Here is a 57,671-nt window from a genome sequence, read left to right as displayed (position 1 = left end):
CTAAATTGGCCACTTAACGCATAGCCAAAGGCAAAAATGCGGCTGGGTAACCAATCCAGTAAAGTGATCACCTGATTAACTAAAGGGAGTTCAAGGGATTTACGCGCATTCTCTTCGGCATAAAAGCGCACAGTGCAATAAAGCATTGCACCTACTGGGCCTAAAAAAATCAGATACAGGGCTACGGCGCCATAATAACGATAGTTAATCCAAGCAACGCTCTGGCCAACTTTAATGCCAAGATCCTGCTCAGATACCGCATCTAAACACTCACTACAATCGAGTTCTGCCGCATAGTGGTAGCAAGCTTGCACATCAGAGCGGCAAGCCGCCTGCATATATTTTTTAAAAATATCCCGCTGTTTTTTATGGTTAAAACACACTACCGCCACTAAAACCCACAAGGCTAAACTCAGCAGCCCCCAAAACATCCCCGACACTAACCAGCATAAAACATAGATAAACAAAGCGGGCAACACTAACGCTATCGCCATCATCACCTTTGTCAGTGACGCTTTATCGCCAAAAAAAGTCGCTTGGTAGGATTGCAACAATCGGTCGCATTGCCACGATGAAGGCAGAAATTTAAGCCGCTCAACTAAAATAGCGACCAAGAGTGAAAATAATGCCATGGGCTGTACCTCTATAATTTGTCCATAAATAACTTAGGTTTATGAGAAATATGCTAAGGTTTAGGGGCTAAAAATAACCTAAGAGCGCATGGCCTCAGTATATTCTTTTAGTTTTCCTAAATATCTCTCCCACGCAAAACTTTGTCCCGGATCCGTTTTACGTATCGGCGCAATATCACAATGCCCCACAATACGGTCAATCGTTAATAATGGATACTCAAGCAATAATGCCTGCGTCAACTCGATAAGCGATTGATATTGCTCGTCAGTATAAGGCACTGTATCGGTACCTTCTAACTCAATACCTATCGAAAAATCATTACAATTATCCCGCTCTCCATAGCGCGACAAGCCCGCATGCCAAGCCCTGTCGTCACAACTCACATACTGCACGCGCTCGCCATTGCGGCGAATTAAAAAATGTGCCGAGACTTGTAACCCCTGCAGCGGTGCAAAACTGGCATCGGCATCGGTATCTAAACAGCCTTGAAATAACTGATCAATATAAGGTAAGCCAAAGCAACCCGCGGGCAGGCTGATATTGTGGATCACCAACAAGCTCACTTCACCCAAGGGGCGTTGATTAAAATGCGGCGACACGCAGCGCAGCGCCCCATCACACCAACCTGAATCAAACCGCATATCAGCTTATCCTCTGCATCCTGCTATTAAACAGGATTACTCTACCAGCATTCACCCGCGCAAAGAAGAAACACAGCACACAGAGCACAATGAAAACACAGCAAAAAAGCATATTCATGGATGACACTCTGTCAGCACAACAGTAATAGCCACAACTTAAACACAAGTCGGCAACCTGTTCCGTGAGACCCTAGGGCGTGGTAATCTTAAGACAAAATATACATAGGCAGTCATGCAAGGATCCCACCCATGTTAGAAAACGATATTCGTCACGCAGTCAAATCCGCCTTAAATGAAGACTTAGGCGGCACCGAAATCAACGACCAGACTAAAGCCATTGCCTATGGTGATATTACAGCGTTATTAATTCCTGCAGATAAACATGCCCAAGCAACACTTATCACCCGTGAAGAAGGTGTTTTTTGTGGTAAAGCCTGGGCAGAGCAAGTGTTTAATCAATTGGGCGGCGAAGTGGCATTACACTGGCACGTCGATGATGGCGATTTAGTATTACCCAACCAGCTGTTATGCGAACTCTCAGGCCCTGCGCGCATTATTCTTACCGGCGAGCGCACCGCAATGAACTTCATCCAAACCCTATCTGGCGTCGCCACCTTAACCAAACATTATGTCGATAAGTTGGCAGGCACTCACACGCGCTTATTAGATACACGCAAAACCATTCCGGGCCTGCGCACCGCGCAAAAATATGCCGTCACCTGCGGCGGCGGTAAAAACCACAGAATGGGTTTATATGATGCTTTTTTAATTAAAGAAAACCACATCATGGCCTGCGGTAGCATTCGCCAAGCAGTAGACACCGCCCGTAGCTTGTACCCCAATAAGCCAGTTGAGGTGGAAGTGGAATCACTCAACGAACTCGACTTAGCACTCAGTGCAGGCACTGATATCATCATGTTAGATAACTTTGACGTGACTATGATGCTCGAGGCCGTTGAAATGAATAATCAATACAAAGCTAAAGGCCACGGCGCTTTGCTTGAAGTATCTGGTAATGTCACGCTAGACACCTTAGCCGAGTTTGCCAAAACCGGGGTGGATTACATCTCCGTTGGCGCGCTCACCAAGCATGTACGCGCCTTAGACCTATCGATGAGGTTAAAAGCCTAAATTCTCTCCATGAGGTTAAAAAGCCTAAATTTTCCGATAAACGGATTTATTCAAGTAAAACAACCATGGTTAAGATTTTGTTATAAATTAATGGTTAAACATCGAGCGGCTTTACGTAAAAGCGATGCAAAAGCATAATTTATTTACGCTTTATGGTTAAAAGTTGTTTCATTTAACGTAACTTTGTACTAACTTTCACAAGTGTGGACTGACCATTAGGTCAACTCCATCTGATGTCAGCACTGGAATGTCATTTAAACAGCCAATACGTATACGTTATGACGCAGCGGCCATTCCAAAACAGCGGTGCACTGTTAAATGTTGCAAGGATTAAAATAAGTTATACAAATGGATTTGTTAACATAAACAGTAACAAAGTTTGACAAGGTTAAGCCTTTATGGTGTAACACAATAGTTGTGTTTAATGCCGTATTCAACAAAGGGTTACTAGCAAGTGCGTATCATATGGCCAGCATATGAACCACAACCAATAGTGACTACACATTAGTGAGTGGAGAGAAAAATGAAAGCCATGAATTTAAGTAAAAAAGCCCAGGGTTTTACCCTAATTGAATTAATGATCGTTGTCGCCATTATCGGTATTTTGGCAGCCATCGCATTGCCAGCTTATAAAGATTATGTAAATAAAGGTAAAATTAACTCCTGTTTATCAGAAGCGGCTTCGTTTGAAAAAGCATATGCCGCTGCAGTAATTGGTGATATTACGCCACCAGTATATAAAGCATCAGCTTGTGCGAGTGGTCCTGTCGCTGCTGCTGCTGATGTAACAAGAGCTTACGTATCAAAATCAGATCCAGTTAAAAATATTACATGTACCATGGCTACCGCTTCATGTGTCGCTGCTACCTAATTTAGATGTACAGGTGGACACCTTACTAACAGGGGTCCACCTTTAAACTATGGATAAGTACTACTTTTATACTCTCCTAGTTATAAAAATCTTTTCTTCGTTAAGTAATGAAATATATTTAGCTTAAAATTTAATTTTTAAATTAATAACTGAGTAATCCAGTCAACCATATCCGAGGAAACAAGGCTGGGAGCAACTCCTCATTTCTATAGCTATTCATTAATACTAGCGTCATAACACTCACTACTAAAAATAATATTATTTGGGTCCATATACCCGCTTTATAAAACTGAAATACATTATCTTGTACTTGCATCGCAATCACAAAAACCAACATCAACTGAGCAAACGGCATAACCATCACACCGCTAAATAATGAATAAATAAGGCCAGATAACAGCGCGTAGGTCACTGGGATAGTTGCCGTCGTAGTATCTTGAGATAAACAAGTAACTTGAGATAAATATCGCAATCTATAATAAACGCGGCTCATTACCCATCCTATCATAACAATGCAGCTGATAATTCCGTATTCATAAAGTAACTGCATAACTGAGTTGTGTGGGTGGGCGTTAGGTAACGGCTTACCTTCAGCCCAAGTAAAACTCATGGGGCCAAACCCAAGCCATGGACTATCTGAGATAGATTGAAGAACATACAACCATAAATCTAATCGCCCTGAGCTACTTGTTCTTATTTGAAAACTAACTCCATTAATTAACCAATAAGGGATAATAACGATAAAAACCAGCCACAAAACAATGCCAGACAATATTGTTTTTAGTGTAAGTAAAACGAGTTTCTTACGTGCTTCTGCATTAACAAAATATAAAAGTATAGTTAATGCCAGAATAAGAGAAAGCATTGCCCCCCGAGCTTCCGTCTGTAATAACACAACCCAATGCAATGCAATCATCACCATAGATATGCGTTTGAACTTAGCTAAATGCCGATTGAAAAATGGTAACAATAATAATGGTACTACCATTACTTGTAGCTGATTAAAAAAACGCACATTCACATACCCAGATAGCAAGCCATGAATGTCAAAACTTTGGGCATCTGCATAAGAAAAACATAAAAATAAAATGTATTTAACAAGCGTTAGCATAGAAAACAGTAAAATACCGACATAAACTGCAAAGTTTAAACTATCGCGCTGAATAGCTTTTATGCTTATCGTAAATAAATAAAATGCCGTAATAAGTAATCCGTTATTAGCAATTTCAACCAACCCCCAAAAAGGGTGTTTACTGGCAAATGCAGATGCGATAGCTAACACAAAAAAAAGACTTAAAGATAGTAAGCTTAGTGCTGAAAGCCTTACCAGCTCAACCCCCTTAACAAAGCATAATCCCAACGCAGAAAACCAAATAAAGCCAATCACCAGAATACGCTTTATATCGTATTCATTATCAACACCTATAAAGTGAGAGAAGTTAACTGCAAACACTGTTCCAAGCAAAAAAACACATAAGAATGCTATGACTACCATCCAAGAGTAGGCTCTCAACGGCATATAAATACTCCATTTTGACATCTTATCTAACGCGCACAATTGTTGGCTATCATACCAATCCATTTATGCATTAGATTCGTTTTTGATATTTAAAATAGATTAATTACAAGAAAAATATATTTCATAAAAACTCCTAATTTAACCTATTGAGTACGGTTTTAATCAGGTAGAGATGCAGCGCCAAAAAAAGGAAGTCATGCGTATAACATATGAACAAAACCTTGTTAATAGAATAATCAATTCCCCTATTATTTCAAAGTTTTGACGAACTATAGTGTACATTTGTTATCATGCTCTAAATAATAGCTTTTTCAATAGACTAAGCATGACAAAATGCTAGAAAGACGTTATTATTTTAACACTTTTGTACAACTGGAGTCTCTATGCCATCTACAGGCCTACATTTGGGTTTATCGACCCTGTTTACCCGTAAGGGCCTGCTAAGTGAAGAGCAGATGGCCAGTGCCATCACTAAATCCCGCCAGAACAAGCATGCGCTGGTAAGTACCTTAGTTCAAAGTAAACTCATATCCGCCCGTGCGATTGCTGAGCTGTGTTATGAGGAATATGGCACGCCGCTGCTGGATTTGAATGAATTTGATTTAGGCTCCATCCCCGAAGAGTTCCTCAATAAAAAACTAATCGAAAAACATCGCTGCCTGCCGTTATTTAAACGCGGTAATCGCCTTTATATTGGCACCTCTGACCCCACCAATATCGCAGCCCTTGAGGACTTTCAATTTAGTGCTGGCCTGCACGCCGAAGCGATTCTGGTAGAAGAAGATAAGCTGGCGAAAGCGTTAGAGAAAATCCTCGAAGAAGATATCAGCGGCCTTGATTTAGGCGGTATGGATGAAGCAGCACTTGCTGCTATAGAAATTACCGATACTAGCAATCGTAGCGATGAGTCCGCTGGTGAAGCCAGTGATGACGCGCCGATTGTGATTTATATTAATAAAATTTTGACCGATGCCATTCGCAAAGGCGCGTCGGATTTGCACTTTGAACCCTATGAAAAGCGTTACCGCATTCGTTTTCGTATTGACGGCATATTGCATGAAGTATCAGAGCCGCCCATTAGCTTAGCGGGACGTTTATCTGCCCGTTTAAAGGTGATGTCAAAACTCGATATTGCCGAGCGCCGCGTGCCGCAAGATGGCCGTATTAAAATGAAACTGTCACGCACTAAGTCTATCGACTTTCGGGTCAGCACTTTGCCAACCCTGTGGGGCGAAAAAATTGTAATGCGGATTTTAGACTCCTCTTCCGCACAATTAGGCATCGAAAAACTCGGTTACGAGCCAGACCAAGAAAAGCTCTACCTTGAAATGCTGGCAAAACCCCAAGGGATGATTTTAGTCACAGGCCCAACCGGTTCCGGTAAAACGGTATCGCTCTATACTGGGTTAAATATTCTCAATACCGAAGAGCGCAATATTTCGACCGCCGAAGATCCGGTTGAAATTAACCTTGAAGGCGTTAACCAAGTTCACATTAATTTAAAAGCCGGGCTGACTTTTGCCTCGGCGCTGCGATCATTTTTACGCCAAGACCCTGATGTAGTAATGGTCGGTGAAATTCGCGACCTAGAAACCGCCGAAATTGCCATTAAAGCCGCGCAAACAGGCCACTTAGTATTATCTACCTTGCACACTAACTCGGCGGCTGAAACCTTAACCCGCTTAATCAACATGGGCGTACCCGGATATAACATTGCCAGTTCAGTGAATTTGATTATTGCCCAGCGCCTTGCCCGCCGTCTCTGCTCCGAATGCAAGCAAGCTGAAGTTGTCCCAGAGCATGAATTGCAACGTTTAGGCTTTAGCCAAGCCCTCATCGACCAAGGATTTACCACCTTTAAACCTGTGGGCTGTGAGCATTGCTCTGGCGGCTATAAAGGCCGAGTCGGTATTTACGAAGTCATGAAAATGTCCGATGAAATAGCCCGTACTATTATGGAGGGCGGTAACTCCTTACAAATTGCCTCCCAAGCTAAAGCGCAAGGCATGCGGGATTTACGCCAATCGGGATTATTAAAAGTGATCCACGGTGTCACCAGTATTGCTGAGGTCAACCGCGTTACCAGTTTTGGCTAGACCATGCTTGCGTGACAATAGTATTAAGTTAACGCTAGATTTTAGTAACGCCTATGTTTCAGCTAATATTAGCCATAATCGATACATAGTCGGCCTTAACCCACAGGCATCATTACTGTTATCAATGTGGTTTGCCGTTAATGGTTATTAAACCACTTATTTTATAGGGAAAATTTATGGTAACGGCAACCACGGGCAGAAAATCTCGCGCTAAAAAATCAGATAAAAAAAGCCAGCCAAAAATCTATACCTTCGAATGGAAAGGCATTAATCGCGACGGTAAAAAAATATCCGGTGAGCTCAGAGGCGCCGCAGCCGCAGAAATCCGCAGCCAGCTTAAATCTCAAGGGGTTAACCCCAAAAGCGTGCGTAAGCAATCTTCCCCCTTATTTAAGCTCGGTGAAGCTAAAATATCCCCGATGGATATCGCCATGATGACCCGCCAAGTCGCGACTATGCTCGCAGCGGGCGTACCTTTGGTGACAACCATTGAACTGCTTGGCCGTGGCCACGAAAAAGCCAAAATGCGTGAGTTATTAGGTACCATCCTCACTGAAATCCAATCGGGTATTCCCTTATCCGATGCCCTGCGCCCCCATAGGCGTTACTTTGATGACTTATATGTCGACTTAGTTGCCGCAGGTGAACACTCAGGCTCGCTCGATACCGTATTTGATCGCGTTGCGACCTACAAAGAAAAAACTGAACAGCTTAAATCTAAAATTAAAAAAGCCATGTTTTACCCCGCTGCGGTGGTCATAGTGGCTATGTTAGTGACCTCGTTATTACTGCTTTTTGTAGTGCCACAATTTGAAGATATTTTTAAAGGCTTTGGCGCAGAGCTGCCAGCCTTTACTCAGCTCGTTGTGGGGCTTTCACGATGGATGCAGGCCGCTTGGTATATTATATTGGCGGCAGTGGTGCTGGCGATATGGCTGTTCGTAAGAGCCCATAGAAACTCACAAATGGTGCGCGATAGAGTCGATGAAATAGTGCTCAAAATTCCCGTTATTGGTAATATTTTACATAAGGCGGCCATGGCGCGCTTTGCCCGCACCTTAGCCACTACCTTTGCCGCAGGCGTGCCTTTAATTGATGGTATGGAATCTGCCGCGGGCGCATCGGGTAATGCGGTTTATCGCAAATCAATATTAAAAATTCGTCAAGAAGTAATGGCGGGTATGCAGATGAACGTTGCTATGCAAACCACAGGACTGTTCCCCGACATGATGGTGCAAATGGTGATGATCGGTGAAGAATCAGGCTCCTTAGATAATATGCTCAATAAAGTTGCCAACATTTATGAGATGCAAGTTGATGATGCCGTGGATGGTTTGTCCAGCTTGATAGAGCCGGTGATGATGGTCGTTATTGGGACGGTTGTCGGCGGCTTAATTGTGGCCATGTACCTGCCTATCTTCCAAATGGGAAATATCGTAGGCGGCTAACTACTCCTTATTTTAATCCATATATAAGAACCATTAATGAATGAATTTATCTCTCTTTTTAGCCAATCTCTAAATCAGAGCCCTTGGCTATTTATTACTTTAAGCTTTATTTTTGCTGCCACCATTGGCAGTTTTTTAAACGTTGTGATTCATCGCTTTCCGGTGATGATGAAGCGCGAATGGCAGCAGGAATGTAACCAGTATTTGCAGGAGTATCACGCCGATATCGTTACGCAAATCGGCATTGATAAACTTAATAAACCTATCGATAGTTTCCCCGAGAAATATAATCTGCTGCTGCCAGGCTCTGCCTGCCCTAAGTGTAAAACGGCTATTAAACCTTGGCATAACTTACCCATTTTAGGCTGGTTAATGCTCAAGGGTAAGTGCGCAGCTTGCCAAGCGCCAATCTCTGCACGCTACCCCATTATTGAGTTAATCACAGGGTTATTGGTAGCAACACTCGCTTGGCATTTTGGCCCAAGCTGGCAATTTGTGTTTGCTAGCATACTCACCTTTGTACTGGTAGCGCTCACGGGAGTTGACCTAGATGAAATGCTACTGCCCGACCAAATGACCTTGCCCTTACTTTGGCTAGGTTTGATTATTAATTTAAATCATACCTTTGCCAGCCCAACCGATGCCATTATTGGCGCAGCGGTAGGTTATTTAAGTTTATGGTCTATTTTCTGGTTATTTAAAATAATCACGGGTAAAGAAGGTATGGGCTACGGCGACTTTAAGTTGTTGGCCGTATTCGGAGCTTGGTTAGGTTGGCAAATGCTGCCGCTAGTGATTTTACTCTCGTCCCTTGTCGGCGCTGTTGTTGGCGTGACTATGATTGTCAGTAAACGCCTCAAGCAAGGAAACCCTATCCCATTTGGCCCTTATATTGCGGCAGCGGGTTGGATAGCACTGCTCTTTGGCCAACAGATTGTGGATTGGTATTTAGGAACTCTATAGAGCGGACTTCGTCCTTCTAGGGTGCTGCAAAAAACGCAGCGGCTAGAAAATGCAGAACGGGCTTCGCCCTTATACATTCTCGCAGGACGAAGTCCGCCTTAGCAGCGAAGCGCTCTAGCTCCTAGTAGAGATGCGTCCTTCTTGGCTTTTAAGAGAAAGTTATGTCCAAATTTATTGTTGGTTTAACGGGTGGGATTGGTAGCGGTAAAACGACTGTCGCCAATTTATTTGCCGCAGAAGGGATTACCTTAGTCGATGCCGATATCGTTGCCCGTGACGTTGTGGCTCAAGGTTCTATAGGACTTAAAGCGATTGAGGACCATTTTGGCGCAGATATATTAACCCCAGAGGGCGAGCTCGACCGCGCCAAACTGCGACAACAAATATTTAATCATCCAGACGAACGTGAATGGTTAAACCAATTACTCCACCCTATGATCCGTGCAGAAATGCTCGCTCAAGTCGAAAAAGCCACCTCAGCCTACGTAATTATGGTGGTACCCTTGCTATTTGAGAATGGGTTAGATAGGTTAGTCAATCGGACTTTAGTGGTGGATATTTCGCCTGAGTTACAAGTCAAGCGTACCGTAAAACGGGACAATGTTGATGTATCGCAAGTTAATAACATCATCAAAAGCCAGTGCAGCCGCAACGACAAGCTCGCTAAAGCCGATGATATTATTGATAACCAAGGAGAGATATCCAGCTTAAAACGACAGGTGCTCGCCTTGCATCAGCATTATTTACAATTATCGGGTAATGATAACGCCTATGACTGAATTAGTTTACGAACAGCCCTTAAACGAAAAAATGCGTAGCTACTTACGGCTCGAATATCTCGATAAGCAGCTGCAAAGTAACCTAAGCCAAGACCACCAACATCGCTGTTTTTATCCGCTGTTTTCCCTGTGTGAATTGTCTGAACGTTGTGATTACCGTAATGAGATATTAAAAGATATTGAGCGGCACTTGTTGCAACTGCACAAATGGCAAGAGTTAGACAGTGTCGACCACCAGCAAATTAATATTTACATCAACGCCCTCACCCAAGCTCGCGAACCTCTACAAAAACCCGAACGCTTCGGCAGCCAATTAAAACAAGACCGCTTTATATCCGCACTACGACAACGTTTTGGCATGCCAGGCGCTTGCTGTAACTTCGACCTACCGCAATTACATTTTTGGCTATCTAAACCTTGGGAAGAAAAACAGCAGGATTATCGCGCTTGGATAGCGCATTTTGAGCCTTTACTCACACCCATAGCACTATTACTGCAATTAACTCGTAGCACCGCCCATTATGATAATGCCATTGCCCATGCAGGCTTTTATCAAGGCGACAGCGCCCAAGCGCTCGCGTTAGTGCGGGTTAAAGTCGATGCTGCTCACGGTTGCTACCCTACTATTAGCGGCCATAAAAACCGTTTCGCTATCCATTTTGTACAGTTTGAACATCAACGCCACTCTGATCGTTCGATTGATTTCTTACTGGCTACCTGCGCATGAAGCCTTTACACTAATGGCCTGAAAAATATTCGTTGGGGTAGACGCATTATCGCTGTAACCCAAAGAATCGCCGTAAACCAAGAGAGCCATTATGCCATTAACTGTTAACTGCCCCATTTGTAAAACTGCTGTTGAATGGGTACCACAATCGGCTTTTAAACCCTTTTGTAGCGAACGCTGTAAGCTGATTGATCTCGGCGATTGGGCATCAGAAAAACATGTTATCCCTGTCAAAACAGAATTTGATCCCGAAGCATTTGATGAGTTTGATCTCGATGAAGGTGACTTTTTCAAAGAATAATTTGTAGCATGATGCAGCGATACTCAGCTTAAATCCTCACTGTGATGACTTTTTCCAACCCTAATCAATAGACAAACATTATGACTAAACGCATCCATGTGGCCGTAGGTGTTATTACCAATTCGGCTGGTGAAATACTGTTAGCTAAACGGCCAGACCATTTACATCAAGGTGGCAAATGGGAGTTTCCGGGCGGAAAAGTTGAAGCGGGAGAAACCGTTACGCAGGCGCTTATCCGTGAATTAAAAGAAGAAGTGGCTCTGAATGTTACCGATAGTCAGCCATTTATGGCGCTGAGCTTTGATTATCCCGATAAACAAGTGCTATTAGATATCCATTCAGTTACCGAGTTTAACGGCATAGCCCAAGGGCTAGAAGGTCAACTCATTGCTTGGGTCACTAAAGCCGATTTAATTCATTACGATTTCCCTGACGCTAACAAGCCGATTCTGGAAAAGATTCTCGCGCTTTAATCTTTAGAATAATCAGCACTGCATGAAGTCACTCAAGTGCGCGACCAAATAGCCACTGCGCCCTCTATGGAGCTACGTGAATAAGCCAGTTGGTGAGTTTATATAAGTAATGCGTGATCTTGCTTGCAGCAAATCAATAATCCGCTTTTATCAAACAAAGAATAATGTTTGAATCGAGTCTCATTCTTTCTCTTCGATTTTAAGGGCGCATCATGCACAATAACATTAAGGCATTTATAGCCACTACCGCCTTGTTTTTTAGTTGTCAGGTACTTGCCAACGGTGGCTGTGGATTTGAAGAACAACAACAGGGTTTAATTGCGACCTGCAGTGAGGAGAAACAAGAAGTGATATTAACTGGCATAGTAGAAGCACAACATCTAGTCACAGATCTTAATGAGTTTGCCGACGGCTATAAAAGCTATCAAGTCGATACTGCAGCCATTGCCCCGCTAAAAACCGTTACCGAACCAACTGAAATTATTGTGATCATTGGTACTTGGTGCCCAGATTGTCACCGTGAAACACCGCGCTTTATCCGCATCATGGAAGAAGTCGCCAATCCCAATATTAAAGTGACCTATATTGGTGTCGATCGCAGCAAAAAAGATCCGCAAGGTTTAGCAGCTAAATACGAATTTACTCGTATTCCGACCTTTATCGTGCTGCAGCAAGGGAAAGAAATTGGCCGTATCGTAGAGCGCCCAACCGTTTCCTTAGAAAAAGATTTAGCTGAAATTGTAAAGTAATCAACTCAGTAAAAACATTAAAGGCCGCATAGCGGCCTTTTTTATCCATCAGAAGCAAATTAGTTCGCCTCGTCAATAATCCGCTGAGCTAACATCACTAACACCCCTTCACGCAATGCCCCGCCAGATAAAGCTAGCTGCTCAATACCCAATAGCTCAAACAAAGCCAATAAGATAGCCACGCCCGCGGTAAAAGTTGGTGCACGTTCACTGCAAAGCCCTAAAATACCCGTTAAGCGAATATCCTCTTGGATAAGAATCTCAGCCTTCAGTTGCTGTAACACATCAAGGGTTATCGTTTCAGACAAACCCCGATGCAGTAGCACTTCGACCACAGATTGCACCGCGCCAGAGGCACCCACAACACAATGCCAACCGAGATCGCGTAAGCTCTGCCTATGCTCAGCCAATATAGTGAGAATCTGCTGCTTTGCATCATCAAAATCAAGCTGTTGCAACGGCATACTACTGAAAAACTTACGGTTATAGGTCACGCTGCCAAAGGGTAAACTGGTTTTGAACAACACTTGATGCCCATCGCCAATAATAAACTCGGTACTTGCGCCGCCAATATCTATCACTAAGCGTCGGCCATGACCGCGAGTCGTGGCCACCATACCCTGATAGATAAGCTCAGCTTCACGCATACCGGAAATAATTTCGATCGGATAACCAAGAAGGGGTAATGCACGCCGATTAAACTCATCAGCATTGTTAATATTGCGCAGAGTAGCGGTGGCAATCACCGCGACATGATTGGCATCTATCTTATGTTGCACTAACATTTGGGCAAACATACTCAAACAGTCGAGGCCGCGTTGCATCACGTCATGGCTTAATACGCCATCATCACCAATGCCCTCGGCAAGCCTCACCTTTCGTTTATATTTCGCAATAATATGCGGCTGATCACCACGGGTTTTGGCGATCAGCATATTAAAACTATTTGAGCCTAATGTTATGGCTGCATAAGCGGGTGTTGGCATTTACGAATGTCTACGAGTCCTGTCATGACGAGGAGGACGAGTCCCACTCCGTGGCGCACCTGAACGGCTTGCCCCTGAACGATCACGCAAATTACGGGTGCCGCTAGGATGTTTACGGTGGATTTTCGCAGGAGTCGGTATATCGGCCAGCAAAGCGTCACTGTCGTAATCGCTAACCGGAATCGAATGATTAATATAGCTTTCGATAGCAGGTAAATTCAACGCATACTCTTCGCAGGCAAAACTTATCGACATGCCTTTATTACCCGCACGACCCGTACGACCGATACGGTGTACATAGTCTTCGCAATCATCAGGTAAATCATAGTTATACACGTGTGAAACGTCAGAAATATGTAAACCACGCGCAGCAACATCAGTCGCCACTAATATATCTAACTGACCACTGGTAAATTGCTCAAGAATCCGGATACGTTTCTTTTGCGGCACATCACCCGTTAATAAACCGACACGATGGCCGTCACCTTCAAGCCATGACCAAAGCGTTTCACAGCTGTGCTTAGTGTTGGAGAAAACAATGGCTTTTTCTGGCCAATCTTCTTCAATTAAGGTCAGTAGTAAACGCATTTTGTGTTCTTGCGAAGGATAAAAAATTTCTTCTTTAATATTTTTAGACGTTTTTTCTTCAGGCTCGATTTCAACTTTAACCGGCTCGTTCATATGATCATAAGCCAGCTCTTGTACTTTCATCGACAAGGTTGCTGAAAATAACATATTAAGACGTTGATTAGCCTCAGGCATACGTCTAAACAAGAAACGGATATCTTTAATAAAACCAAGATCGAACATGCGATCGGCTTCATCTAATACCACAGCCTGAATTGAATTTAAGCCAATAATACCTTGGCGAACGTAATCAATAATGCGGCCTGTAGTACCAATCAAGACATCAACACCTTGGTCCAACACTTTACGCTGCACGTCGTAACTTTCGCCGCCGTAAACAATACCCACCTTTAAGTGTGTGTGTTTAGCGAGTAAAATAGCGTCTTTAGCAATTTGAATGGCTAATTCGCGAGTCGGGGCCATTATGATGGCGCGAGGCTGATTTATCAGTCGACCTTCAGGAATGGGTATTGATAGCAGGTGGTTAAACGTGGCGACCAAAAAGGCCATTGTTTTGCCTGTGCCCGTTTGTGCTTGACCAGCGATATCTTTTGATTGAAGTAATATAGGCAGAGATAACGCCTGAATCGGCGTACAAAATTCGAAGCCGTTCTCGGCAAGAGCCTGTTTAACCTCAGGATGTAGAGGTAGGTCGGCAAACCTTTGGGTAGATAGATGTGTTTCGCTCATAGCGCAAGCTTACCTGTTGAGGTTGCAATAAGATACTCGATCGTTTGAAATAGCCACATTGTAAAAAAAGGTAACTTGAAAAGCTATTTTTCAACCCCAATATACATGGTAAGCCATTAACAAACCAGCAATGGCAGCCAAACTGGAGAACATCATGAGCGATAAAATTATATACCTGAGTGACGACAGCTTCGAAAGCGACGTATTAAAGTCTGATTTACCAGTATTGGTAGACTTCTGGGCCGAGTGGTGTGGTCCTTGTAAAATGATCGCTCCTATTTTAGACGATGTGTCTGAAGAATATGCTGGTCGCCTGACTATCGCTAAATTGAACGTTGACCAAAACAGTGTTTCTCCAGCGAAATATGGCGTTCGCGGCATCCCAACGCTACTGTTGTTCAAGAACGGAGAATTAGCGGCGACTAAAGTTGGCGCGCTATCAAAAACACAATTGAAAGAATTTATTGACGCGCAAATCTAATTTAATCGCGTAATGAATGACCTCCGACACAAGCAATAAATTAATTGTGTCGGAATTTCCCTAAATTTCTGGACGCCCCGCTTTGTTAGTGCTACTTTAATAATCAGATTCTTTCTAATAACCTCTTCTCGCTCGTCAATCACTATCCTGAATTACATCCTTACTGATTGAGCGGTAAGCTTTGTCGCGTAACACAAGATCCCCAAAATGAACTTAACTGAATTAAAAGACACGCCGATTTCTGACCTAGTCTTACTAGCTGAAAATATGAAGCTCGAAAATATGGCCCGCGCTCGCAAGCAGGACATCATTTTCTCAATCCTTAAAGCCCACGCAAAAAGTGGAGAAGACATTTTCGGCGGTGGGGTATTAGAAATACTCCAAGACGGTTTCGGCTTCTTACGCAGCTCAGACGGTTCTTATTTAGCCGGCCCAGACGATATTTATGTCTCGCCAAGCCAAATTCGTCGCTTCAACATGCGAACGGGTGATACCATTTTTGGTAAAATACGCCCACCTAAAGAAGGCGAGCGTTATTTTGCCCTATTGAAAGTCAACGAAGTTAACTTCGATAAACCTGAAAACTCTCGTAATAAAATCCTCTTTGAAAACTTAACGCCACTCCACGCAGAAGAACGTATGCGTATGGAGCGCGGTAACGGCTCAACAGAAGATATTACGGCACGTATTCTGGATTTATGCTCACCGATTGGTAAAGGTCAACGTGGTTTGATTGTTGCACCGCCAAAAGCCGGTAAAACCCTATTACTTCAAGGCATTGCTCAAAGCATCAGCTACAACAACCCAGAAGTGGTGTTGATGGTATTGCTGATTGATGAACGCCCAGAAGAAGTAACAGAAATGCAGCGCCTTGTTAAAGGCGAAGTTATTGCATCAACCTTCGATGAGCCAGCCAGCCGCCACGTACAAGTTGCTGAAATGGTGATTGAAAAAGCTAAACGCTTAGTTGAGCACAAGAAAGACGTCGTTATCTTACTCGACTCTATCACCCGTTTAGCCCGTGCCTATAACACTGTCATCCCTTCATCGGGTAAAGTGTTAACCGGTGGTGTCGATGCTAACGCCCTGCACCGTCCAAAACGCTTCTTTGGTGCAGCACGTAACATCGAACACGGCGGCAGCTTGACTATTATCGCCACGGCGTTGGTCGATACCGGTTCTAAGATGGACGAAGTGATCTACGAAGAATTTAAAGGTACAGGTAACCAAGAGCTACATTTGTCACGTAAAGCGGCAGAAAAGCGTGTGTTCCCGGCCATTGACTTCAATCGGAGCGGCACGCGTCGTGAAGAAAAACTGACGACTCAAGAAGAGCTGCAAAAAATGTGGATCCTGCGTAAGATTTTGCATCCTATGGATGAAGTCAGCGCAATGGAATTCTTAATCGATAAATTGGCGATGACCAAAACTAACGAAGAATTCTTCACTGCGATGAAACGCTCTAAGTCTTAAGCTTAGGTCGCAACATCCATCAAAAGCCGCATTCTGCGGCTTTTTTGTTATCTACGCTTTTTTACTCAAGTTTTACTCAAAACTTGACCATATTGCCAAAGCATCATCCGCTGTCACGGTATATCACATCAACAATATAAGCCCTTGTAATCACTAGCATGATTATCACAAAAAACCAAATTGTCAGTTTTATTTTTAGGCATAACGCAATGGAATGCATTAATTCAATTGTTTTATATTTGTTTGTTTTTATGATTGGTTTTGTGATCTTATTCTAAGAATTGCACTCTGTCTGGTGAGTTAGCTCACGCTTTAAATCTGTAATACTGACCGCTAATTTAGGTTGTTGCTATCGTGTAAATCGCCAGAAGGTACCCAACAATAAATGACATAGGTAAATCCAAGATGACAAACGTGACGCGAGTTCACAAGAAGGTGAGTACACAACTCAGTCACCCATGGTCAGCAAAAGCTGATTGGTTACAGAGTGCGACGGGCATTCTGCTCGGTTTGTTTTTACTGCTGCACATGCATTTTGAATCCAGCATTTTGCTCGGAAAAGAAACCTTTTATCAAGTAGTGCAATTACTTGAAGGCGGAATGTTTAGCCCCTCAGGGCATGGTTTTCCACTTGTCACCAAAGTGTTTTCAGTGTTCATGTTACTGGTGGTGATACTGCATGCAGCATTGGCGCTACGGCGTTTTCCTGCGCAATTGGGCCAATGGCGCGCCCTACGAACGCACATGAAAAATATCAACCATAAAGATACTCACGCGTGGTTCTGGCAGCTGGTCACTGGATTTATCTTATTTTTCCTCGTACCGGTACATCTCTTTACTATGATTATGAATCCCGAAATTGGCCCGCATTTATCGGCCGAACGGGTGTATCACGATAATGCTTGGTTACTGTATGCCCTGCTACTGCCTGCTGTTGTGATACACGCCATGATTGGCTTGTATCGAGTCGCGCTGAAATGGGGTTTATCTAGCCGACGTACGGCCCTAAGTAACATCGCTAAGATGTTGATTACCTATCTATTATGTCTTGGCGCTGCCAGCCTGATTACCTACTTATTTATTGGCAGTGAACTTGGCACACCAGTCCAACCCTTTGTGCCGAAATAACAATGAAGCTGACAATAACAACAGATCCAATTAAGGAGCAGGCGTGAAACTGATTTATACCGATTCATTAGTGGTTGGAGCTGGACTGGCGGGGTTAAGGGTCGCTATCGCTTCGAAAGAGCGTGGGCTTGATACCTTAGTGTTGTCACTCATTCCTGCAAAACGTTCCCACTCTGCTGCCGCTCAAGGGGGGATGCAGGCGAGTTTAGGCAATGCCGTTAAGGGAATGGGCGATGATGAGGATGTGCATTTTCAAGATACGGTAAAAGGTTCGGACTGGGGCTGCGATCAAGATGTGGCGCGGATGTTTGCCCATTGTGCACCTAAGGCAGTGCGTGAATTGGCGACGTGGGGCGTGCCTTGGTCGAGGGTGAGTGCAGGCCCAAGGGACGTGATTGTCAACGCGCAAAAAGTGACTTTGCATGAGGCGCATGAAGCCCATGGACTAATTAACGCCCGTGACTTTGGCGGCACGAAAAAATGGCGTACTTGCTACACGGCCGATGGTACGGGTCATTCGCTGTTATACGCTATGGATAACAAAGCGATTGCTATGGATATTCCTGTGCATGAACGTATCGAAGCGCTGGCACTTATTCATGATGGTAAACGTTGCCATGGAGTGATCGCCCGCTGTTTGATTACGGGTGAACTGAGAGCCTATGTGGCTAAGTCCACCACCATTGCCACTGGCGGATATGGCCGAATTTATGAAGTGTCGACCAATGCGATTATCTGCGAAGGTATTGGCCAAGCGTTGGCATTGGAAACGGGCGTGGCAAGGCTTGGCAATATGGAGGCGGTACAATTCCATCCCACCGCCATCGTTCCCGTAGGCATTTTAACAACGGAAGGGTGCCGTGGTGATGGCGGCTTATTGCGCGATAAAGACGGTTATCGCTTTATGCCTGACTATGAGCCCGATAAAAAGGAGTTGGCATCGCGGGATGTGGTATCGCGTCGCATGACAGAACATATACGGAAAGGGAAGGGCGTCGATAGCCCCTATGGGCCGCATTTATGGTTGGATATTACCCTTTTAGGTCGCAAGCACATCGAAACTAACCTTAGGGAAGTGCAGGAAATCTGCGAAAACTTTTTAGGCATCGATCCCGCTAAAGATTGGATCCCTGTGCGCCCAACCCAGCATTATTCTATGGGCGGCATTAGAACCAATGCCACCGGTGAAAGCCCACAGCTTAAAGGCTTGTTCAGCGTCGGCGAAGCGGCGTGTTGGGACATGCATGGGTTTAACCGTTTAGGCGGTAACTCGCTGGCTGAAACCGTGGTTGGCGGTATGATTATCGGTAAATATGTTGCCGATTTTTGTGAGAACAATAGCTTAGAAATCAACACTCAACTTGTCGAGCAATTTATGCAGCAAGTACAAAGTGAAATTGATCTGCTCCTCGAGGGTGATGGTGTTGAAAGCGCCTTTACACTCAAACACGAAATGCAGCGCATCATGATGAATTATGTGGGGATTTTCCGTAATAGCCCTGAGCTTGATAAAGCCGTCGCTGAGCTTAAAGTGCTGCTTGAACGTTCGCGCAAACTCGGACTTAAGTGTAAAAAACGTCACGCTAATCCTGAGCTAGTTGAAGCCCTGCGGGTCAAGCGTATGCTCAAAGTCGCGCTGACTGTGGCCTGCGGCGCAGCGGCGCGAACCGAGAGTCGTGGTGCCCACGCCCGTGAAGATTTTCCGCAGCGAAATGACCGCGATTGGCTGAATCGCACCTTAGCCAGCTGGCCCGATCCCGATGCATTCGAACCTGTGCTTAACTACGAAGCACTCGATGTGATGAAGATGGAGCTACCACCGGGTTACCGTGGTTATGGCATCAATAACGCCATAGCCCATCCCGATACCGAAAAACGTGAGCAGCAGATTGCCGAGATTTTAGCTGAGCTAGGCGACGATGCCGACCGTTATCAACGCCAGCGTGCCCTTATGCCCTTTGAATTGCCCGAAAGCTTGCAACCCAATAATGAACGTTTGAGTGATACCTTAAAAATCCCGTCTGCCAATGCGTTAGGAGAGAAATCATAATGACTCAAGGTCGCTTACTCACCTTTTATATCTTTCGTTATGATCCACAGGAGCCAGACGACAAGCCAAAAATGGTGCGTTATCAGCTCACTGAAACGCCGGGCATGACGGTATTTATCGCCCTCAATAAACTTAGGGAAGAACAAGATACTTCGTTGCAGTTTGATTTTGTCTGCCGAGCGGGTATTTGTGGCAGTTGCGCTATGGTGATCAACGGTTTCCCCACGTTAGCTTGCCGTACCTTAACCGCCAAATATCCTAAGGGCGACATCACCTTAATGCCACTGCCAGGCTTTGAATTGATTGGTGACCTATCAGTGAATACCGGTAAGTTTATGCGCGAATTAGCTGAGCGTTTAAAGTTGTGGTTACACCCTAAGGCTAATGATAGCGATGTGCATCGCCTCGAAGATCCTATGGACCCAGTTGAAGCCGCTCGTCTGTACGAACTCGAGCGCTGCGTTGAATGTGGCGTATGTGTTTCAGCTTGCGCGACTAAACAAATGCGTGACACCTTTGTTGGCGCAGTAGGCATGATGAAAATCGCCCGTTTTGAGATGGATAGCCGCGACGCTCGCACCGCAGAGGATTTTTACCACGTGATTGGTAATCAGGATGGGGTGTTTGGTTGCATGACCTTACTCGGTTGCCAAGACAACTGTCCTAAGGATTTACCGCATATGCAGCAAATTGCTTATCTGCGGCGAAAAATGGCCATGACCTTGATTTAGCGCGTTTTATAAATCATAAAAAAGCGCCAATAAGTTTGGCCCTGTTTATAAAGACCATAGGCGTTGCCACTTTAAGTATCAGCTTCGCCGTGAATAACCTATTTAAATAGGTGCTGGATGTTCTTTAAATCACCCTTACCTTCGGCAATTTCTTCAGGCGTTAGGCCCGTCACTTCGTGTGGAAACACCAACCAGTCTTCTGAAGCGTGAATGTAGTAATCTGGTTTTAAAGGCACTGCGGTATTTTTAGGTTTGTAATATGGGCAAGCGATACGGATATCGGTTGGCATATTCAGGCGCATCAACTGACCGAGTTTTTCTTTTAATGCGTGGATGCTGCGGCCAGAGTCAAATACGTCATCAACAATCAATAAACCGTCACTCGCGTTAGCATTTTCAACAATGTAATGCAGGCCGTGGACTTTAATTTCTTTGTTTTGTTTATCGGTACCAATCCCATAATAAGAAGAAGTACGCACCGCAATATGATCGGTTTCGACTTGTTTAAAATCAAAAAACTCCTGCACCGCGATCCCGATTGGAGCGCCGCCACGCCAAATACCCACAATAAACTGCGGACGAAAGCCACTCTCATAGACCTGCGAAGCTAATAAAAATGAATCTTCTAGCAGTTGTTGGGCGGTTACAAAATACTTTTCTGACATGACACAGTCCCCATCACATTGATTTTATTTTTAGGTCGTTAAAGCAAAAGCTTGTAAGGTCTGTTCGGCGGGTAATTAATCCCAAAACAGCTTTGCCTTAGAAAGTGTAGGCAGCCACCGAATTTGGGAGCGAATTTTATACCAAAAAAATATGATGTGCTGCAGTAATAGTACGAACTTGCATGACAACAGACATTTATTTTGCCTTTTTAGGCCAAAAACAACAAAAAGGCCACCCTAAAGTGACCTAAAAGCAGCGAGTAAACACCTGCACTAAACGATTGGCGTAATCACATGCTGGCCTACTTTTGCCTTAGCACTATAACCACGGGTCGTTGCAGCTTGGAAGTCCTTCGACAGAATGGTATCCACATAATACCAATCACTGCGAACCTCTTCGGCAGTGAAAGTGAGGGTCATAAAGCCGCGATCGCTTAAGTTAGCGTACTTAAGATCGGGCACTAATTCGACGATCGCCGCTTCAGTCGCGGGGAGCTGTTCCACTGGTAGATTCAAGTAATATTCAAGCCCCGGCGAGGACACTGAACTGGTCGCAAACTCAACACCAACGGTATCGCCACTGACGTCTTTAAGCTCATTCGCCCACGCATTGTGCGTATCACCGGCGATCACCACTAGGTTGAGGTTTTTCGATTTAGCCGTACCTAAAATGATTTCACGCTCATAGGCATAACCATCCCAAGCATCTAAGTTGTATGGGATGGCGGGTAATTGCAGTAACGCGATTGTTTCAGGTGTTAATAGCGCTTGATTGGCTTGCAAATATTGCAACTCTTGGGCTGTAAGTGTGGGATCATTTGCCGCCGCGCGCGCCGCTAACTTAGCTAAAGCGCCTAACATGGCATATTGCGGAATGCTCATCTGCTGAGTGGCAATCGCCGCAGGCAATGACATCTTACCCATTAAAACCTGTTGCCCTAATACCTGCCACTTGCCCGTTGCTTGCAGCAAAGTGCCCTGCAGCCAAAGCAATTGCGTCAGGCCAAGCATAGTCCGAGTGGTCGATGTGACATCGGCAAGAAAACGCTCGCCCGCAAATGAACCCGTTGTGGCATCCATATAGTCAGCATAATCAAGCTGTTTATCACGGGCTAATACACGAGTATCCAACATATGCAGATCGACTAAATTACCGTAGCTAAAACTGCGGTAAATCTCTTCATGGTTGCCTTCTCGCCACGGTCGAATAGGCAGCCACTCGAAATAGGCTTGCAGTGCAGCCTCTTTACGCACGGCAAAATCCCCTTCGTCTTCGTTGTGATTCTCGGCGCCATCACGCCAAGTATCGTTGGCCACTTCGTGGTCATCCCATACCGTGATGAAAGGCACTTTCGCGTGTAACTTTTGCAAACTGGTATCAGTATGGTACTGACCATAACGAGTGCGATAATCGCCCAATGTCAGTAATTCATTGGCGGGTAATACTTCACGGCCAAGTTCTGCTGCATGCTCACTAGCATAGCCGCCACGGGCATATTCATAGATATAGTCGCCTAAATGCACCACAGCATCTAAGTCTTCCTGCGCCGCAGCTAATTCATATACGTTAAAGTATCCGGCTGGAAAGTTAGCACAGGACATAACCGCTAATTTGACAGAGCTTACATCGCCCTCAGGCAGAGTGCGGGTTTTACCCACTACGGAAGTTTTGCCACCTGTCATAAAGCGATAAAAGTAGTTTTGTCCCGCACGTAAACCACGGGCATCAATCTTAACGGTATAATCACGGCGAGCATTAGTCACCATCTCACCTGTGGTCACTAATTGAGTAAAGGCCGCATCACTTGCCACTTGCCAGCTCACTTTCACATCGCCCTCAGATTCAGGCGTGACACGGGTCCAAAGGATCACAGCATCTATCGCCGGATCGCCACTGGCAATCCCATGTAAAAATTGTGCAGGTACAGAATGATCATCATTACTATCGCTACAGCCCATCAAGCCGTAAGAGATCACAGCAACGCCAACACCTTTGGCCGACATAGCCAAAAAGTCACGACGAGTTACGGTACGATTCATTATTATTATTCCTTGTTAGATAAGGCTTCACTGGTATGAGGTCTAATGAGACCCCGATTGTGAGACATCACTGTTACACATTTGTGACATCTTTATCAGCCTTTTATGATTTCTATCAATTCAAACACTTATACTGAATGTCGTACTTTATTTATGCAGGGCTAGCGCAGCTAACAAGGAAGCTGTTAACATCGGTAAAGGCTAGCGCAGCCGGTTAAATGCACGCCAAGAGAAGGAATTTATACCATGAAAGTCAGCGATATTATGAGTGACCAAGTCATCTGCATCAGCGATGGCGCCAGTTTGAAAGATGCCCATCATCTGATGCAAACCCGTGGCGTACGCCACTTACCGGTGATTTCTGAAATAGATGGCACCCTCGTTGGCGTACTCACCCATAAAAAGATGATCGCCAGTGTGATGTCGATGCTAAACAAATACGGCCAAGGGGCACTTGACCGTAAAGAGCGTTACACACCGATTGATACTGTGATGGATACAGACTGCCAGCATCTGACCGCCGATGAGCCTTTAACTGTGGTGGTGGAATATTTTATCGAGAATAAGCTAGGCTGCTTACCCGTTGTTGATGCCGATAAAAAGGTACTAGGTATCGTCACCTCATCGGACTTTATTAAACTGTGCCGCACTTTACTACAGCAAAAAAACTAACATTATTATCAAGAATGCGCAGCCGATGTGTGCTGCGCTATCATTGAGTGCACTCAAAAATCGCTAAAGCGAATTCACAGTAGGAATACGATTAAAACGTTGCCAACGGCCAGAGCGCCATCGATATACCATAATCAAACCACGCACCCATTCATCGGCAGCAACAGCCAGCCAAGCAGCAAGTACGCCATAACCTAAGTGAAGGCCAAACAACCACGCAAATAAAACGCCTATCCCCCACATGCTAAAAAGGCCTACCCATACAGGAAACGCCACATCACCAGCACCTTTTAATGCCGAAATAATGACTAAATTAAATACCCGCCCAGTTTCAAGCGCGATAGAACCGGCCAGTAATACCGCCGTTAATTGGATGACTTCCTCGTTTTCACTCAACCAGCCGATGATAGTGAATCGCTGCCAATAAAAAATTAACACTATGGCTAACGAAGCCACAAAACCCACCAAACAGTAACGCTGCACCCGCGTGGTGATTTCATCAAACCATTGTTTACCGACATAGTACCCAGTCTGAATTTGCGTCGCTTGCCCAAGCGCCACCGCAAAACAATAGATAAACCGGCTGATGTTTAACCCATAGGTGTAAGCCGTGAGCGATAAAGTGCCCATCTGGCTGATAAAATAGATAATGGTCATCTGCGCGACATTATAAGACAGCATCTCACCGGCATTGAGTAGACCAATGCGCATCACGCGCCAATAAGTGCTGCGCGGCAATAATTTAAGACGGTGCAGTGGCAGCGGGATTTTTTTATGGCGGATCACCAGTAACATAATCACAGCGCCGATAATCTGGCTGGTCACTGTGGATATCGCTACCCCAGTCACGCCATAAACGGGCAAATCAAAGGGAGAATATAGGGCAATATAGTTACCGATGACGTTCATCAAACCTGTACTTGACGTCACTAACATAGCCGAGCGAGTGAAACCGTAACTCCTTAAAATTGCAGCAAAAGCAATGTTCATCACTAGGCCAATACTCAAGCTGCCGCAAATCACTAAATAGTCATAGCCAAAACCTGCTACATCGTGTTCAAGCGCAAACAGGCCGATAATTCCTTCAGCGCCGAAGAACATTGACGTGCCCATAATCAGCGCGAGTAACAAACTCAATGCAATACTTGCCACCCCAATATCGACAGCCTGCTGCGACTGACCAGCACCGTTATTTTGGCTAATTAAAATGCTCGCGCCTGTGCTCACCATCATCGACATGACCATCATGAAGAACATCAACTGAGTCGTGAGCCCAACCGCCGCTACCGCGTTATCGGAATAATGGCTGAGCATAAAAATATCGCTGATCCCAAGCAGCGATTGCAGTAAGGTCTCGATAAAAATCGGCCATGTGAGGGCGACGATACTCATGCGTTGTTGCAATGTTTTAGGTACTTTAGCCACGGAAAATCCTGCAAATAGAGAACGAATAGCGATGTGAGCGCTGGGTCAATGAATTTGTCTAGACAGTATATTGCCAAGCGATAAAGCAAATACTGAAAGCAACTTTCACAAACAAACCATAAAGCATAATAAAACGCTGACAAAGGCGAAAAAACAAGCAAAAAACGCCCTTGAGCTCAATTCTGTTGGTAATTTTATTACAATATTATGCACCACTCAATTGGCAAAGTGACCAATGTCGTAAAAACCTTAGTCAACTCTCAATGATATACATTTACCAATAAAAAAAGGCTCTCTATTGGGATAGAAAGCCTTTTTAGCACATTAATATTAGGACTTAAGCGCGTTTATTTCGATACGCCAAAAACAACAAGATGATGCCTACAGCGAGGAAAGGTAAGCTGAGTAATTGGCCTGCGCTTAAGAGCGTTTCAGAGTAAGCCGCTTGGCTGACTTTAATCGACTCAATCGCAATGCGCGCACTAAATACCAGCACCAAAAACAAGCCGAAAATCGCCCCATGCCGTTGTTTAATCTGCGTATATTTATACAAGCTATAAAGACCAATAAAGATAGCTAAATAGGCAAACGCTTCATAGAGCTGCGCCGGATGCCTTGGCAACATGTCAACACGGGCAAAAATAATTCCCCAAGGTTGAGTCGTTGGGTCGCCTAAAATCTCTGAATTGGCAAAGTTCGCCATCCGAACAAAAAAGCCAAAAATGGCGGTGGCGATGGCCAGTCTATCCAACAAAAATAAGAAGGGTAGCTTCACTTTACGTTGGTAATAATACAGCGCCAGAATCGCACCTAGCCCACCACCGTGACTCGCCAATCCCCCTTCCCAAATCGCCAGAATCTTCAGCGGGTGGGCAAAGTAATAATCCGGATCGTAAAAAATACAATGGGCCAAACGGGCACCGACGATAATGCCGACAACACAATAAATCAGTAGATTATCGAGTGACTCAACATCGAGATTTTCTTTAGTATAAATTCGCTTCATCACCTGAAAACCCGCGGTGATAGCGACAGCAAATAATACGCCATACCAATGTATTTTGAGCCCCATAAACGAGACTAATACAGGATCGAGTTGCCACACTAAGTGTTCCAAATTCAATTACTCCATAACACTGGGTACATGAGCTACGCCAAAAAATATGTTTTACGTGGTTAATACCGATTAAACAAGGCCTGTCGTGCAGAACACTTTACATCGAGCACAATCGCTTAAATTTAAGTCATTTTCAGTGCGATTGACGCCACCAAATGCTAAATCCGCCATCGATATTGCATTGCGTTATCGGCTAATCCAGCAGGCGTTAAGAAAATTAAACCTCGGTTTGTTTTCGGCTTAATCGTTGGATAATATCGCTATGCTGCGGATATTGTGCTAACAGTGACTCTTGGCTAAATAACTCAAAATCGTCGAAGGTAAAACCAGGCGATACCATGCAGCCCACTAATGAAAAGCCTGCGTGGTTTAGCGCTGAGCCAAAAATACAGCCCTTAGGCACTAAAAATTGTGGCCTCTCACCGGCTGCTAAATCGAGCCCTAACTGCGCGGTGGTTAATACTCCTTCAGGATCAATCATATAAATCGTTAAGGATTGTCCAGCTTGGAAATACCACATCTCGTCGGCAGTCAAGCGGTGGAAATGAGAAACCTCACCTGTGCGCAGCAAAAAATAAATGCTGCTCCATAACGCCCGAGTTGAGTCAAAAGACGTCTCAGAGCGGTAAGAAGATCGATAGTAACCACCTTCAACATGCGGCTCTAGTGCTAAATGTTCAATAAAATCATCGGCGGTTTGCATAGTAAGAATACCTGTATCAGTCAATTGGCTTCGCAATTCAAGCCTGTGAGTGTACTCGAAAAACTGTCACTCTCTAAGTGCGGTGATGGCATTTTATGATTTAGGCCACTACGGCAATATGATTAATACAGACTTAGTGCAGAACAAATCAGCACAGCAACGATTTTATTTACTAACATAAACAGCAAGATAAAAGTGCCTGCTATAACTCAAAATCACTAAATTAATCTGCATTAGTAAGATTTATTTGTCGCTATCACTGATGGCAACTAAGATACACACACTGCTGGATAAGCTGAGTTTCCACAGGGAACCTATAAATGATCAACATTGAACAGATGGCGTTAGTACTTGATGCATTGCCAGACCCTACTTTTGTATTGTCAAAAAGTGGAAAATATATCGCCGTATTTGGCGGTAAAGATGGGCGTTATTACCATGATGGCAGCGGCTTAATCGGCTTATACCTTGCTGATGTGTTAAAAACAGACAAACTCAATTACTTTTTAACGACGATCGAGATGGCATTGAGCAGCCATAAATTGTTGATTGAAGAATATGAACTCAGTAGCAAAGATGTCAAAGGCTTACCCGATACCGGGCCAGAACACCCCATTTGGTTTGAAGGTCGAATTCAAGCGCTGGATTTTCTTGTTGATAACGAGCCCGTTGTACTTTGGGTCGCCAGTAATATCTCACAACGACACGAACTTGAAATCCAGCTACGCCAGTTTAGCGATACTGACCAACTGACTGGATTATTTAACCGCCGCAGATTAGAGCAGGATTTAACCGAACAATTTGAGACCTATCAGCACAATCATACTTCGGCCTCCATTTTGGTCCTCGATCTCGATCATTTGAAGGCCATTAACGACAATTTAGGCCACCATATCGGTGATAAAGTGATTATTGCAGTGGCTGACACCTGCCGAAAACAGCTAACAGCAATAGACAACGCCTATCGTTTTGGCGGCGATGAGTTTGTTATTACCCTTCCAGGGCAACAACTTGAGCAGGCTTTGGCCTTTGCAGAGCATCTCTGCCAATGTTTATACATTGAATTACAAAAGCATATCGTTGATGGGGTATTTGCGACGATGAGCATAGGTGTAGCGAGTATCAATCCGCGCGATAAATCCTATGAAGAAACCTTAAAACGCGCCGACACAGCGCTGTATCAAGCCAAACGTAGCGGTAAAAACCGAGTGATACCAGAATATATTTAAATGAAATACTGCCTGCTAATATCCACGATAAAACGTTAATATCCGCCATAAAAAATAGAATAATGCCGAATAAAAAAGCGAGCCATCAGGCTCGCTATCAAAGCAGTTCGATTACATCAAGTCATTAAATTAACATTATCACTTCGCCTCAGCGACGGCTTTACGGGCTTGATGCAATTTTTTGTAACTTTCAATCAGTCTTAAATGCGGCTCAATTCCCTCAAGCTGCATGCTCGTCTTCGTTAGGCCGTAAAAACGCACTTTACCTGTGACAGAGCCAACCACATTCTCCATCACTTCAACGCCAAACATGCGGTTGAAGTTATGCATAAAGTCATCAAGCGCTAATTCGTCATCTAAGGTAACTTCAAGCACCGCATTAAGTGCTTGATAAAACAAAACACGCTTTACTGTGTTGTCGTTAAATTGCAGGAATTCACCGACCAACTCCATTGCGTCTTCATGTGCGCCTAATGCCAAATAAATCAAAATTTTAAGTTCAATAATTGTCAGCTTACCCCATACAGTATTTTCATCAAATACAATGCCAATCAGGGTGCGGATATCAGTATAATTATCGAATTGGCTTTCTTCTAAGCGATTGACCAAATTGACTAACTGCTTCGTGCTCAACGAATGTAGATTTAAAATATCTTCACGGTAAATAAGTGACTTATTAGTGTTGTCCCAAATCAAATCATCAACAGGATAAACCTCAGAGTAATCAGGTACTAAAATGCGACATGCCGACGCACCTAAATCAGTAAACTCGGCGATATACACCTCTTTACCTAACTCCTCTAAAATACCAAACAAGCCGCTGGCTTCTTCTTCCGTGGTGCCGGAAAAATCCCATTCACAGAATTCATAATCGAATTTACTGCTAAAGAAACGCCATGAAATCACCCCCGTTGAATCAATAAAATGCTCAACAAAGTTTTCTGGCTCGCTGACCGCCATGCTGTTAAAGGTCGGTTTTGGCACATCGTTTAAACCTTCGAAACTACGACCTTGCAGTAATTCAGTTAGACTGCGCTCTAGCGCCACTTCAAAGCTTGGGTGCGCGCCAAAGGAGGCAAACACGCCACCTGTTTTCGGGTTCATCAAGGTTACGCACATCACGGGGAATTGGCCGCCGAGTGAAGCGTCTTTGATCACCACAGGGAAGCCTTGTTCTTCTAACCCCTTGATACCAGCAAGAATGCTTGGATACTTTTCCAGCACCTGCATAGGTACATCTGGTAGTACAATTTCTTGCTCGATGATTTGACGCTTCACCGCGCGCTCAAAAATCTCTGACAAGCACTGCACATGCGCTTCTTGCAAGTTATTACCCGCGCTCATGCCGTTACTTAAAAATAAGTTTTCGATTAAATTCGATGGGAAGTAAACCGTTTCACCATCGGATTTACGTGTATAAGGAATGGCACAAATACCGCGAGCTTTGTTACCTGAGTTGGTATCAATCAAGTGCGAGCCACATAGCTCATCGTCTGGGTTATAAATATCTAGACAATAGTCATCTAACATACCCACTGGCAGCGCATCGTCTTCTTCTAACGCAAACCACTTTTCATTGGGGTAATGCACAAATTCGCTATTAGCGATTTCGGTACCAAAGAATTGATCATTATAGAAAAAGTTGTTATTCAAACGCTCAATAAACTCGCCGAGCGCCGAGCACAGCGCGCTTTCTTTGGTCGCACCTTTACCATTGGTGAAACACATTGGCGAAGCGGCATCACGAATATGCAGTGACCACACGTTCGGCACGATATTGCGCCATGATGAGATCTCTATCTTCATTCCAAGATCGGCAAGCATCCCCGTCATATTGGCAATGGTTTGCTCTAGCGGTAAATCTTTACCCAGAATAAAGGTGCTAGAGGCATCTTGCGGCTGCCCCATCAACATCGCATTGGCATCTGCGTCGAGGTTTTCAACGGTTTCAATCTTAAATTCTGGCCCAGTTTGTACCACTTTTTTAACGGTACAACGGTCAATTGAGCGCAAAATACCTTCGCGATCTTTAGCCGAGATATCCTCTGGCAGTTCAACCTGAATTTGAAAAATCTGGTTGTAGCGATCTTCTGGATCGACAATATTATTTTGCGACAGCCTGATGTTATCCGTTGAAATATCACGGGCTTTGCAATAGACCTTCACAAAATAGGCCGCACAAAGTGCTGATGATGCTAAGAAATAATCGAACGGACTAGGGGCTGAACCATCACCTTTATAGCGGATCGGTTGATCGGCGGTAACGGTAAAATCATCAAACTTGGCTTCAAGTCTAAGATTGTCGAGAAAATTAACTTTGATTTCCATTGAATATGATTTCCACTAAATAGGCGAGTCTGTAGCCGCCCAGTTACCAAGGCGCGTCATTGGTAATGAGTCGTTAGGGGGGAATTATCGGTGTTTTTAGCCCATTAGTCTTGGGTTAATTATGTTAAAAACTACAATGGCGACATTTGTAGCGCAAGTTACGCTTTTTAGTCAGCACGTTAGTAAACCAAAAAACGCGGAACAACGTATTACACATAACTAACCAACCAACTGAGTAGAAATTACGATGTTTTCAATATTCAAATCGAACCCGTTAAAAAAGCTCAACCAGCGTTATGCGGCCAAACTTGAGCAAGCTATGCACGCGCAAAGAAAAGGCGATATTAGAGCTTATTCAATGTTGACCGCTGAAGCGGAGCAAATTGAAAATCAAATAAAACAACTGGAGTTAAGTAAAAAATAACTTTAGGCACGTAAACCCAAAAGCCAAGCTGATCACAAATCAAACCGCTTATACAAGCTAGTCATGATGCTCAGCTTCGCGAGTAACCAATAAAAATGTGAGGTACATTTTTGTCGGTAAGGACAACGCCATACCAAAAGCCACGCAAGCAGCACTGATCATTATGCCCCGAACACCCAACGTCTCAATCGTGTCGTTATAGCTATGTAAATAAATCCCCAGTAATATCAAGAAAATACCTGTTGCAATGCAGGTTTTTAAGATGAGGATTAATTTTTTATCCGTCATGGTTAGCACCTTCATCATCAGCATAATCAACTCACAGGTGAGTCGATGGGTCCCTTGGCTTTCTATCCACGGGTTATCGCAACAAAGATTATCACAAATGTGCAGCGCGCTATATTACGCAGCGCTAACGCATAAACGAGTATTGTGTTAAAGAAGATTGGCAGCTGATAATCCAAATGCGTTCAAGTTTATCATTGCGTTATTGGGCGTCACGATTAAAAATGTAGCTGATTTATATTTATTTTCTAGACTCTTGGCGATAACCAATTAACCATAAAGCCACATTGTGACGCTAGCGTAAGCATATCTACTGCATCACAAAAAAACTTGAACGCATTTAAGGTAGTAAAAATGGAAATTGAATGGGTGTTGGCGTTTGTATCCTTAGGGCTTTTTGCCGGATTTATGGCGGGGCTACTCGGCATTGGTGGCGGCGGGATTATGGTTCCTATACTTACCAGCATATTTTTAGCGCAGGGTATCGCGCCACAATATGTGGTGCATTTAGCACTGGGTACCTCAATGGCGTCAATTGTGATGACGTCAATATCGAGTACGCGGGCACATCATGCTAGAGGTGGTGTGTTATGGCCCATTGTTAAAGCCATGGCGCCGGGCGTGGTACTCGGCACTTTTTCAGCGACATTTTTAGCCGCGCGTATCAGCTCGTTATATCTTGCCATCTTTTTTGCCCTCTTTATGGGTTACGTTGCGCTAAATATGTTGCGTCCCAAAAAAGCAGTTATCGCCCAGAAAAAAGACATCAGTAATACTGAACTGGTCGCCGTTGGTGGCGGTATTGGTGCCATATCGGCATTAGTGTCAATTGGCGGCGGCTCGCTAACAGTGCCCTATCTAAACTCGCGTAATATCGAGTTAAAACGTGCCATTGGCACCTCTGCCGCGGTGGGTTTACCCATTTCAGCGGCAGGGGCAATAGGTTATTTAATCAATAGCCAACCCCAGCTAGAGTTACCCTTTGCGGTAGGTATGGTGTATCTGCCTGGTGTAATTTTGATTTCTATCGCCAGCTTTTTTACTGCGCCACTAGGCGCTAAGCTCGCGCATAAGTTGCCGGTCGCTATTTTGAAAAAGGTGTTTGCCGTGTTGCTTATCTTACTGAGCGTCAAAATGATGTGGTCGGTAATATACGCCTAACTCTGCAGGGATTTGGTTTAAGCGAGGTTTTGAACTAGAGCCTGATAAAGTGTAATAAACAATTGAAAAAATTATAAAATATTAGCCACGAGGCGCTATGATTTGCCGACCAATAGCCGACTACCAAGAGTCGGCGTTAAAGCGTGCCAATCTGGCTTCTGTAATAGTGCATTGAGTCAGCTGCATTAATTCACCCAAGGTGATTGCAGGGTTTTCAGTGATCAGTCGAATGAGCTTAGCCTCTAATGGCTCAAGTTTATCGGTATGTTGCAGCAGCGCCGTTGTCAGCTTTTGGATAAGATAGCGAAACGCCCCCTCTACTGTTTGGTTTGTTAATTGCTCAGCTTGTAGATGGGCGGTGTAGGATTGAATGTTAATCGCGCCGCCTACAATGCACCAATTTCTTGAACGACGAACACGCTTAAGCTCGCAATCATATTGTTTGGCTATCGCTTGGGCTTGTTTAACCGTATCGCGCCCAATTCGATGAATAAGCGAGGGCAGCAAAATAGTAATATTGTCGGTCATGGAAGTATCGGCAAAGCCTACTCGCTAAAATCAATGCGCCGAAGTGTAGCCTGCCGCTAGCGGTTCTGAAACTAAAGAAAATGATCGCCCCTCACACTATGACTAACACGATTTATTTCGTGCAGTTAACGTCTTGAGCATAACGCTGCTATTGCCTACAATAGCGCACGCATTTTTTTCACGATAGATAACGACAGACCACGACTATGAACGACACAACTGCACAACCGACTTTACCCGATCGCCTTTCTGTTAACCCACGTAGCCCACATCATGTGGCTGAAATTTTCGAGTATGAAATTGGGATTAAGCTCAACGGCAAAGAACGTTTTGATGTCGAAGAATATTGCATAAGTGAAGGCTGGGTAAAAATCCCAACCAAATCATTAGATCGTCGCGGCCAACCGCTAACCATGACAGTAAAAGGCACAGTTGAAGCGTTTTATCGCTAATACAAGTGTTATTGCTGTTGATGTAGTGTCTAATAACATTAGGTCATTACACTCAAGTTTCTCCAGCATTTTGGGCAGTCAAGTGTCAAATGTAACGAGGGATTGGAGATATTAGGCGGGATTGATGAGGGGCCAAATAATAGCCCCTCGCTTTATCAGCTTAAAATGACATGATTACAAGTGTGACTTTTCAAACTCTTTTTTCGCTTCATCTTTAGCCATACCATATTTTTCTTGCATCTTGCCTTGAAACTTTTCGAGATTGCCATCAATTTCAAGTAAATCGTCGTCAGTTAATTTGCCCCAATTCGCTTTAAGCGTACCCGAAACCTGTTTCCACTTACCTTGCACTATATCGTTATTCATAATGTTGATTCCTTGGTTAGTTAGAAAAATGCTAATCTTATCTTGTACTAAACATTTACACATAAAAGCTTATCAAGTCCCATGCCAAAATATAAGCAAATGATTTATATATGAAAATTATATTTAAGCGAAAATAAAAAAATATTTAAGTGTAACTGTTACATGCAAACGGGTAATAGTTGCAAATAGTAATTTGGCAATGAATACTGTTGCTCGTCATTAGTCATAATAATATTATCCAACAACAAGCTACTTTAATTGCAATGATTTTTATTGAGCCCATTTGATAACAGAAATATAAACTCACTGATATTGTTTACTTAAGTTCCTCATCGGCAGTACTCACACAAAAAACAAAAAACGTGGTTAAAGTAATAAAGCTACAATCACTTAATGTTGAACTAATCGACTGCATTTTCGGAGTAATCCGATAAACGATTTATAAGTTTTTGCTAAAAAACTCATTCAATTTATCCCATGGAATAAGCGCAGTTCTGTCATACAAATCAACGTGGCCGGCGCCTTTAACATAGTAAAGCTCCTTTGGCTCACCCGCTAATCGGTAAGCGTCTTCACTAAACTCCTTTGAATGCGCCTTATCGCCAGTAATAAACAACATTGGCCGTGGTGAGATGGTGTCAATGTCGTTAAACGGGTAGAAGTTCATAAACTTTATGTTGCTGGTCAGCGTTGGGTGAGTGGTTAACTGTGGTGACGAGCTTGCTGGCGTATATTCGCCCCGTGGCGTGCGATAAAAATCGTAAAACTCCCGCTGGATTGGATGGGTATCCTTATCTAACTGATGCACTGTCCCGCTGGTATATTCAATTTCACCGCCGCCGAACTCAACATCCCGCTGTTTCGCCGCGGCTGCGATAAGCTTTTTACGTTGTTCAACAGTTTGTGAGTGGTTTAGGCCATGACGATTTACTGCGCCCATGTTGTACATGCTCACGGTAGCGATAGCTTTCATGCGCGGGTCAATCTTGGCCGCACTAATCACAAAACTGCCACTGCCACAAATACCCAGCACGCCGATGCGAGTTCGATCTATTAACTTATTTGTGCCCAGATAATCGACCGCAGCACTAAAATCCTCGGCGTAAATATCGGGCGAAACCGCATTACGGGGTTGGCCTTCACTTTCGCCCCAAAATGACAAGTCTAGCGATAAGCTAATAAATCCTTGTTCCGCCATTTTTGTGGCATATAAATTAGCACTTTGCTCTTTTACCGCGCCCATTGGATGACCGACGACTATCGCTGGATGAGTCATTTTTTTATCGAGGTTTTTGGGGATAAACAGATTGCCTACAACCTCCATATTATATTGATTTTTAAATGTCACCCGTTGCATAGCCACGCTATCGCTTTGGTAGAAATTATCGGCGCCATTAGACATATCCTGCGCGCATGCAGGCAGACTTGCCGTTGATAACAGGCCCAGCATTATTATTGCTTTAGTGATTTTATTTAAATTTTTCATATACATTGTAGGTTCTCTATTCTTCATCATCGCCATTTTGTGCTAGCTCTATTCGTACTTTGATATCACTGTCGCCCATGAGAGCTTCAACACTCCCTTCAATTTGACCAAGGCGGATGAGTCCGCGCGAATAATCAAAGCCGTGATAGAAAAGAGCCAAGTTCCCCCAAGGCGCAAAATACGCAATGTCGCCCACTTTGGGGGTATAACCTTCTGGCGCATCTTTATGCGAAAGCTTTGCCGGTAAATCGGCAATTTTCTCGGTGCCGTTATAATCCGCAAGCGTGAGGTCCAAAGGCAATAACGTCACAAAGTTCCGAGCCGCCTGCGTGTTTTCAAGCGTTGCGGTTAATGCTGTGCCTGCGATGATGATACGTATCTTTACTGCACTCTTTTCTGCACTCTTTTTTGCAATCGGCATAGTCATAGACTCATTGTGTTGGCTTGCAGACGCAGAGGTCGCAGCGGATGCGACCTCTATGCTGACCATTAACATGAACAAAACCATGGGCATCCGCACGACCAGAACGCTTAAGCATCGAATACCCATAATCCACCTCAGGTTCAGCTAGCGCGCTAACGTGGCGTTGTCGATAACAAACCGATACTTCACATCGCCCTTCAGCATGCGCTCATAGGCGGTGTTAATCTCGTCAGCGCGGATCAGTTCAATATCCGACACTATGTTGTGCTCAGCACAAAAATCGAGCATCTCTTGGGTTTCACGGATCCCACCTATCATTGAACCCGCAAGGCTGCGGCGTTTCATGATCAGATTAAACGCATTAGGCGAAGGATGATTTGTGGCAGGCGCGCCAACTAAGGTCATAGTGCCGTCGCGTTTTAATAGGCTTAAAAAAGCGTCCAGATCATGGGGAGCCGCAACGGTATTCACAATCAAATCTAAACTCTGCAGATGCTTTGCCATTTCATCGGCATTTTTGGAAACAACCACTTCGTCAGCACCCAAGGCTTTGGCCGCATCACGTTTAGATTCTGAAGTGGTAAATGCCACAACATGAGCCCCCATGGCATGGGCGAGCTTAATCCCCATATGGCCAAGGCCGCCAATGCCAACAATACCGACTTTTTTACCCGGTCCCGCATGCCAATGGCGCAGCGGAGAATAGGTGGTGATACCCGCACACAGAAGTGGAGCCACGGCCGCTAATTGCGCTTGTGGATGACTGATACGCAGCACATAACGTTCATCAACCACGATTTGTTCCGCATAGCCACCAAGCGTATGCCCAGGCGCGTCGTGGGTTAGGCCGTTATAAGTGCCCACCATGTGATCGCAGTAATTTTCTTGATCATCAATACATTCATGGCAGTGTTTACAGCTATCAACGATGCAACCCACGCCAACCAAGTCACCTACTTTAAATTTTGAGACATGCCCGCCCACGGCGGTTACTCGCCCCACAATCTCATGCCCGGGGACGCAGGGATATAAGGTCCCCGCCCATTCCGAACGTACCTGATGGAGATCTGAGTGACAAACGCCGCAATAGTCGATGCTGATCTGCACATCATCCTCACCGGGTGGGCGCCGTGTAATCGTCATAGGTTCCAGCGGTAAATGGCTGGCATGAGCGCCAAAGGCATTAATGGTCATAGTAAAAGTCCTTAATTATTGAGTATGAAGCAGTGGCGCTAGCTCTGAACGTTGGGTCCAATAAGCCAATAAAGCTGCCGCTACCAACAAGGTTGCACTCAGCAAAAATGTGCTGTGGTAACCATTAAAATCGAATAGTACACCGCCTAAGGTTGAGCCCAGCCCGATAGCCAATTGGATAACCGCAACCATTAAGCCGCCACCCACTTCGGAGTCTTCCGGCATAGTTCGCGCAAGCCAAGTCCACCATGCAACGGGCGCCGCAGTGGCAACGCCACCCCACAATACAAGCAGCGTTGTTACGACAATACTGCTATCGCTAAACAGGATTAACGCTAAAGCAATTACTGCCATCACCAACGGAATAAAAATTAACGTGCGGTAGAGATTATTTTTCAAAAATAAACTGACTAAAAGCGTCCCCATAAAACCCGCGATGCCCATCATCAGCAAAATGAACGATAAGCTATTGCTCTCTACATGGATAGCGGTTTCCAGAAACGGACGCACATAGGTAAACAGCGCAAACTGCCCCATAAACAACAACACAATTGCCAACATACCCAATCGAACCAAAGGTTTGATTAATAGAGAAAAGACATTCGCTGAGCCAGCAACGCGTTTTTCAGGTTTCATCGCAGGCAAACTAAACCACATCCACACAAAGGCGATCAGTGCGGCGGGCACTAAACCGAAAAAGGCGCCTCGCCAACCGATATGCGCGCCAAGGTAACTACCCAGCGGAGCAGCAATCACCATAGCCAGCGCATTGCCACCATTGAATATTGCCAAGGCTTTAGGGATCTTTTCCTTTGGCACAAGACGAATTGCCGATGCACCAGACAAAGACCAAAACCCACCAATCACAACGCCAATCAAAGAGCGGCCTAGCATATAAATTGAGTAGTTGGGCGCATAAGCAATCACAATGCCCGATACCAGCATTAACGAGGTGAGCCCAAGTAGGAGTGACCTGCGATCCGTATCTTTAGCAATTGACGCAATGCTAAGACTGGTTAACACGCCAAAAAAACCCGATATTGCAATGCCCTGCCCGACCAATCCTTCGCTCACATTCAAATCAGTGGCAATCGGTGTCAGTAAACTAACAGGCATAAATTCTGAGGCGACTAAGGCAAACACGCATAACGACATCGCCAGCACGCCACTCCAATTTGCCATTTGTTGTTGACTTGCTTGTTGAATCGCACAGCGTGGTTCTGACGTTTCGCATACCTGAGTGGTCATTACATACCTATCAATGGTTAAATTTAAATCTGATTGACTTTGTAGTCGCTATTGTTTCAAATGCACTGGAACCTTACTAGCTAATGAATGCTTATAGAGCTTATTAGCTCAGCTAATTAAAGTGGTGTAAAAAACAGTATGATGAAACGGAATCTGAACGATCTTTTGTGCTTCGTCACCGTCGCTCGCGAAGGCAGTTTTACCCGAGCTGCCGCCTTGCTCGGCGTCACCCAATCGGCACTGAGCCAAGCGATCAGTGGTTTAGAAACCCGACTTGAAATCAGACTGTTAACGCGCACGACTCGCAGCGTATCGGCGACGGAAGCAGGCGAACGCCTGTTAAATGCGATAGGTAATCGATTTGATGAAATTGAATCCGAGCTGGATGCGTTAACGGCCATGCGTGACAAACCCGCCGGAACAGTGCGGATCACCTGCGGTGATTTCGTGCTGCGAACCTTACTACTGCCAAAACTGTCGCCGTTACTGCACAATTATCCCGATATCAAAGTCGAATTCGATGTAAATTATGGCTTTAGGGACATAGTGGCGGATCGCTTCGATGCCGGCATCCGCCTAGGCGATACCATAGATAAAGACATGATCGCGATCCCTATCGGCCAGCATCAAACAATGGCAGCCGTGGCGACCCCCGCTTATTTTGCACAGCATCCCATCCCCCAACACCCGCAGGATCTTATCGAGCATAACTGCATTAACATTCGCTTCCCGACCCACGGAGGTTTGTATGTATGGGAGTTTGAAAAAGACGGCAAGCAATTGAATGTGCATGTGGACGGCCAACTTATCTTTAATGCGTCGCACCATATCGTCGATGCAGCATTGCAAGGCAACGGTATCGCATACCTACCAGAAGCAGAGTTTGAACCCCATATCAAAGCAGGGCGTTTAGTCAAAGTACTTGAAGACTGGAGCCTATCTTTTGCCGGATATTACCTGTATTACCCCAGTCGCCGCCAACCCTCCCCCGCTTTTACCTTAGTCGCCGACGCGCTGCGTTTACGCTGAGATTTCCTCTTCTATAAGTGGTAAATCACAACAGCAAGGACGGTCACTAACATGACCGCTTAGCTTTTGTGTATCTCGACTAAGGACTAATAAGAGCAAAGAGAAGAGTATAAAACGCGGATCAAAAAACGACCTTAGCTATCACTATTAATGATTAAGCACCGTCATTCCAGTGACTCGCAGCAAGTACATCCCTGTATGCTCGAACGTGACATCCCTGTCACGGACGGTCACTTACATGACAGTGCTTAATCTTGTTTAACTTCTGTGTATATCTGCGAGCTCGCAAGAACAAAGAAAGAACTTAAAACACGACGCTACAAATAATGCCTGTCAGATCGTTCCTCCCGTGAATAATCTTGCTACAAGTCATTATTTAAAATACATATTGTGATAAACATCATTGATTAAACCGCATAGAGCAGGTTAAAGTGTGACCGCTCAAGGAAAATGCAGGGCAAACTCGAACGCAATTATCGAGCACGCCATTTAAGGAAGAAGAAGCCAATCAGCAATATGCGCCCAAACTCTTAGCAGTCTACTCTGCCGCTACTTTCCAAAATGATAAGTAATTTTTTTAACGGGTTATGTCATTAGATTGGCTGTTGACCCGCTTTATTTCAGGGACGTAAATGGCAGACTTCGGCAGCAATCTATTATCCGTTGTGATTATTCTATCCAGTCTGTTTGTCGGCGCTGGAGTGTTGCATGTGTTTCTTAAATACCGCGATGCAACGCTAACCCTACCCGTTGATCGTGAGCAGTTGATCCGCATCCCCGCCTATGGATTACAACAGCAAATCCAAGATCTCCAATTAGATTTAATGGGCTACATGATGATGGGAGCCGTGATTTTTTGCTTCCCCTTTGCACTCAACAGCATTCAAGCACATATCGCCGTAGGTAAATTCCCTTGGATATTAAGCATCACAGCATTAATGGGCTTAACCTATTGCAGCTTTAAAACATGGAAAAACTTTTCAAAGCTCACCAAGTTACGCCTAGGTCATACAGCCGAAATCGCCACCGCCAATGAACTCATAGGCTTACAAGCACTCGGTTATCAAGTGTTTCACGATGTCCAAGCCGACGATTTTAACATCGACCATATAGTCATCGGCAAAAATGGCGTATTCGCCATTGAAACCAAAGGCCGCCATAAACGGAACAAAGACCTACTCCAAACCAATGGAACTGGCCCAGGCTCTGGTAAAAAAGGTTATCAAGTATTTTACAAAGACGGGCGCTTAAACTTCCCCTCATGGACTGAAACCAAGCCAATCGAACAGGCTGAACGCCAAGCCAAGTGGGTCAGCCAATGGTTAACCAAAGCCACAGGGACACCAGTAACCTCAACCCCAGTACTCGTATTCCCCGGCTGGTATGTCACAAGTCAATCAAAACCACCGTTCCCGATCGTTAACCACAAACAATTAGTCGGCACTATCCCAACCCTGCGAACCCAAGCCCTTACCCAGCAACAAGTCGACTCCATCATCTACCAAGTCGCCCAAAGATGCCTGAGTAAAAGTGACACTGGAAAATGATGGTAGTAAAGTGCCTTCAAATTACACTAAGAAAAATAGAAACAATAACCTTACATATGGGATTTTAAAAAACTCATGAACAATAAGATAAAATTATTGATAGAGTCTTTAGATACTCTTCAATCCACAATTTCATCAGCAACATTTAATTCGACCACATTTGACCAACAGTTTGGCTGGAACCAAGTCTATATCAGCCAAGTAGATGTTGAAAATTTCATACAAAATTTGAGAAATAAGCTTGCTGGATATACCTCTGAAAGAATCACTGATGGTTTATCAGCAACTATTGACAATCATATTGCTAACATAAACAGACTTAATACATCAGCTCATAGCTATTTCAGTAACAATGCAAACTACCTAATCAGTTTTATTCCATCAATATTTATTACGCTTTACGCAGCAGAATCTGAAGTAAATGCTGAACTTTTTTCTTTTGAAAATATTGAATCAGAAAAATTATTACCAAAAAATTTAGCTCGAAATTTGAGAGCAACGAAATCAAGACTTGATAGATTTGATATTGAGAGCCAAGATATACAAATAAAAATAAAAACAATAAATGAAGCTCATGAAGCAGCTGAATCACTTCCAACAGATCTTGAGGATTTAAGGGAAGCTAAACAAGAATTGAACGCTTTACTAAAAATGGCGAAAAAAGAGTTTGAACAGACTAAAAAAGAAATTAGTCAGATAAAAGAAGATTCAGCAATTTTAAAATCAGAAATAAAAGCAGCTAATGATGAGTGCAACGTTAGCAGAAATGAAATCAATAATTTTAAAATATCTGCTGATGCGTTAGTTGCACAATGTGATGATGCTTTGCAAATAACTACAACTCAAGGATTGGCAGCAGGTTTTGATCAAAAAGCAAATCAATTAAAATCTTCAATCTGGATTTGGATTTCCGGTTTATTGATCGCTCTCGTTTCTGCATATTTTATCGGTTCTGAAAGGGTCGATGCTTTAACGAAAGTATTAAATAATGACCTCACTTCAGGCCAAGCGATTTTACATACCGTAATGGCTATTCTTTCAATTGGTGGCCCACTATGGTTAGCATGGATATCAACACAACAAATTAACCAAAGATTTAAGCTTTCAGAAAATTATGCATATAAAGCAACCGTAGCAAAATCCTTTACCGGTTTTAAAAAGTTTGCAGGTAAATTTGATGAAGAAACTGAAAAGAGACTATTCAATTCAACGTTAGATCGATTTGATGAAATGCCATTGCGATTATTATCTACAAAAGACTATAGCAGTCCTTGGCATGAGTTCACTGACTCAGAAATTTTTAAGCAAGCAATTAAATCTGTTCCAGCCCTTGCTCATGAGGCAGGGAAGTTTGCGGATAAAGTTAACTTAAAGCGTACTATTCCCATTAAAGATTCAATTTCACCAAAAGTGACTCCAATTCAAAAGACTGTGAGCGAAGAGTAGAAATTGACCATCAACAAAATAAAGATAAATCCGCTTAATATTAGACCATAAGCTCGAACCTTAACCTTTAATAAAATGACGAATATATGGAGTAATACGTGAGACAAGAATTGAGAAATGCGTATATTGCAAGGATTACAACAGAAATGGCAGAGGTATTAACTGGTGCCAGGTTTGAGCAGTTTGGTTACATTATTGTAGAGCATATTTTTAGCGAGTATGAATTAAATCACAAAGGTACTAATTTAGCGGGCGCTCCTGTAGGAAATGTAGTTGATACTTTTTCTACCTGTGGGAAGTTAGTTTGTGAATATAGTTCAGACGCCAAGTATTTTAATAATTTGTCAAAAATTGATAACGATACACAACATGCTCTAGAGCATTATGGATATTCTTTAAGATCACTTTTTTTGCTAAGCAATCGACAATGTAACCCCAAGCAACAAAGAGAAGTAACTAAATATATAAATGAAACACAAGATGCAGTAGACATAGAAATTAAAATCTGGGATTCAAGAAAGCTAAGTGAATATATTGTTGATGACTTGCTTTTTGATGAAGAAATTACTGAGCGTTTATCTCACTTCCTTCCCTCTATAAAAACTATTCGTAATGAGTCAGCAATTAACCTTACCTTACCAAAGGTAGATGAGTCATATCAACATAGAGCCGACTTAGAAGAATTTATTTCTTCAAAATTACTTGCTGGAAATAGTAGTGTCATAGTTGGTTTTGGTGGTACTGGTAAATCACACTTCTCTGTAGCTATTGCAAATTCAATTAAAGAAGAATTTGATATTTCTTTGTGGTTGGATGCTTCTGAATTAGAGGATATTAACAAATTAGGTCTTTATGATGTATTTAGAAATGGGCATCAATTAAACCTTCTAGGACTTTTACAATCGAAAAAAGTTCTTTTAGTTTTAGATGATTTGCTAGCCCCGGTATCACAAGGCCAGCTTGAGGCATTATGTAAAAATGGCTCTACGATACTAGCGACTCGAAGAAAAATTGTAGACACTGGAGATTGGCAACTGCCTTTATTAGATCTTAATGTAGCGAGGAAAATATTAGAGTTTGAGATAGAAACACCATGCCCTGATGCGTTGGCCCAAAAAGTATATGACGTTGTCGGTGGTTATCCACTTATCTACGGTTTGATGAATGCCAACATGCATTCTGATGATTATGAGTGGGAAGATATTGATAATGATTGTAAAGCCATTGCTGAATATGAAGATGAAAAGAGCAAAAAGCTCACTGAACGTTTACTTGGGCACCTATTAGGAAGCTTGGCTACTCAACTTTCATTTTTAAAAGCATGTAACACTAAAGTTATTGACTTAAATTTTGCAAAAGCTTCAATCAGCTCTATTGGTATAAAAAAGCTAGTCAAATCGACCATTCTAACCAAATCTGGCCTTGGTTTTTTGAAAGTACATGATATCATATTTGAAGCATTAGCAAATATTGATACTGGTCAGACAGATATTGCATCTTTATTAGAAAGTTATTTAAAAAATAGTGAATATGAAAGTTGGTCGTCCTTTTTACGGGTTTCACACAGACACAACAAACTTATTTATAGCCTTTATAGATCGACAGGCAAGAGCATTTTCCTATATTCTCATTTGATTGCCAGCACTCCAGCAACGTTAATTAAAGCTGAAATCCAGCCTTCTCCAGAACAATTTGAAGCTATAAAAATTAGCTTACCTTTAATTGACAGAATCCAAATTTTGACGCTAATTGAGTCAATGGAAAACCTGTATTTGTTGGATAAAGAAACGTCAGAATATATAGCAAAAGAGCAGTTAGAAAAGCTATTACCTATTTTTGTCGAATTAATAGACCTCGTTGCTGGCAATATTGAATCACTAAAACTAATTAGGCATCACTACGCCAAATGTTTACTTAGATTAGGCCAAGAGTCTCAGGCTGAAGCTGAGTTTATAACTCTAAATCAAGAGCACCCATCCATGCATGAAGCTAAACTTCAACTAGCTCGAATCTATGCAAGAACAAATAGAGCAGATGAAACAAAAACACAAATAGAAGAAATATTAGATGCTTGGGATACAGAATGTCCTCCATCTATATCTGTGGCTCTAGCTTCATTTGAACTAGTTTCTCGAAGTTCAATGAAAGCATTTAAGAGTGAGCTGAATAGGAAATACGCAGACATTGTAGCCTTAATAATAAAAGAAGCAATGGCATTTGGTTATGATCATTCATATCGTGCATTCGGAATCTTTTCGGGTGATTGGGCTTATAACCACCCCGATAAGTTTTTAGATATATTCAATTACTTGCCATTACCCCACTTATCATCTATTCCTGATAATTATACCAAAAACTCTATTGGTGATTTATATCGTGAAGCAGGAAAAATTTGTTTAAGAGCGGGCGAGTCCAAAGCCTATACATACTTAAGTTTAGCCCTAGATTTTTACGAATCAGTACCGAGCCAAAGTCATTTTCAATTACGCAGAATAGCTGAAACATATTATTTAAAAGGATGTTACGACATTTCTGAATCAATATGCTTATCAATTCTTAATCAAAGTAAGGAAGATCCTTTTGTTTATTTCTGGTTATGTAGATCACAAATAGGTCTCGGTAACATACCTGAAGCATTATTGAATATTGATATCGGGATAAAAAATCTAAACAATTTTCCTGAAAGTTTTAAAGCTTCATTTTTAGAAATTAAAAGTGATATTCACAAGATAATTGGCCGAGATGATTATATAAAGATACTTAATGAAGCAACTAGAATAACAGATTCCGAAAAATATAAATTACAATTAGAAGAAAAAATACAGTTACTTATGAAGAGTTGAATCTGTTTGATAGAGGCTGTTCATAATTCTGTGTCAGATTAATTACACAGATCGATATGGTTTTCTAATCGCCCCTCAAAATGGATTGAGGGCGGTGATAACGTCAAATTCCAATTTTGGATGGGGTGGGTCCAGCGCTCAGAAGCCTTCAATATACCCGCGTAAAGCAGCTTGAGTGAACTGTTCTCGTTAGCAAAACCGCCCTTTTTTTTGGTCAATTTCCTGAATTGTCGATGAGAAATGTCAGGACAAGCATAACTCTGTGCTCAACCATTACACCCAAAATAGGCATTGTTGCACTGAATGTCAGGACAGGCATAACTCTGTACTCAACCGTTACACCAAAACAGGTATTGTTGCACCATTGACCTTCTAAACAGAGAGTTATCTTGCCAAGCACCAACAGGACACTTTTAGTGCAGACATACTCAAGGGCTAGCTAAATTAAGCACTTGCATGTAAGTGACCGTTGGCGGCATGGATGCCGCCGCCGAGCCCTCAGGGATGAGTTAATGGCGTGTCACTGGAATGCAAGTGCTTAATCATTGGGGCTCGATCATAGCAGCCTTTAATGTCATAAAAAAAGCGACCTTTCGGCCGCTTTTTAATGCTTCAAATTCGCTGAAGCTAACTACACCATAATTGCGTTGCTGGCGAAGCTAATGCAAGGCGGATTGAAAGCTTTCGCGCGGAGTTGACAGCTGTCAAACTCTCTATTTCGAGCTATGCGAAAGCCTCATTCAACGCCGCATTAGCTAGCCTAAGCAGCAATTATTACTCGTAGTCTGATAATGGTGCACAACTACACATTAGGTTACGGTCGCCGTAAACGTCATCGATACGATTCACGGTTGGCCAGAACTTGTTAGTGCGCACTGCTGCACTTGGGAACACTGCGACTTCGCGGCTGTATGGGCGCGTATCAAACTCAGGATCCATGATATCGGCCATAGTGTGCGGTGCGTTGTGCAGCGGGTTGTTGTCCACTGGCCATTCGCCCGATTCCACTTTGGCGATTTCAGCGCGGATTGACACCATAGCGTCGATAAAGCGGTCAAGCTCCACCTTAGACTCAGATTCCGTCGGCTCAATCATCAGGGTTCCCGCAACAGGGAAACTCATGGTTGGCGCATGGAAACCGTAGTCGTTCAAACGCTTAGCGATATCCATTTCGGTTACGCCTGAGGCTTCTTTCAGTGGACGCAAGTCGATAATACATTCGTGCGCCACGCGATCGTTACGGCCACGGAACAATACTGGGTAATGTTCTGACAGCTTTTTCATCATGTAGTTAGCATTTAGCAGTGCAGTTTGCGTTGACTGTTTAAGCCCCTGCGTACCTAACAGCTTAATGTACATCCAGCTGATAGGCAGAATGCCAGCACTACCGTAAGGTGCGGCTGATACCGCGCCGTTGTTATCGCTTATCTGACCCGGTTTAACCACCACATGACCCGCCACGAATGGCGCTAAATGGGCTTTTACACCGATTGGGCCCATACCTGGGCCACCGCCGCCGTGTGGAATAGCGAAGGTTTTGTGTAGGTTAAGGTGTGATACGTCAGCACCGATAAAGCCTGGAGTCGTTAAGCCTACCTGCGCGTTCATGTTGGCGCCGTCTAAATACACTTGGCCGCCATGCTGATGCACTATGTCGCAGATTTCGCGGATAGATTCTTCATACACACCGTGGGTCGATGGGTAAGTGATCATGATGCAAGACAGATTTTCAGCCACTTCAGCCGCTTTAGTCCTCAAATCGTCTAAATCGACGTTACCTTGCTTATCACACGCAGTCACAATCACTTGCATACCCGCAAGTTGCGCCGATGCAGGGTTAGTGCCGTGGGCAGATTGTGGGATCAAACAAATGTTTCGGTGCGCATTACCACGTGACTCATGGTATTTTTTGATGGCTAACAAGCCCGCGTATTCACCTTGAGCGCCTGAGTTAGGTTGAATACACACAGCGTCGTAACCTGTGATGTTCACTAACCATGTCGACAATTCTTCAATCAGCTGAGTGTAACCTTTAGCTTGATCCAGCGGGCAGAATGGGTGCATGTTGGCAAATTCTGGCCAGCTCACCGGTATCATTTCAACCGCTGCGTTTAACTTCATGGTGCATGAGCCCAGTGAAATCATCGAGTAGTTAAGTGCTAAGTCTTTGCTTTCGAGACGTTTGATATAACGCATCATCTCGGTTTCACTTTGATAGCGATTAAACGTTGGGTGACTTAAAATCGCATCTTGGCGCACTAGAGCAGCAGGAATCGACTGGCTACCTTGGCTAACAATTTGCGCGTCTAACGCGGCTACATCTAAACCATGGTCAGCGCCTAAAATCACTTCAAACAGCGCTTCGATATCTGAGCGCAGTGTGGTTTCATCCACACTCACGCCTACAATGCCGTCGGCATCGAAACGTAGGTTCATTTCAGCAGCCAGTGCGCGTGCGTTCACGGCAGTAACATCTAAGCCTTTGATGCTGATGGTATCAAACCAAGTGCTGTTGACTAAACTCACGCCCTTAGCTTGTAAACCTGCCGCTAAAATGTCGGCAAAGCGGTTGATGCGTGACGCGATGGTTTTTAGGCCATCTGGGCCGTGGAATACAGCGTAGAAAGACGCCATATTGGCTAACAAAATTTGTGCAGTACAAATATTTGAGTTGGCTTTTTCGCGGCGAATATGTTGCTCGCGAGTTTGCATTGCCATACGCAGGGCGCGGTTACCACGGGCGTCTTTTGACACACCTATGATACGACCCGGCATTGAACGTTTGTGCTCATCACGGGCAACAAAGAAAGCCGCGTGTGGACCACCAAAACCCATTGGCACGCCAAAACGCTGCGCGCTACCAAATACTACATCGGCGCCCATAGAGCCCGGTGATTTCAGTAATACCAACGACATAATGTCGGCGGCTACTGTCACAATCACGTTCTTGGTGCGCAAAGTTGCGAATAATTCGGTAAAGTCAGTGATGTGGCCTAAGCGGTTAGTGTATTGGAACAAAGCACCAAACAGCTCGTAGTTCACGGCATCTTGTGCAGGGCCAACCACCACTTCAAAACCAAAACACTCAGCGCGGGTTTTCACTACGTCTAAGGTTTGCGGGAACACATCATCGGCAACGAAGAAGATATTGGCTTTTTTCGCTTTAGAAACGCGCTTTGCCAGCGCCATCGCTTCGGCAGCAGCAGTTGCTTCATCTAACAAAGAAGCAGAAGCCAAATCTAAACCCGTTAAGTCCATCGACACTTGTTGGAAATTTAGAATGGCTTCTAAACGGCCTTGGGCGATTTCTGGCTGATATGGCGTATAAGCCGTGTACCAACCTGGGTTTTCAAATACGTTACGCAGGATCACGTTTGGCACTTGAGTGCCGTAGTAACCCATACCTATGTAGCTCTTAAATACTTGGTTTTGGTCCGCTAAACCACGAATGTAAGCAATGCCTTCGGCTTCGCCGCAGGAATCACCAATGCTCAGATCTTGGCTTAAACGGATCGACTCAGGCACAATTTGCGCGGTCAGATCGTCCAGAGACTCAGCACCAACATAGTTCAGCATGGCTTGCTGTTGGCTGCTATCTGGGCCGATATGACGACGTAGGAATAAATCGTGCTGTTCTAACTGAGTGAGGGTTTGCTTGGTCATGATAAACCTTGTTCCAGATTTGCCGAAATTCAGAACTGTAGGGTACTGATTAACGGGCTGTTGTTATGTCAATCTTGCGCTAAAACAAACGAAGCCCCTTAGGGCTTCGTTAGCGTCGACGATTATTCTTCGTCGATGACAGCTTGGTAGCCTTCGGCATCTAGCAGAGCGTCGACTTCTGATTCGTCAGAAGGCATTACGCGGAAGAACCAGCCTTCGCCGTAAGCGCTGCTGTTAACGAGTTCTGGCGAATCTTCCAGCGCTTCGTTTACGGCAATCACTTCGCCAGAAATGGGGGCATAAATATCAGACGCCGCTTTTACTGATTCAGCTACAGCACAGTCTTCACCCGCAGTCACAGTGTCGCCAACTTCTGGGAGTTCAACGAAAACCATGTCACCTAACAGCTCTTGGGCGTGCTCAGTGATACCAACTGTGTAGCTACCGTCTTCTTCCTTGCGGATCCATTCGTGTGAAGAGGCGTATTTCAGTTCTGTCGGAATATTGCTCATTGTTCTTGTTCCTTGTTCCGTTTTTTTAAAATGCTTGTTTACCATTGCGCACAAAGTTTGGCGCTACTACTCTAACAGCCACACGTTTTTTACGCATTTCGACTTCCGCAGTATCCCCAATCGAGCTAGGAACACGTGCCATCGCAATAGAATAGCCCAAGGTTGGCGAGAAAGTACCGCTGGTGATCACGCCTTGTTGCTCAATACCGGCTGCGTCGGTGAAAAATACTGGCATATCATGGCGTAACACGCCCTTTTCTTCCATCACTAGACCAACAAGTTTACTGGTTCCGGTATCGCGAAGTGTTTCGAGGGCTTTACGGCCGATGAAGTCACGGTCGCTTGGTTCCCATGCAATAGTCCAGCCCATGTTGGCGGCCAATGGGTTGATGGTTTCGTCCATGTCTAAGCCGTAGAGATTCATACCGGCTTCGAGACGCAGTGTGTCACGGGCACCGAGACCACAAGGTTTAACACCTTGATCTAACAATGCTTGCCACATGGCCTCTGCTTCATCTTCTGGGACAATAATTTCGTAACCCGCTTCGCCGGTATAACCCGTAGTCGCAATAAATAACGAGCCCGCTTGCTTACCGAAGAAAGGTTTCATGCCTTCGATAGCGGCGTTTTGCTCGGTGCTAAACACGGCAGCGGCTTTCGCTTTAGCGTTAGGGCCTTGCACGGCAATCATTGATAATTCAGGACGTTCAGTCACAGTGACATCAAAACCTTGGGCTTGTTTAGCAATCCAAGCGAGATCTTTTTCACGGGTCGCTGAGTTCACTACCACGCGGTAGTTAGTGTCAGTGAGGTAATAAGTGATGAGGTCGTCGATGATACCGGCATTGTCATCTAACATGCCGGCGTATAAGGCTTTACCTGGAACTTTAAGCTTAGCCACATCGTTTGCGAGCAACTTACGCAAAAATGCACAAGCATCATTGCCCATCACATCAACCACTGTCATGTGGGAAACGTCGAACATGCCCGCGTCTTGACGCACAGCGTTGTGTTCTTCGATTTGTGAGCCATAGTTGAGCGGCATATCCCAACCGTGGAAATCAACCATCTTAGCGTTTGATTCTATGTGCTTGTTAAACAGAATAGTTTTATTAGCCATTGTTATCCCTTTTTGCGGCCTTTTTCAGGTCTCTGCCTAGTGTAGGGTGTAGATACTAGGGTCTAAAATGCGGCGAAATTATACCTTGCGTCACAAATTTGTATACAGGATATTTTTCTAATCCGAAGTCACTGCCATTAGATTTTCTCATCCTTTACATGTAATTTTTTTACATGCGAAGGGCAGATTTGCGCAGCTTGCAAACAAATCGCTGATATTTTCGGCAGTTATGATCACATTAGCGCAACTGCGGCTAACGACATAACTTAGGCAGCGCCGACTTATTGCCCATGGCCTGTTGTATGAACACTGTTTTCAGCCCAGCGACATTATCGACCAGATTTAATCCCAGATCGCGGATCGCTTTTTTAAACGGATTGCTGCCTTCAAAGAGTCGTTTAAAGCCTTCCATTGCGGCAATCATCTCCATGGCATCGGCTTTACGCCAACGCTCAAGGGCGCGCAAATTGGTATAATCGCCGATATCTTTACCCGCTTGCTGTAATTCACTGACCACTTCGATAATGCTGGCGGCATCTAAAAAGCCGAGGTTAACGCCTTGGCCAGCAAGTGGATGAATGGTGTGAGCCGCATCACCGGCTAACACTAAGCGATGGCGGGCAAAATGGCGGGCATAACGCATTCGCAGTGGAAAAGCTTGGCGCTCGCTTTCAAGCTGACATAAGCCTAAACGGCCATCAAAGGCGGCGGTTAAGTGGCGCTCAAATTGAACGTTATCCATGGCTAATAATTCGTTGGCGCGCTCGGGCGGCACAGACCACACAATAGAGCACAGATTGTCTTCATACAGAGGTAAAAATGCCAACGGCCCGTCCTGTAAAAATACTTGGCGAGCGGTAGCAAGGTGCGGTAATTCAGTACGAATAGTGGCGACTAAGGCATGGTGGCCGTAATCCCAAAAGGTCAGCGGTATTTTACATTGCTCACGCACCCAAGAGTTGGCACCATCGGCGGCTATCACAAGTGCGGCACTGACACTTTCTATTTCAGAATCGGCGCCATTGGCAAGGGTCAACCAAGCTTCGCGCTCGCCAAAGGCAATGCGTTCAATACGTTGGTTTTCGATATGGGTGATGTTGTCAAACTCACTGGCACGTTTGGCGAGGGCGTAGCTGATGGCATCGTTTTCGATAATCGTGCCTAGGCTCGCTTCGCTGATGCTATTGGCGTCAAAGGCAATTTTGCCAAAGCCGTCTTTATCCCACACCGCCATTTTTTGATAAGGCGTAGCGCGGGCTGTCTCTACATAAGCCCAAGCACCTAAATGTTCTAACAAACGCTGGCTTGCCTTATTGATAGCGCTCACGCGTAAACGCGGCGAGCCGCTGACGGCTTCTGCCTGCCCTGCATCAATAACAACAACATTAAGATTAGCCTGTGCCAATCCAATCGCGGTGGCGAGCCCCACCATGCCACCGCCCACAATAGCAATGTCATAGGTTTGCGAACTTAACATGGGTACATCCTTTTCGCGTTGCGATACCAGTGAATAGCGTTGCTTTGCTTTAATTGCCTTGTAGGCGATAGCCGTTAGCGATATCAACGCATTCGAGTGTTATTTCCAGCCCATGGCTTTTTGGGCTACAGGCGTTTTAAGTGGCACAAACCAAGATAATGACCGCAAGCCTAAATTGCGACCGAGCACCAAGGGCCAATGTTGGTTTGAAAAACCACGGACTAAAAATTCGATATTACGGATAGTGCTGTTTCTGTCGTGCTCGCGGGACTTAAGATAAGCATGGGTTACGGCAGCACTGCCGATATCATCGCCCTGCTCTAGCGCCATTTTGAGCACCTCAAGCAAACTCACCACATCGCGAAGGCCTAAGTTAAATCCTTGCCCCGCAATAGGATGCAGCGTTTGCGCCGAATTGCCGATAAACACACATCTATGGTGGATAGGTCTTGGCATATAGGACAAATCAAGCGGATACGCATGACGCGTACTCACATCGATAAATTTGCCCGCGCGATAACCAAACGCTTGCTGCAACGCCGCTAAAAACTCGGCTTTAGGCGCGGCTTGCATTTGCTTGGCACGTTCTGCATCGAGCGCCCACACCAGTGATAATCGCGGCTGGCCTTGAATATCGCCCATAGGTAACAGCGCTAAAGGGCCTGTTTGGGTAAAGCGCTCATAGGCCCAATGATAGTGGGGTTTGTCGGTTTGAATATTGGCGATAATCGCCGTTTGTGCAAAAGCCACTTGGGTAATGGGCAAATCAAAACTGCTACGGACTTTGGATTGCAACCCATCGGCAGCGACCACCAGCTTAGCGTGAATGCGCTCACCGCTATCAAGTAGCAATGTGTGGCCCTCGATAGCGGCGTCCACTTGCATAAGTTTGGCGGGGCAAAACAGTTTTACATCGCTCTTAGTTAACTCGTTAAATAGCACTTGGCCGACACGTTCAAGCTCGACCACTTGGCCTAGGGCATCTAAATGAAACTGCGCGGCATTGAGTTCTGTCATACCAAAATGGCCACGATCCGACACATGGATATTTTCAATCGCCGTGCCCAAATGGGCGAGCTTAGGCCATAAACCTAAGCGAGATAATTCGAAAATAGAGCCGTGGGCGATAGCGATAGAGCGCGCATCAAACCCGGGATGTTGTTTATCAGGGACATGCGCCTCAATTAACGCAATGGAAAGTGGTCTAGCTAATTCATGTGCGAAGGACTGTGCAGATAAGGACTGTGCCGATGATAAACGCGCTAGCGCTAACGCTAAGGTCGCGCCCGCCATGGCGCCGCCAACAATAGCGATGTCGACGTTTTGAACTGAAGTATCCATGTGCATCGTGGTCGTCATGGGGATCTCATTCAAGCTATGGCATGGCGCACCTGCTATATCAACAGTTGCGACAATGCAATTAACAATACTGGTGTCATGGACGAAAAGGCCAGATGAACCAGCCTTTTATATCAAATTAAATAACCATTATAAAAACTTAAACAATAGCGATTAGATTAACTTAATAATTGCGATGATTAGTGCACCGCTGCAATGTCGTCGCTTTCGCCATGGGGAAGTTCGGGGCCAAATTCGGCGTAACACATAATCGCAGCTATCCGCACAAACTCGAGCAGTTCAGTGTATGCCGCCTCGGACTCTTCATCGTCGGCAACATCAAATTCAACTTGGGCAATTTCGGCTAAGTCTTTAATGACTTCACGCACTTCGGCCGAAGCCTGATTAAGCTTGGGCTGAATAATCGCCATACCAGTCAAAAAGCTTTGCGCCCACAAAGATAAAGCCTCAACACGCTGGCTAAGCGGTTCTTCTTCCTCTGGCAACAGCGGCATAAAGCCAAATTCAAACTCGGCTAAACGCGTTACTGAATCTTGGAACAAATCACACACCAGTTGATGTAACTGCGCTGGCAACGGCTGGCCGTCGTTCATCAGATCAAATAAAGGCTTGATCCAAGTGTCGCCAGTTTGCTCTACACCACCGCAAATTAAACCGACTAAAGCGCCGTGAACTTCAACCGGATGCTGACCAATTTCGGCCGCATCTAAGGCAATTTTTAAGCTATCGATTCGTAACGAAGGAGGGGTGGCCATATCAGATCCCAATAAGATTTTTTCAGCTGCAATGCTAGCAGAGATAAAGACTTGAACCAATACTGAATCCCGATAATGCGCAAATCCACAGGACTTAAGTTAATAATTTCAACAACTGCTCACACAAGCAGCAAACAAAACTATCCCGACAAATCCATTGGCGGCTTACCTTGCACTTTTAATTTTAGCCCTATATAGTCCGCTTCAGAGGTTAACGAAAGGATCCCCCGTTATATGAGTAACAGTGCAGTTGAAATTACCCTACTTGGGCGCACCTACTCTATCGCTTGCCCGAAAGGCCAAGAGGATGCCCTACGTACGGTGGCACTAGGTGTTGAACAACAACTTATTGCGTTAAAAAGCCGAACCAATAGCCTGAGTCGTGAAGAAATCGCAATTATGGCAGCGCTCAATATTGGACACGAGTTGTTCCAAGAAAAGCAAAAGAACAAGCATTATATGCAACAGATGGACGACCGAATCAGCTTGCTGCAGTCGACCCTCGAAAATGCCTTAGTTGAGCGTTCAACTAAATAGCATTAAAGTTTAACTGTGAAGCACGAGGGTTTAGCGCGATAACGCCGCTAAGTTAACTCTTTTGATACACAGAGAGTGGCTAAACTGGCTTAAATACTAAGACAATTTTTAGCGATTCAGTACCGTTTTGCTCCCTGGGATGCATGCCAACTGGTAATGTCCCTGTGCCGATAATTTTGATCTTAGGGTGAATGCTTTACTGACATTGTGCATGCTCGGCTCGTACCGAGAAGCCTTAGGAGGTAATCATTTTCCCGCCTTGAACCTACGGTTCAAGGGCTACACCGGGTAGCGGCATTCTGGGGAGCATCTTAATTTATGTTTACATCTTCTACACTCAGCGACAATCTTCCTGCTAAAAGTAAAGCACCGCAAGCTGCGGTGCGCATCGATATCAACGCAAAAGAAAGTCGCCAGCAATTACGTAAAACCATCCGCAGTGCACGTAAATCGCTAACACCAGCTGAGCAAACCTTGGCAAGCCTTAATGCCTGCCACAAAATGATTGATAGGCTACAAGCTCAAAAAGCACAGCATGTAGCATTGTACTTAACCCATGATGGTGAACTTGCGACCGCGCCGCTTATCAATGCACTGTGGCAATTAGGCATTAATACCTACTTACCCAGATTGCACCCCTTCAATGCCGGACAACTACTTTTTTTGCGTTACACCGCTGACACGCCGATGCAGCCCAATCAATTTGGCATCTTAGAACCTAAATTAGCTGTGCGCGCCATCATCCCCGTGACTGAGTTAGACATTGTTATTACTCCCTTGGTCGCTTTTGATGCTGTGGGTAATCGCATGGGGATGGGCGGCGGCTATTACGATAGGACTCTGGCGAACTGGCAGCTTCAGGGCAAACCTTTACCTATGGGTTACGCCCATGACTGCCAACAAGTGCCGAGCTTACCCTGTGAGCATTGGGATGTGCCTTTACCGATGATCATCACCCCAAGCCGCGTGCTGACGTTCTAAACGATTTTGATTTAATCATCAAAGCACTACTTTAACTGGCGACCGCCATCGACATTATGGCAACGACCCGTAACGTAGCGACTATTCAGTAAATATTGCACTAAATCGATAATTTCCTCATTGCCCGCCTCTTTTGGTAGTAACGCTTTAGCTAAGGTTTTTTGTTGATAGGCAGCATCATCTTCTGCATTAAATAAAATCATCGCTGGGGCGATGGAATTGACTTTCACCTCGGGGGCAAATTTAGCAGCAAAGGATAATGTCATATTGTGCAGCGCAGCTTTACTGGCAGCGTAGGCAATATGCTTCTGACTGCCCTTCTCGGCCACATAATCGGTAATATGGATAATATCACTCGCACCAATATTACCATCCGCTCCAGCGCGTAGCGGCGCTTCTAAGGCCAAGTTTAATTGATAGGGCACGCTCACATGCACTTGCATCATCCGCTGCAACACTTCGCTCGGCGCAAAAGTGGCGCTTTTTGCAGGCTCATTCCTTATAATCACAGGATCAGGCAGCCAATCGGACGCATTGTGAATAATAGCGCGAATTTGAGGCAGCTTAGCGAGCTCATCGATTAAGGATTGCACTTGGATATCATCGTAAAAATCACAGGGATACAAAGTCGCGCCTAAAGTCTTTAGCTCATCAATACTCGGATAGTGGCTACGATAGGTACCAATCACACTCAGGCCTTGGGCGAGAAAATGTTTGGCTAAGGCGTAACCAATACGCTTACCTACGCCAGTGATGATGATGGGAGATGTCATACTAATCCTATTATTTTTAAAGCGATTATGGCTCGTTTATGATTCATTGAATGGTAAATACACCTAAGACTCAAGCAAAACGAATCAACACCCAAAATCCTAGCGCACTTTTTTAGGTTTAACCTAACAGAAAGGCCAGTGCACACAGCTAAACCAGCTTCAATCTCGCAGCAACTGCGATCTAAAATGATTGCTGCTGCGTATAGGATAAGCTCAAGCATTGAGATTAAGTCATCAGAGGTGATATTCGATGGAACTACGAATTTTTTATGATGGAAACTGCCCATTGTGTAGCGCCGAAATGCGTCAACTGAAAGCGCGCGATCCCAATAATGTCATTGCGCTAGAGGATTTAAATGCACCCGACTTTAGCGAGCGTTTCAGCCATATAGATAGAGACTACGCCAATACTATTCTCCATGGAGAAACCGCATCGGGCGAAGTATTACTCGGCTTAGATGTTACCTGCAAAGCGTGGGCACTCACGGGAACCCGCTCTTGGATACAATTATTACGTTTACCCATTATTAAGCCCGCTGCCGATTGGATTTACCTACGCTTTGCTAAAAACCGATATCGCATTTCTTATTTACTGACTGGTAAAGCTCGTTGCGACGATAATTGCCAATTACCCACTAAGCGCCGCTGATTTAGCTTTAGGTTTAAGAAGCGTAAAACGTAGGCATAAAAAAACGGAGCTCAAGGGCTCCGTTTTTAACTCGTTATAATCTAAAAGATTACTCGAATAATTATTTAACGAAATCAACGCCTAGTTTGATATCGCTTTTCAGCGTATCTAACATAGAATCACGGGCGTTAGCTTCAAATGCACTCACTTCACCGTAAGGCAGTACTTTTTCAATACCGTTTTTGCCTAACAATACAGGTTGTGCGAAGAACTGGGCGTGTTCACTGCCGCCGTCAACGTAAGCACATTCAACAATGTTAGCTTCACCTTGCAGACCACGAACCAAAGACAGACCGAAACGGCAAGCCGCTTGACCCATAGACAATGTCGCGCTGCCGCCACCGGCTTTAGCTTCAACCACTTCTGTACCCGCGTTTTGAATGCGAGTTGTCATAGTTGCCACTTCTTCATCAGTGAAAGTCACGCCTTCAACTTGAGACAGCAATGGCAGAATGGTCACGCCGCTATGGCCGCCGATCACATTCACTTTAACATCAGCAACGTTTAAACCTTTTAATTCGGCAATAAAGGTTTCAGAGCGGATCACGTCCAGTGTGGTAATACCGAATAGACGGTTTTTATCGTAAACACCGGCTTTTTTCATCACTTCGGCTGCAATAGCCACAGTGGTGTTAACTGGGTTGGTGATAATACCGACTAAAGCAGTAGGACAAGTCGCAGCCACTTTTTCCATCAG

At 44.4% G+C, this 57,671-nt stretch carries 53 protein-coding genes, 1 other RNA gene and 1 pseudogene (2 of these 55 cut by a window edge); 28 read left to right on the top strand and 27 right to left on the bottom strand.

Translation table 11 applies throughout. From position 1 onward, the window contains the following. Together ampE and ampD are read right to left on the bottom strand one after the other, a co-directional pair. Positions 1-632: the 5' portion of a beta-lactamase regulator AmpE gene (gene ampE / locus ACRN9H_RS08175; RefSeq protein WP_432313239.1), read on the bottom strand. The gene continues 220 nt to the left of window position 1, outside the view; 632 of the gene's 852 nt are visible here — the first part of the coding sequence; it begins with the start codon at positions 630-632; its stop codon lies beyond the left edge, outside the window. Between the two features lie 78 nt (positions 633-710). Further along, a complete protein-coding gene (gene ampD / locus ACRN9H_RS08170; protein ID WP_263188672.1) occupies positions 711-1,274 on the bottom strand; it encodes a 1,6-anhydro-N-acetylmuramyl-L-alanine amidase AmpD in 564 nt (187 codons plus the stop codon). Between the two features lie 249 nt (positions 1,275-1,523). Between ampD and nadC the strand changes: the two genes are divergently transcribed. Both nadC and ACRN9H_RS08160 read left to right on the top strand, forming a co-directional pair. Further along, complete coding sequence (nadC, locus tag ACRN9H_RS08165; protein ID WP_432313238.1) at positions 1,524-2,405, top strand: carboxylating nicotinate-nucleotide diphosphorylase; 882 nt, start codon at positions 1,524-1,526, stop codon at positions 2,403-2,405. Between the two features lie 523 nt (positions 2,406-2,928). Next, on the top strand, positions 2,929-3,276 hold the full coding sequence (locus ACRN9H_RS08160) for a prepilin-type N-terminal cleavage/methylation domain-containing protein (protein ID WP_432313237.1): 348 nt from the start codon (positions 2,929-2,931) through the stop codon (positions 3,274-3,276). Positions 3,277-3,418: 142 nt separating this feature from the next. Here the strand turns inward: ACRN9H_RS08160 and ACRN9H_RS08155 are convergent, their stop codons facing one another. Continuing rightward, a complete protein-coding gene (locus tag ACRN9H_RS08155) occupies positions 3,419-4,795 on the bottom strand; it encodes an O-antigen ligase family protein (RefSeq protein ID WP_432313236.1) in 1,377 nt (458 codons plus the stop codon). A gap of 383 nt (positions 4,796-5,178) precedes the next feature. On the opposite strand from ACRN9H_RS08155, the gene pilB reads away from it, so the two are divergent. The 8 genes from pilB (at position 5,179) to ACRN9H_RS08115 (ending at position 12,331) form a co-directional block, all read left to right on the top strand. Next, complete coding sequence (pilB, locus tag ACRN9H_RS08150; RefSeq protein WP_432313235.1) at positions 5,179-6,891, top strand: type IV-A pilus assembly ATPase PilB; 1,713 nt, start codon at positions 5,179-5,181, stop codon at positions 6,889-6,891. A 176-nt stretch (positions 6,892-7,067) separates the two neighbouring features. Further along, positions 7,068-8,339: a type II secretion system F family protein gene (locus tag ACRN9H_RS08145; RefSeq protein WP_432313234.1), complete on the top strand. Its 1,272-nt coding sequence runs from the start codon at positions 7,068-7,070 to the stop codon at positions 8,337-8,339. A 36-nt stretch (positions 8,340-8,375) separates the two neighbouring features. Further along, a complete protein-coding gene (locus ACRN9H_RS08140; protein WP_432313233.1) occupies positions 8,376-9,302 on the top strand; it encodes a prepilin peptidase in 927 nt (308 codons plus the stop codon). A gap of 161 nt (positions 9,303-9,463) precedes the next feature. Continuing rightward, complete coding sequence (gene coaE / locus ACRN9H_RS08135) at positions 9,464-10,081, top strand: dephospho-CoA kinase (RefSeq protein WP_432313232.1); 618 nt, start codon at positions 9,464-9,466, stop codon at positions 10,079-10,081. Next, entirely contained in the window at positions 10,074-10,808 is a 735-nt protein-coding gene (gene zapD / locus ACRN9H_RS08130) for a cell division protein ZapD (RefSeq protein ID WP_263188679.1), read from the top strand. The genes coaE and zapD overlap by 8 nt, the downstream gene beginning before the upstream one ends. A gap of 91 nt (positions 10,809-10,899) precedes the next feature. Beyond that, positions 10,900-11,109, top strand: coding sequence for a DNA gyrase inhibitor YacG (gene yacG, locus ACRN9H_RS08125; RefSeq protein ID WP_220774291.1), 210 nt, complete (start codon positions 10,900-10,902; stop codon positions 11,107-11,109). Positions 11,110-11,189: 80 nt separating this feature from the next. After that, positions 11,190-11,582 (top strand): 8-oxo-dGTP diphosphatase MutT, encoded by a 393-nt coding sequence (gene mutT, locus ACRN9H_RS08120; RefSeq protein WP_432313231.1) that lies wholly within the window; start codon positions 11,190-11,192, stop codon positions 11,580-11,582. A gap of 212 nt (positions 11,583-11,794) precedes the next feature. Continuing rightward, positions 11,795-12,331: a thioredoxin family protein gene (locus ACRN9H_RS08115; RefSeq protein ID WP_432313230.1), complete on the top strand. Its 537-nt coding sequence runs from the start codon at positions 11,795-11,797 to the stop codon at positions 12,329-12,331. Between the two features lie 59 nt (positions 12,332-12,390). Here the strand turns inward: ACRN9H_RS08115 and ACRN9H_RS08110 are convergent, their stop codons facing one another. After that, a complete protein-coding gene (locus ACRN9H_RS08110) occupies positions 12,391-13,317 on the bottom strand; it encodes an exopolyphosphatase (RefSeq protein ID WP_432313229.1) in 927 nt (308 codons plus the stop codon). Next, a complete protein-coding gene (gene rhlB, locus ACRN9H_RS08105) occupies positions 13,318-14,634 on the bottom strand; it encodes an ATP-dependent RNA helicase RhlB (protein ID WP_432313228.1) in 1,317 nt (438 codons plus the stop codon). 154 nt (positions 14,635-14,788) lie between these two features. On the opposite strand from rhlB, the gene trxA reads away from it, so the two are divergent. The 5 genes from trxA to ACRN9H_RS08080 all read left to right on the top strand — a co-directional run bounded on the left by trxA (position 14,789) and on the right by ACRN9H_RS08080 (position 20,497). Continuing rightward, entirely contained in the window at positions 14,789-15,115 is a 327-nt protein-coding gene (gene trxA / locus ACRN9H_RS08100; RefSeq protein ID WP_432313227.1) for a thioredoxin TrxA, read from the top strand. A 207-nt stretch (positions 15,116-15,322) separates the two neighbouring features. After that, the gene (gene rho, locus ACRN9H_RS08095; protein ID WP_220774295.1) at positions 15,323-16,588 is read left to right on the top strand and encodes a transcription termination factor Rho; all 1,266 of its coding nucleotides are present in this window, start codon (positions 15,323-15,325) and stop codon (positions 16,586-16,588) included. A gap of 405 nt (positions 16,589-16,993) precedes the next feature. Further along, positions 16,994-17,716: a fumarate reductase cytochrome b subunit gene (locus ACRN9H_RS08090; RefSeq protein WP_432313226.1), complete on the top strand. Its 723-nt coding sequence runs from the start codon at positions 16,994-16,996 to the stop codon at positions 17,714-17,716. 43 nt (positions 17,717-17,759) lie between these two features. Next, positions 17,760-19,766: a fumarate reductase flavoprotein subunit gene (locus tag ACRN9H_RS08085; protein ID WP_432313225.1), complete on the top strand. Its 2,007-nt coding sequence runs from the start codon at positions 17,760-17,762 to the stop codon at positions 19,764-19,766. Then, complete coding sequence (locus ACRN9H_RS08080; protein WP_115406834.1) at positions 19,766-20,497, top strand: fumarate reductase iron-sulfur subunit; 732 nt, start codon at positions 19,766-19,768, stop codon at positions 20,495-20,497. Before ACRN9H_RS08085 ends, ACRN9H_RS08080 begins: the two co-directional genes overlap by 1 nt. 98 nt (positions 20,498-20,595) lie before the next feature. Here ACRN9H_RS08080 and ACRN9H_RS08075 read toward each other — a convergent pair whose 3' ends face one another. Further along, entirely contained in the window at positions 20,596-21,162 is a 567-nt protein-coding gene (locus ACRN9H_RS08075) for a phosphoribosyltransferase (RefSeq protein ID WP_076498817.1), read from the bottom strand. Positions 21,163-21,435: 273 nt separating this feature from the next. Further along, positions 21,436-23,202 carry an alkaline phosphatase D family protein gene (locus ACRN9H_RS08070; RefSeq protein ID WP_432313224.1) on the bottom strand — a complete coding sequence of 589 codons (1,767 nt, stop codon included), beginning with the start codon at positions 23,200-23,202 and terminating at the stop codon, positions 21,436-21,438. A gap of 246 nt (positions 23,203-23,448) precedes the next feature. Between ACRN9H_RS08070 and ACRN9H_RS08065 the strand changes: the two genes are divergently transcribed. After that, positions 23,449-23,874 (top strand): CBS domain-containing protein, encoded by a 426-nt coding sequence (locus ACRN9H_RS08065; protein WP_432313223.1) that lies wholly within the window; start codon positions 23,449-23,451, stop codon positions 23,872-23,874. A 63-nt stretch (positions 23,875-23,937) separates the two neighbouring features. On the opposite strand, the gene ACRN9H_RS08060 is transcribed toward ACRN9H_RS08065, so the two are convergent. The 3 genes from ACRN9H_RS08060 to ACRN9H_RS08050 all read right to left on the bottom strand — a co-directional run bounded on the left by ACRN9H_RS08060 (position 23,938) and on the right by ACRN9H_RS08050 (position 27,119). Further along, positions 23,938-25,299 carry an MATE family efflux transporter gene (locus ACRN9H_RS08060; RefSeq protein WP_263188691.1) on the bottom strand — a complete coding sequence of 454 codons (1,362 nt, stop codon included), beginning with the start codon at positions 25,297-25,299 and terminating at the stop codon, positions 23,938-23,940. A 337-nt stretch (positions 25,300-25,636) separates the two neighbouring features. After that, positions 25,637-26,416, bottom strand: coding sequence for a prolipoprotein diacylglyceryl transferase (lgt, locus tag ACRN9H_RS08055; RefSeq protein WP_432313222.1), 780 nt, complete (start codon positions 26,414-26,416; stop codon positions 25,637-25,639). Between the two features lie 217 nt (positions 26,417-26,633). Continuing rightward, complete coding sequence (locus ACRN9H_RS08050; RefSeq protein WP_432313221.1) at positions 26,634-27,119, bottom strand: cupin domain-containing protein; 486 nt, start codon at positions 27,117-27,119, stop codon at positions 26,634-26,636. Positions 27,120-27,439: 320 nt separating this feature from the next. On the opposite strand from ACRN9H_RS08050, the gene ACRN9H_RS08045 reads away from it, so the two are divergent. After that, positions 27,440-28,348, top strand: coding sequence for a GGDEF domain-containing protein (locus ACRN9H_RS08045; RefSeq protein WP_432313220.1), 909 nt, complete (start codon positions 27,440-27,442; stop codon positions 28,346-28,348). 138 nt (positions 28,349-28,486) lie between these two features. Here the strand turns inward: ACRN9H_RS08045 and ACRN9H_RS08040 are convergent, their stop codons facing one another. Next, the gene (locus ACRN9H_RS08040) at positions 28,487-30,676 is read right to left on the bottom strand and encodes an OsmC domain/YcaO domain-containing protein (RefSeq protein WP_432313219.1); all 2,190 of its coding nucleotides are present in this window, start codon (positions 30,674-30,676) and stop codon (positions 28,487-28,489) included. Positions 30,677-30,923: 247 nt separating this feature from the next. On the opposite strand from ACRN9H_RS08040, the gene ACRN9H_RS08035 reads away from it, so the two are divergent. Next, complete coding sequence (locus tag ACRN9H_RS08035) at positions 30,924-31,100, top strand: DUF6435 family protein (RefSeq protein ID WP_432313218.1); 177 nt, start codon at positions 30,924-30,926, stop codon at positions 31,098-31,100. A gap of 57 nt (positions 31,101-31,157) precedes the next feature. Here the strand turns inward: ACRN9H_RS08035 and ACRN9H_RS08030 are convergent, their stop codons facing one another. Continuing rightward, on the bottom strand, positions 31,158-31,388 hold the full coding sequence (locus tag ACRN9H_RS08030) for a hypothetical protein (protein WP_432313217.1): 231 nt from the start codon (positions 31,386-31,388) through the stop codon (positions 31,158-31,160). Positions 31,389-31,739: 351 nt separating this feature from the next. Here ACRN9H_RS08030 and ACRN9H_RS08025 point away from each other — a divergent pair, with 351 nt between their 5' ends. Next, positions 31,740-32,546 carry a sulfite exporter TauE/SafE family protein gene (locus ACRN9H_RS08025; protein WP_432313216.1) on the top strand — a complete coding sequence of 269 codons (807 nt, stop codon included), beginning with the start codon at positions 31,740-31,742 and terminating at the stop codon, positions 32,544-32,546. 120 nt (positions 32,547-32,666) lie between these two features. On the opposite strand, the gene ACRN9H_RS08020 is transcribed toward ACRN9H_RS08025, so the two are convergent. After that, complete coding sequence (locus tag ACRN9H_RS08020) at positions 32,667-33,074, bottom strand: ribosome recycling factor family protein (protein ID WP_432313215.1); 408 nt, start codon at positions 33,072-33,074, stop codon at positions 32,667-32,669. Between the two features lie 206 nt (positions 33,075-33,280). Here ACRN9H_RS08020 and ACRN9H_RS08015 point away from each other — a divergent pair, with 206 nt between their 5' ends. Beyond that, positions 33,281-33,526 (top strand): DUF3297 family protein, encoded by a 246-nt coding sequence (locus ACRN9H_RS08015; RefSeq protein ID WP_076498848.1) that lies wholly within the window; start codon positions 33,281-33,283, stop codon positions 33,524-33,526. Between the two features lie 174 nt (positions 33,527-33,700). On the opposite strand, the gene ACRN9H_RS08010 is transcribed toward ACRN9H_RS08015, so the two are convergent. From ACRN9H_RS08010 to ACRN9H_RS07990, 5 genes are all read right to left on the bottom strand, one after another. After that, entirely contained in the window at positions 33,701-33,892 is a 192-nt protein-coding gene (locus ACRN9H_RS08010; protein WP_107883881.1) for a CsbD family protein, read from the bottom strand. Between the two features lie 439 nt (positions 33,893-34,331). Then, positions 34,332-35,414, bottom strand: coding sequence for an alpha/beta hydrolase (locus tag ACRN9H_RS08005; protein WP_432313214.1), 1,083 nt, complete (start codon positions 35,412-35,414; stop codon positions 34,332-34,334). Further along, positions 35,395-35,874: a cyclophilin-like fold protein gene (locus tag ACRN9H_RS08000; RefSeq protein ID WP_432313213.1), complete on the bottom strand. Its 480-nt coding sequence runs from the start codon at positions 35,872-35,874 to the stop codon at positions 35,395-35,397. Before ACRN9H_RS08000 ends, ACRN9H_RS08005 begins: the two co-directional genes overlap by 20 nt. Positions 35,875-35,946: 72 nt before the next feature. Continuing rightward, on the bottom strand, positions 35,947-36,996 hold the full coding sequence (locus tag ACRN9H_RS07995; RefSeq protein ID WP_432313212.1) for an NAD(P)-dependent alcohol dehydrogenase: 1,050 nt from the start codon (positions 36,994-36,996) through the stop codon (positions 35,947-35,949). Between the two features lie 15 nt (positions 36,997-37,011). Next, positions 37,012-38,244, bottom strand: coding sequence for an MFS transporter (locus ACRN9H_RS07990; RefSeq protein WP_432313211.1), 1,233 nt, complete (start codon positions 38,242-38,244; stop codon positions 37,012-37,014). A 138-nt stretch (positions 38,245-38,382) separates the two neighbouring features. On the opposite strand from ACRN9H_RS07990, the gene ACRN9H_RS07985 reads away from it, so the two are divergent. The 4 genes from ACRN9H_RS07985 (at position 38,383) to ACRN9H_RS07970 (ending at position 45,109) form a co-directional block, all read left to right on the top strand. Then, the gene (locus ACRN9H_RS07985) at positions 38,383-39,273 is read left to right on the top strand and encodes a LysR family transcriptional regulator (RefSeq protein ID WP_432313210.1); all 891 of its coding nucleotides are present in this window, start codon (positions 38,383-38,385) and stop codon (positions 39,271-39,273) included. Between the two features lie 632 nt (positions 39,274-39,905). Further along, positions 39,906-40,820, top strand: coding sequence for a nuclease-related domain-containing protein (locus ACRN9H_RS07980; protein ID WP_432313209.1), 915 nt, complete (start codon positions 39,906-39,908; stop codon positions 40,818-40,820). 75 nt (positions 40,821-40,895) lie between these two features. Beyond that, positions 40,896-42,266: a hypothetical protein gene (locus tag ACRN9H_RS07975; protein ID WP_432313208.1), complete on the top strand. Its 1,371-nt coding sequence runs from the start codon at positions 40,896-40,898 to the stop codon at positions 42,264-42,266. Between the two features lie 98 nt (positions 42,267-42,364). Then, the gene (locus tag ACRN9H_RS07970) at positions 42,365-45,109 is read left to right on the top strand and encodes a hypothetical protein (RefSeq protein WP_432313207.1); all 2,745 of its coding nucleotides are present in this window, start codon (positions 42,365-42,367) and stop codon (positions 45,107-45,109) included. Positions 45,110-45,147: 38 nt separating this feature from the next. Here the strand turns inward: ACRN9H_RS07970 and ACRN9H_RS07965 are convergent. The 7 genes and pseudogenes from ACRN9H_RS07965 to ACRN9H_RS07935 form a co-directional block, all read right to left on the bottom strand. Next, positions 45,148-45,345 (bottom strand): annotated as a pseudogene (locus tag ACRN9H_RS07965) (IS256 family transposase); the annotation flags it as partial. A gap of 538 nt (positions 45,346-45,883) precedes the next feature. Further along, the gene (gene gcvP, locus ACRN9H_RS07960; protein WP_432313206.1) at positions 45,884-48,772 is read right to left on the bottom strand and encodes an aminomethyl-transferring glycine dehydrogenase; all 2,889 of its coding nucleotides are present in this window, start codon (positions 48,770-48,772) and stop codon (positions 45,884-45,886) included. A gap of 122 nt (positions 48,773-48,894) precedes the next feature. Continuing rightward, the gene (gene gcvH, locus ACRN9H_RS07955) at positions 48,895-49,284 is read right to left on the bottom strand and encodes a glycine cleavage system protein GcvH (RefSeq protein ID WP_011845766.1); all 390 of its coding nucleotides are present in this window, start codon (positions 49,282-49,284) and stop codon (positions 48,895-48,897) included. A gap of 25 nt (positions 49,285-49,309) precedes the next feature. Then, on the bottom strand, positions 49,310-50,404 hold the full coding sequence (gene gcvT, locus ACRN9H_RS07950; RefSeq protein WP_432313205.1) for a glycine cleavage system aminomethyltransferase GcvT: 1,095 nt from the start codon (positions 50,402-50,404) through the stop codon (positions 49,310-49,312). Between the two features lie 253 nt (positions 50,405-50,657). Then, on the bottom strand, positions 50,658-51,881 hold the full coding sequence (locus ACRN9H_RS07945; protein WP_432313204.1) for an FAD-dependent oxidoreductase: 1,224 nt from the start codon (positions 51,879-51,881) through the stop codon (positions 50,658-50,660). 99 nt (positions 51,882-51,980) lie between these two features. Then, a complete protein-coding gene (gene ubiH / locus ACRN9H_RS07940; RefSeq protein ID WP_432313203.1) occupies positions 51,981-53,240 on the bottom strand; it encodes a 2-octaprenyl-6-methoxyphenyl hydroxylase in 1,260 nt (419 codons plus the stop codon). A 179-nt stretch (positions 53,241-53,419) separates the two neighbouring features. After that, on the bottom strand, positions 53,420-53,995 hold the full coding sequence (locus ACRN9H_RS07935; protein WP_432313202.1) for a UPF0149 family protein: 576 nt from the start codon (positions 53,993-53,995) through the stop codon (positions 53,420-53,422). A gap of 234 nt (positions 53,996-54,229) precedes the next feature. Here ACRN9H_RS07935 and ACRN9H_RS07930 point away from each other — a divergent pair, with 234 nt between their 5' ends. From ACRN9H_RS07930 to ACRN9H_RS07920, 3 genes are all read left to right on the top strand, one after another. Next, complete coding sequence (locus ACRN9H_RS07930; RefSeq protein WP_076498889.1) at positions 54,230-54,532, top strand: cell division protein ZapA; 303 nt, start codon at positions 54,230-54,232, stop codon at positions 54,530-54,532. 128 nt (positions 54,533-54,660) lie between these two features. Then, positions 54,661-54,842, top strand: a non-coding RNA gene (gene ssrS / locus ACRN9H_RS07925) — 6S RNA. Positions 54,843-54,850: 8 nt separating this feature from the next. After that, positions 54,851-55,513 (top strand): 5-formyltetrahydrofolate cyclo-ligase, encoded by a 663-nt coding sequence (locus ACRN9H_RS07920; protein ID WP_432313201.1) that lies wholly within the window; start codon positions 54,851-54,853, stop codon positions 55,511-55,513. A gap of 26 nt (positions 55,514-55,539) precedes the next feature. On the opposite strand, the gene folM is transcribed toward ACRN9H_RS07920, so the two are convergent. Next, a complete protein-coding gene (folM, locus tag ACRN9H_RS07915) occupies positions 55,540-56,286 on the bottom strand; it encodes a dihydromonapterin reductase (protein WP_432313200.1) in 747 nt (248 codons plus the stop codon). A 250-nt stretch (positions 56,287-56,536) separates the two neighbouring features. Between folM and ACRN9H_RS07910 the strand changes: the two genes are divergently transcribed. Continuing rightward, positions 56,537-56,935 carry a thiol-disulfide oxidoreductase DCC family protein gene (locus ACRN9H_RS07910; RefSeq protein ID WP_432313199.1) on the top strand — a complete coding sequence of 133 codons (399 nt, stop codon included), beginning with the start codon at positions 56,537-56,539 and terminating at the stop codon, positions 56,933-56,935. Between the two features lie 100 nt (positions 56,936-57,035). Here the strand turns inward: ACRN9H_RS07910 and mdh are convergent, their stop codons facing one another. Further along, a protein-coding gene (mdh, locus tag ACRN9H_RS07905; protein WP_263188738.1) for a malate dehydrogenase crosses the window boundary here: on the bottom strand, positions 57,036-57,671 show its 3' portion. It continues 300 nt past the right edge of the window; only the last 636 of its 936 coding nucleotides appear in the window; its start codon lies beyond the right edge, outside the window; it ends in the stop codon at positions 57,036-57,038.

Origin of the sequence: Shewanella sp. MF08487 (genome assembly GCF_050848685.1) — a bacterium.
Taxonomy (GTDB): domain Bacteria; phylum Pseudomonadota; class Gammaproteobacteria; order Enterobacterales; family Shewanellaceae; genus Shewanella; species Shewanella glacialipiscicola.
Note: the sequence above shows the minus strand (reverse complement) of the source record. Positions and strands in the feature narration are given on the sequence as shown.

Coding starts and splice junctions, on each gene's coding strand:
- ampD (WP_263188672.1), bottom strand. CDS start 1,274: ATGCGGTTTGATTCAGGTTGGTGTGATGGGGCGCTGCGCTGCGTGTCG.
- nadC (WP_432313238.1), top strand. CDS start 1,524: ATGTTAGAAAACGATATTCGTCACGCAGTCAAATCCGCCTTAAATGAA.
- ACRN9H_RS08160 (WP_432313237.1), top strand. CDS start 2,929: ATGAAAGCCATGAATTTAAGTAAAAAAGCCCAGGGTTTTACCCTAATT.
- ACRN9H_RS08155 (WP_432313236.1), bottom strand. CDS start 4,795: ATGCCGTTGAGAGCCTACTCTTGGATGGTAGTCATAGCATTCTTATGT.
- pilB (WP_432313235.1), top strand. CDS start 5,179: ATGCCATCTACAGGCCTACATTTGGGTTTATCGACCCTGTTTACCCGT.
- ACRN9H_RS08145 (WP_432313234.1), top strand. CDS start 7,068: ATGGTAACGGCAACCACGGGCAGAAAATCTCGCGCTAAAAAATCAGAT.
- ACRN9H_RS08140 (WP_432313233.1), top strand. CDS start 8,376: ATGAATGAATTTATCTCTCTTTTTAGCCAATCTCTAAATCAGAGCCCT.
- coaE (WP_432313232.1), top strand. CDS start 9,464: ATGTCCAAATTTATTGTTGGTTTAACGGGTGGGATTGGTAGCGGTAAA.
- zapD (WP_263188679.1), top strand. CDS start 10,074: ATGACTGAATTAGTTTACGAACAGCCCTTAAACGAAAAAATGCGTAGC.
- yacG (WP_220774291.1), top strand. CDS start 10,900: ATGCCATTAACTGTTAACTGCCCCATTTGTAAAACTGCTGTTGAATGG.
- mutT (WP_432313231.1), top strand. CDS start 11,190: ATGACTAAACGCATCCATGTGGCCGTAGGTGTTATTACCAATTCGGCT.
- ACRN9H_RS08115 (WP_432313230.1), top strand. CDS start 11,795: ATGCACAATAACATTAAGGCATTTATAGCCACTACCGCCTTGTTTTTT.
- ACRN9H_RS08110 (WP_432313229.1), bottom strand. CDS start 13,317: ATGCCAACACCCGCTTATGCAGCCATAACATTAGGCTCAAATAGTTTT.
- rhlB (WP_432313228.1), bottom strand. CDS start 14,634: ATGAGCGAAACACATCTATCTACCCAAAGGTTTGCCGACCTACCTCTA.
- trxA (WP_432313227.1), top strand. CDS start 14,789: ATGAGCGATAAAATTATATACCTGAGTGACGACAGCTTCGAAAGCGAC.
- rho (WP_220774295.1), top strand. CDS start 15,323: ATGAACTTAACTGAATTAAAAGACACGCCGATTTCTGACCTAGTCTTA.
- ACRN9H_RS08090 (WP_432313226.1), top strand. CDS start 16,994: ATGACAAACGTGACGCGAGTTCACAAGAAGGTGAGTACACAACTCAGT.
- ACRN9H_RS08080 (WP_115406834.1), top strand. CDS start 19,766: ATGACTCAAGGTCGCTTACTCACCTTTTATATCTTTCGTTATGATCCA.
- ACRN9H_RS08075 (WP_076498817.1), bottom strand. CDS start 21,162: ATGTCAGAAAAGTATTTTGTAACCGCCCAACAACTGCTAGAAGATTCA.
- ACRN9H_RS08070 (WP_432313224.1), bottom strand. CDS start 23,202: ATGAATCGTACCGTAACTCGTCGTGACTTTTTGGCTATGTCGGCCAAA.
- ACRN9H_RS08065 (WP_432313223.1), top strand. CDS start 23,449: ATGAAAGTCAGCGATATTATGAGTGACCAAGTCATCTGCATCAGCGAT.
- ACRN9H_RS08050 (WP_432313221.1), bottom strand. CDS start 27,119: ATGCAAACCGCCGATGATTTTATTGAACATTTAGCACTAGAGCCGCAT.
- ACRN9H_RS08045 (WP_432313220.1), top strand. CDS start 27,440: ATGATCAACATTGAACAGATGGCGTTAGTACTTGATGCATTGCCAGAC.
- ACRN9H_RS08040 (WP_432313219.1), bottom strand. CDS start 30,676: ATGGAAATCAAAGTTAATTTTCTCGACAATCTTAGACTTGAAGCCAAG.
- ACRN9H_RS08035 (WP_432313218.1), top strand. CDS start 30,924: ATGTTTTCAATATTCAAATCGAACCCGTTAAAAAAGCTCAACCAGCGT.
- ACRN9H_RS08030 (WP_432313217.1), bottom strand. CDS start 31,388: ATGACGGATAAAAAATTAATCCTCATCTTAAAAACCTGCATTGCAACA.
- ACRN9H_RS08025 (WP_432313216.1), top strand. CDS start 31,740: ATGGAAATTGAATGGGTGTTGGCGTTTGTATCCTTAGGGCTTTTTGCC.
- ACRN9H_RS08020 (WP_432313215.1), bottom strand. CDS start 33,074: ATGACCGACAATATTACTATTTTGCTGCCCTCGCTTATTCATCGAATT.
- ACRN9H_RS08015 (WP_076498848.1), top strand. CDS start 33,281: ATGAACGACACAACTGCACAACCGACTTTACCCGATCGCCTTTCTGTT.
- ACRN9H_RS08010 (WP_107883881.1), bottom strand. CDS start 33,892: ATGAATAACGATATAGTGCAAGGTAAGTGGAAACAGGTTTCGGGTACG.
- ACRN9H_RS08005 (WP_432313214.1), bottom strand. CDS start 35,414: ATGGCGATGATGAAGAATAGAGAACCTACAATGTATATGAAAAATTTA.
- ACRN9H_RS08000 (WP_432313213.1), bottom strand. CDS start 35,874: ATGTTAATGGTCAGCATAGAGGTCGCATCCGCTGCGACCTCTGCGTCT.
- ACRN9H_RS07995 (WP_432313212.1), bottom strand. CDS start 36,996: ATGACCATTAATGCCTTTGGCGCTCATGCCAGCCATTTACCGCTGGAA.
- ACRN9H_RS07990 (WP_432313211.1), bottom strand. CDS start 38,244: ATGACCACTCAGGTATGCGAAACGTCAGAACCACGCTGTGCGATTCAA.
- ACRN9H_RS07985 (WP_432313210.1), top strand. CDS start 38,383: ATGATGAAACGGAATCTGAACGATCTTTTGTGCTTCGTCACCGTCGCT.
- ACRN9H_RS07980 (WP_432313209.1), top strand. CDS start 39,906: ATGGCAGACTTCGGCAGCAATCTATTATCCGTTGTGATTATTCTATCC.
- ACRN9H_RS07975 (WP_432313208.1), top strand. CDS start 40,896: ATGAACAATAAGATAAAATTATTGATAGAGTCTTTAGATACTCTTCAA.
- gcvP (WP_432313206.1), bottom strand. CDS start 48,772: ATGACCAAGCAAACCCTCACTCAGTTAGAACAGCACGATTTATTCCTA.
- gcvH (WP_011845766.1), bottom strand. CDS start 49,284: ATGAGCAATATTCCGACAGAACTGAAATACGCCTCTTCACACGAATGG.
- gcvT (WP_432313205.1), bottom strand. CDS start 50,404: ATGGCTAATAAAACTATTCTGTTTAACAAGCACATAGAATCAAACGCT.
- ACRN9H_RS07945 (WP_432313204.1), bottom strand. CDS start 51,881: ATGTTAAGTTCGCAAACCTATGACATTGCTATTGTGGGCGGTGGCATG.
- ubiH (WP_432313203.1), bottom strand. CDS start 53,240: ATGACGACCACGATGCACATGGATACTTCAGTTCAAAACGTCGACATC.
- ACRN9H_RS07935 (WP_432313202.1), bottom strand. CDS start 53,995: ATGGCCACCCCTCCTTCGTTACGAATCGATAGCTTAAAAATTGCCTTA.
- ACRN9H_RS07930 (WP_076498889.1), top strand. CDS start 54,230: ATGAGTAACAGTGCAGTTGAAATTACCCTACTTGGGCGCACCTACTCT.
- ACRN9H_RS07920 (WP_432313201.1), top strand. CDS start 54,851: ATGTTTACATCTTCTACACTCAGCGACAATCTTCCTGCTAAAAGTAAA.
- folM (WP_432313200.1), bottom strand. CDS start 56,286: ATGACATCTCCCATCATCATCACTGGCGTAGGTAAGCGTATTGGTTAC.
- ACRN9H_RS07910 (WP_432313199.1), top strand. CDS start 56,537: ATGGAACTACGAATTTTTTATGATGGAAACTGCCCATTGTGTAGCGCC.